We start from the raw sequence: 57,671 nt of genomic DNA, 5'->3' as shown, positions 1-57,671 counted from the left end.
TCACTGTGTTGCCTTCAATAAATTCAAAGATGAATAGAAGCACCATGCCGGCAAGCCATGGAGTATGAATGAAGCTCCAGCCGTCATGGAAAACAGCGATCAACCAGCTGCCCGAAATGAGCAACATAACTGCGCCCGGTACGACTACTGCATCGTAAAATATGCGATGTTGCGTACGGATTCCGAAAAACGGACCAATTCGCTGGATTGGCGCGATCGCATATCGTGTATCCATACGCCGATTAAACCGCCGCCAATCAGAATGGCGCCGATGATATGTGCCAGTTTAAGTAATTCATAAATCATTTTTTAATAGTGTATATGAATAAATGATTTAGCTCTTGCGCTTTAATCATGCTTGACGACGTTCATGCATCAGTTTAAGCCTATTGATCACTGTTTATAACACTTTTAGCAAAAAACAATACAGAGTGATCTAGGTACTTTAGGCTACAATTGAAGTTTGAATATTGAACTATATCTTAATCCAGATGGAGTTCAACCAATGAATGATCGACAGGAGTTTGCATATAATGACTGAGTATATCCTATGGTTTGATCAGCTGAAGATGAACGATGTGGGGCGCGTGGGTGGTAAAAATGCTTCACTCGGAGAAATGATTTATCATCTTTCTCGGGCCGGGGTCAATGTACCTCCCGGTTTCGCGACGACGACTGCGGCTTATCAAGAATTTCTGGAGGCCAATCAGCTTGTCGATCGCATCAACAATGTACTGGATTCGCTGGATGTCGACGATATCTCTGCGTTGACCGTAGCGGGCAGGACAATACGTGAGTGGGTCTATCAATCGACTATGCCGGACAGCATTAGACAGGCAGTCACACACGCCTACGAGAAACTGACTGCTGACTTTGCGGACAGTGAAGAAATATCATTTGCTGTACGTTCTTCTGCAACTGCTGAAGACCTGGAGGACGCCTCGTTTGCCGGACAGCAGGAGACCTTATTGAATATTAGCGGGCTGGATGCGTTGTTTGAAGCAATCAAAATTGTGTTTGCCTCGCTCTATAACGACCGAGCCATTGCGTACCGGGTACATCAGAATTTTCCACACGACAAGGTGTATTTGTCGGCTGGAATCCAGAAAATGGTGCGCAGTGACCTGGGTGCCAGCGGCGTCATGTTTACACTGGACACTGAATCCGGTTTCCGCGACGCTGTTTTCATCACAGCGGCATACGGACTTGGAGAGACCATTGTTCAGGGTACAGTCAATCCGGACGAATATTATGTGTATAAAACCGGATTGAGAGCTGGGCGACCCGCGATACTTTCACGGCGTATGGGTTCCAAGGCTTTAGAAATGATCTACGCTGGCAGCCGCGTTCCCGGTGAAGCGGCGACACTAATTCGTGATGTTGATGATGAGCGGCGCAAGCGATTTGCCTTGTCAGACAGTCAAATTGAGGCGTTGGCGCATCAGGGGCTGATCATCGAACAGCATTATGGCCGCCCGATGGATATTGAATGGGCGCTGGACGGAGTGGATGGTCAGTTATACATTGTTCAGGCTAGACCAGAGACTGTAGAAAGCCGGGACAAGCCGGTCATGGAGCGTTTTCGACTGGTTGACAAAGGTACAGTACTGGTTGAAGGGCGCGCAATCGGACAGAAAATAGGCCAAGGGGCCGCGCGCCAGATCATGAGCATTGATCAAATGCACGAAATTCAGCCTGGCGACGTGCTAGTCACTGATATGACGGACCCGGATTGGGAACCCATTATGAAACGTGCTGCTGCTATCGTTACCAATCGTGGCGGTCGTACTTGTCATGCCGCTATTATTGCAAGAGAGATGGGTATCCCGGCGGTAGTCGGCTGTGGCGATGCAACGACCAGCATTCGAAATGGCGCTGCTGTGACGGTTTCCTGTGCCGAAGGCGACACGGGTTATGTGTATGAGGGTAAGTTAAATTACGAACATAGCAGTGTCAGTGCTGGGGAGCTACCTGAGCTTCCGGTTAAAATCATGATTAATGTCGGCAACCCGTCATACGCATTTTCATTTTCCCGTATTCCCAATCATGGCGTTGGTCTTGCACGACTGGAATTCATTATCAGTAATACCATTGGTGTGCATCCGAAAGCACTGCTTGAATTCGACCAGCTTCCAGATGACTTGAAGAGGGAAGTCGGCAAACGCGCCGCCGGTTACAAAAATCCCGTCGATTTTTATGTTGGAAAACTAACTGAAGGAATCGCTACTTTGGCAGCCGCATTTTATCCGCATCCGGTTATCGTGCGAACGTCTGATTTCAAATCTAACGAATATGCAAATTTGATCGCGGGTGACCGGTATGAACCTCATGAAGAAAATCCCATGATTGGTTTTCGCGGCGCTTCCCGTTATTTTTCCCCCGATTTCAAGGATTGCTTTGAACTGGAATGCAGGGCGCTGCGCAAGGTGCGTAATGAAATGGGGCTGACCAATCTAGAGGTCATGATCCCGTTCTGCCGCACATTGCAAGAGGCCGAACAGATTTCAGCGCTGCTGGCATCGCAGGGACTCGAACGTGGTGCTAATGGTCTGCGATTGATCATGATGTGCGAGATTCCATCCAATGCATTGCTTGCAGACGAATTTCTGCAATTTTTTGATGGTTTTTCCATTGGATCAAACGATATGACGCAGCTGACGCTTGGTATTGACCGTGATTCGGCCCTGATTTCACATGTGTTCGATGAGCGCAATCCTGCGGTAAAAAAATTGCTGAAAATGGCGATAGATGCCTGCCGCAAACAGAACAAATATGTTGGTATCTGTGGGCAGGCCCCTTCGGATTATCCGGATTTTGCGCATTGGCTTTACGATCAGGGTATCAGCAGCCTCTCGCTCAATCCGGATTCGGTTATGCAAACATGGCTTGATTTGGCAAAAAACCGGCATGAATAAGCAGCAGCGGACCGTTTTCTATCTGTCTGACCGTACTGGAATAACCGCGGAAACACTTGGACACAGCCTGTTGACGCAATTTGATGGTATCGCATGGGAAGTCGTCAGCGTACCCTTTCTGGATGATATCGAAAAAGCCCGGACCGTATCGATAAGAATCAATGAAGCTGCCGAGCAAGATGACTGCCGGCCACTGGTATTCAGTACGCTGCTAAATCCTGAAGTACTTGAGGTTATCAAACAGTCCAATTGCCGTATTTTTGATTTCTTTGAAACGTTTATCCGCTCCATCGAGGAGGAGCTGCACCTGCCGTTTGCCCGCATGGCCGGTCGCTCTCACGGGTTGCAGCATCATTTATCGTATTTCAAGCGGATTGCGGCCATTAATTACGTACTTGCTCATGACGACGGTATCAGTCCCAAGCACTATGCCGAGGCTGACATTATTTTAATTGGTATATCCCGTACGGGAAAAACGCCCACATGTCTGTACCTGGGGTTGCAATATGGAATCGCTGCCGCCAATTATCCGTTGACACCGGATGATATGCATAGGCATGCTTTGCCACAAGTATTGGAAAACGTTAAAAGCAAACTATTCGGACTGACTCTGAGTGCAGCACAACTGCACTCAATCCGTAGCGAGCGTCGTCCGAACAGTCAATACGCATCGCTTGAACAGTGTGAGAAAGAAATTCAGTGGCAGGAATCGCTGTTCCGTAAATGCAGCGTTCCATATCTTGATACGACGCGGATCTCGATAGAGGAAATCAGCGCGATTATACTGACGCGCTGCGGTCTGAGGCGCCAGCTGTACGGATAAAACAAAACAGGGTAATCCATATCTCATCATACTAATGCGCATGGTCGTCGGGTGGCGGCATGATTTCACTCTCTTGGTTGAGCAGTGCCAGTTGTTGTGTCAACGCATTGATATTTTGCCAACCGAAGCCTTCAAATTGCGCGTTCCAGCGCGCACGTAAATAACCAAAACGGTCAATCATGAATTCCATATGTACAGGTAGCAAACCAGCGCCGTTTAAGTCCGGCACAGCTCTGACCCGCCGATAAAGCAGGTATGTGTCGGTGATTTCTGCAGAACCTTCCGTGACAACCGGGAAAGGTGCAAGATCGCTGATTTCCTGTAACTCCTGTTGATCGAGCTTTTGCATCGGAATCGCAAGAATCTCAGCATTATGATCCTGTGTTACACGCTCATACGCATGTTTGAGCTGAATCAGTCGTTGCTGCGACTGCGGCCAGGAGAAAAAAACCAGTATAGTATTCTTGTTGTAACGAAAATCCTTAAGATCGCCACTGCCGCCGCCACTGGCTGAGTAATAAAAGACTGGTGCAGCAATAGCCGGTACTTCAGGAATAATCATGGTGCCGAGCAAACGAGCATCAAATCCGCGTGACAGGGCATGCAGGAAATTGACCACATCCCAGATTTCTTCATCGGTCAGAATATTGGCGAAACCTGGCATACTGGTGCCAGGTACACCACGTGCTATCCAATGATAAAAATTGCCAACGGTGTGCCGGACCGTGTGCGGTTCAGTAAGCAGATCGGTCGGGCTGGTTGATAATGTCTGGGCGAGTCTGCCGTTGCCTTTACCCTGTGGACCATGACAATCCGCACAGTGTTCGGCAAACAGATGCGAGCCATGCGATATTGACAGTGTATCAAAGGGAATTTGCGGTTTCATATAGGTTTCAGGATAGGCTTCGATTGTGATCGGTGGCAGCGCAACGGCCATGGCAGCAACAGCCAGCGCGCTCGGCAGAAAAAATTTATTTTTCCAGTTCCAGCGTAAATGCATGCCCATCCAGACAAGACATAGCGCAATCGAAAATAATAGGAAACCGGACCAGAACAATACTTCATCAAGCGATTCTTCCGAGGTGCTGTCAAATGCGAATCGGAAAGGAAACGGCCAGTGCTCGATGATTGTGTGCTTGGCAGGCAGTGTGTTGGCCAGAATTGTGGCTACAAACATCAGCACCAGGGCCAGTAGTAATTCCAGCCGTATCCATTTTCTCAGATGAGCGATACCCCGCCTGATCTGATCATTGATATCAACCTGTGAAAACAGAGGCAGCCATGTGGTACGCACCTTGTATGCAATGGCCAGAATGAACATCAGCATCATCAGTTTCAGATTTAACAACCAGCCATAGGGGCTTGATACCAGGGTATGATAATCATCTTCTATCATACGATCGGTCACGATTAATCCAGTGACTATCAGTAACACCATAACCGGAAGCGCCATGTCGGAGAATTTCTTCAGAAATGTGGCATTGAGTACACGAGTGACTTTGTCAAATTCTCTGTTACTGTTCAGAATAATCAACATAAACACAGGCAATCCGCCAAACCATATTCCGGCCAGCAGTATATGCAGCGCAAAAGGCGCGATAGAAACAAGCGACATTTCATCAGCGCTTGAATGGCTGACAAATGTCCCTGCAATCAAGGGTAATGACGCGAACAAAGCGCAAACGCCATAATGCCAGCGTGCCCGGTTTTTGCGTAACAATCCGATAATTACAATGAACAGCATTGCAGCCAGTATGACACGGATCAACGCGATAAATCCGACCTTGGTCTGCCAGATAAACTGCTGCCATGCTGCAGGATCCAGAGCATTGGATACATCACCGGTTGCTTCTCCAGTTGTTGACGCCAGAACAACGATCAGGCCAACTACAACCAGCGCCGCCAGCCAGGTAAAACCCTTTTCGAGCCGGGAAAGCCATGAAGATGGAATCTCAAGCACTGTTTTTTTCTGCCAGGTGATGGCAAGAAAAAAACAACTGCCAAACAAAATCAGATTAGCTGTTAATTGCGCCCACCGACCCAGATTAGATACAAATTCGAACATAATAAATATCGTGGTTTTGCTTTATCGTGCAGATGCGGATAAATGTATCCACGATCAGGCTGAAGATAAAAGCCATACAAGCCACTGTTGAAGACAAAATGTGTGATATTTTACCTTGAGCGGATGGATATTCAAGCAGGTTTAGCGTTTAACCGAATGTTGTTTTATATACAGGCAACAGATTATTATTGTGCTAGCCTGTTGCGTTTATTGCTTTGCCAAACTTTAAACTTTAGTAAAATAGCAAGCCAGATTAATTAATACGAAAGAAAAAATATGTCAGAAATAGCAGACGTGGCAGTTATTGGTGGCGGTCCCGGCGGATATGTTGCGGCGATTCGCTGTGCGCAGCTTGGCTTGAATACAGTGTGTATCGACGCGTGGAAAAATGCGCGCGGTCGCGCAAGTCTCGGAGGAACTTGTCTTAATGTCGGTTGCATTCCTTCAAAGGCCTTACTCGAATCTTCGGAGCAATATTTTCAAATCCAACATAAAATTTCGGCGCATGGTATTCAGGTAGAAAACGCTACAGTGGATGTGCCGGCGATGATTGCCAGAAAAGACAAAATTGTTACAACGTTTACCACTGGTATTGCTTCCTTATTTAAAAAAAACAAGGTTAAGTCGATGCTGGGTACGGGAAGACTCCTCAAGCGCACTGATAAAGATGATACCTGGCGTGTAGAAGTCAATGACGGTGAGAATAAGCAAACAATTCAGGCCCGATATGTCATAGTAGCTACAGGCTCGGTACCACGGCAATTACCGATGATTGACATTGACAATGAAAAGATACTTGATAACGTCGGCGCATTGGATTTGTCCGAGGTTCCAGCGAATCTGGGGGTGATAGGTGCAGGTGTTATAGGCCTGGAAATGGGTAGCGTCTGGCGTCGTTTGGGTTCGGAAGTGACAGTGCTCGAAGCCATGCCCGATTTTCTTGCCGCTGCCGATGACCAAATCGCAAAAGAAGCAAAGAAAATCTTTTCCAAGGAACCAGGCCTGGCTATCCATACGGGTATTGAAATAGAATCTATTAAAACCAGTAAAAAATCCGTTACAGTTCAATATCGGGATGCAGACGGAAATGAGCAGAAACTTGAAGTTGACAAATTAATTGTAGCCATTGGCAGGGTGCCGAATACTAGGGACCTGGAAGCCGATGAAAGCGGTCTTGATCTGGATGAGCGCGGTTTTATTGCTGTAGATGAGTACTGCCAGACAAATTTGACAAATGTTTATGCGGTAGGTGATGTGGTACGTGGACCCATGCTGGCGCACAAGGCCTCGGAGGAGGGTGTAGCCGTCGCCGAGGCCATAGCGGCCAGAGAAAAAGGGCATCAGCTCAAATCAACCGAGCCAGTCAACTTTGATACAATTCCGTGGGTCATTTACACCGCTCCTGAAATTGCCTGGGTAGGCAAGACTGAGCAGGAACTCAAAAAAGCAGGCGTTGCATATAAAGTCGGTCAATTTCCTTTTATTGCCAACGGCCGTGCACGTGCTATGAATACCACATCCGGTTTCATAAAAGTAATAGCAGATGCCGATACAGATCGCATACTTGGTATTCACATGCTCGGCCCACATGTCTCGGAGCTTATTTCCGAAGCGGTGATGGCTATGGAATTTGCTGCCAGCAGTGAGGATATTGCCAGCATTGTACATGCGCATCCTTCATTATCAGAAGTATTGCATGAGGCCTCACTGGATACTAACAAGCGGGCGCTGCACATATAGTATAGGTATATTGATTTACGATTGTTGCACTTTCAGGTACGGTAATGTCGCTTGTAATATCGGCTGTTTTGTCAGCTGAAAAATGCTGGAGAATGTAAAACGGCTATAGATAAAATTTATTATGTATAGCCGTTTTAAAAATCATTGTTGTCCTTTAAGGAAGGCAATTCTGGCTGTTTGGATCAACGCCGCAAGACCAGCGCAATTCCCTGATACCTGCCGTTTTATTGAACAGGTAATCCGCTTTTAATTGCTTGTTCTGCTCGGCTGTCAGGGAGGCGCGTTCTGGTATGAAGCGCGCATCGCTCCAGAACCGCACTCTGCAGAATTCGTCCTCGCCCTGGCATAAACGGGAAATAGCGTTGCTGTAAACAGTTTTGTCGGTATGCCGTTTTTGTTCAACAAGTACCATGTTTACTTTTTTTCCTGATTTGCCCAGTTCGGCGATGAGCACGGTTTTCCATCCGTTTCCGCTTTCCAGTTCATTTGTTTCCTCTGGTTGCGCTTCTGTCTCGGCTTCAACAGTATCAGAATTTTCTTCTTTTGTACTGGCAGAAACCGTAAGGGGAATGCTCAGCGCCAGAAATAAAAGAACGTAAGCTATATTTTTTTTCATAAAAACTCCGTAACTAAATTTTACTTTCACCTAAATTGCTAGTGAGAGATAGTTTTAAAATCAATAAGCTGAAGTACGATGTGCAAAACATTGATTTTACACTGTACATCATTAGCAGCCGAAGTATACCCCCAAAATATAATGTTGCACAGTTCATTGTTTTTCGATGCAAAATAAAATAAAAATACCATTCTCGATCAAGTTAAAATAATCGGCGCCAGAAAACGCTTGATATTTGCCCCATCTGTCTCAATCCGTTGAGATGAAGTGCTTTTGTGAACATATTCGCGTTAGAATGGACAAATTAATAACACGGATAGTATTTAAATACTCTTGATATTATAATGACGGGTTTTTCATTCTTTGTTCTTTGCGATTTTCGCCAATTGCTTATACATTAAATTTTCATGCAGCTATTTGCCTTTGGTATAAACCATAATACAGCACCACTGGATGTGCGCGAACAGGTGACGTTTCCTGAAAATGCCATGGAAGATGCCTTGCATGATCTGGCCGGTCGTAATCAAATTAAAGAAGCGGCTATCGTTTCAACCTGTAATCGTACAGAGGTCTATTGCAGTACGGATAAACCTGAAGAAGCCATGAGCTGGCTTGCAGATTTTCATCATTTGTCGGCGAATGATCTGGAACCTTATTTGTATAAACTGATGCGTGAACATGCTGTTAAGCATGCGTTTCGCGTTGCCAGCGGTCTCGATTCCATGGTTCTGGGCGAACCACAAATTCTTGGGCAGCTTAAAAGTGCTGTAAAGTCGGCAGAAAACGCGGGCACATTAGGAATGCTGCTACATAAATTATTCCAGCATACGTTTTATGTAGCGAAGGAAGTCCGTACATCGACCGAAATCGGCACGAATTCTGTATCCATGGCTGCTGCTGCTGCGCGGCTTGCTGAGCGTATTTTCGGTGAAATAAGCGAACAACGCGTGCTGTTTATAGGTGCCGGTGAAATGATCGATTTATGTGCCAGTCATTTTGCATCGCGCAATCCCCAGAATATCACTGTCGCAAACCGCACCATAGAGCGCGCTCAGGCACTGTCCAAGCGCTTTAACGCCCGAGCGATTACACTGGCCGATTTGCCTGAGCAACTGGCTTTGCACGACATCGTCATAACCTGTACAGCCAGTCCGTTGCCGATTCTTGGAAAAGGCATGGTTGAAAGGGCTATAAAAACGCGTAAACACCGACCTATTTTCATTGTGGATCTGGCGGTGCCACGGGATGTTGAAACAGAAGTTTCCGAATTGGACGATGTTTTTCTGTATTATGTAGATGATCTTTCAGATATTGTCAAAGAAGGCATGGACGCGCGGCAAAGCGCAGTTGCACAGGCCGAAACGATTATTGACAATAATGTTATCGATTTCATGCGTTGGCTGGAAACGCGTGAACTGGTTCCGACTATTCGTGCTTTACGTGACCAGGGTGAACGTTATCGACGGCATGAACTGGAGCGTGCCAGCAAGCTTCTGGCCAAGGGCGAAGATCCGATGAAAGTCATGGAATCCCTAAGTCAAGGCCTGATGAATAAGTTTCTGCATGTTCCATCGAGTTCATTAAATCATGCCAACGCTGCAGAACGCGAGCAACTGGTTGAACTGGTTAACAGGCTTTATCAATTGCATCGGCCGCAATGAAATCCAGCCTGACCAACAGACTCGAACGGCTCAGTGTGCGTCTGGAAGAACTCAATCAGCTGTTGAGCAGCGAGACTGCAACTGATGATCTCGATAATTTCCGCAAATTGACACGCGAACATGCTGAAATAATACCTATAGTAGATTTGTATCATGCATATCAGCAAACCGAGCAAGATATTAAAACTGCCAGGGAAATGTCAGATGATCCAGAGATGCGCGAATTTGCTGAAGCAGAAGTGCAGTCAGGCAAGGATAAACTTGCAATAATCGAGACTGAACTGCAGAAACAATTACTTCCCAAAGATCCCAACGACGACCGTAATATATTTCTGGAAATTCGAGCGGGAACTGGTGGCGACGAGTCTGCGCTTTTCGCCGGTAATCTGTTTCGAATGTATACGCGCTATGCCGAAAGACAAAACTGGCAGGTTGAAATTATTTCTCAAAGCCCGTCGGACGTGGGCGGCTTCAAGGAAATTATCGCCAAAATAACGGGGCAGGGTGCTTATTCACGTTTGAAATTTGAATCCGGTGGTCATCGTGTTCAACGCGTACCCGTCACCGAGACGCAGGGTCGCGTTCATACCTCGACATGCACAGTTGCGGTAATACCGGAAGCGGATGAAATCAGTGAAGTGGAACTGAATCCGGCTGAATTGCGAATTGATACATTCCGTGCATCGGGGGCCGGTGGTCAACATATCAATAAAACCGATTCTGCAGTCAGAGTTACCCATTTGCCGACCGGTATTGTGGTGGAATGTCAGGATGGCCGTTCGCAGCATAAAAATAAAGCGCAGGCGATGAGTGTGCTGGCGGCACGAATTCATGCAAAGCAAATGCAGGTACAGCAGGCCGAACAGGCAGCAACCCGGAAATCGCTGGTTGGAACAGGAGAGCGCTCGGAGCGCATACGCACATATAATTTTCCACAAGGGCGTGTAACAGATCATCGCATTAATTTGACATTGTACAAGATGGATCAGATTATGGATGGTGATCTCGACGAAATATGTTCCGCATTGATGGCCGAACACCAGGCAGATCAACTGGCTGCCTCGATGGAAGAATAATCGTACGTTTCTGTTATTTGTTTATTCCAGAAAACTGTGTTGAATCCAATTTTACGTGAGCAGTGCATGCTAACCGGTTTTTCCCTGACCATTCAGCAAGCACTAAACTGGTCATGTCGAAAAATTGATTGGGTTGACGCGCGTGTGTTGTTGCAGCATGTGTTGAGAGTGAATCACGCATTCTTGATTGCACATGCAGAAAACAAAATGGCTATGGGAGATATCGAGCAATTCCTGAAACTGGTTTTGCACCGCGAACAGGGTATGCCCGTTGCTTATCTCACCGGTGAGCGCGAATTTTTTGATCTAACATTCAAAGTTTCTCCTGCAGTGCTGATTCCGCGCCCCGAAACCGAGTTGCTTGTAGAAATCGCGATCGCACACATACCAAAGTCACAGCCATGCCATGTGCTTGATCTTGGCACCGGAAGCGGTGCAGTTGGCATAACCATAGCCAAACAACGGCCAGTGGCGCATGTGACCGCCGTGGATGTCTCAATGGATGCCGTTGAGATTGCCCAATGGAACGCCAGGAAACTCTCTGTGGATAATATACATATCATTCAAGGAAACTGGTTTGACCCACTTGCAGCAAACATAAAATTTGATCTGATAGTATCCAATCCACCCTATGTCGCCGAGAATGATCCACACCTGTCACGAGGAGACTTGCGTTTCGAGCCCGGCTTGGCGTTATCAACTCAGGATAACGGCTTGGCCTGTATTCGCCATATAATCTCAACTGCACCCGTATTTCTGGTTGACGGGGGCGAATTGTTATTGGAACATGGATATAATCAAGCTGTAGCCTGTCAGCAGTTATTTAAAGGAAACGGATTTCGAAAGATACATTCGCATTTGGATCTGGCGGGGATAGAACGCGTTAGCGGTGGCAGTTACAGCCATAGTGGTTAAACCGGTTTGCGGTTTGTGCTGACCTGATATAGTGATGACCGGGCTCTATAGCAGCTGTCATTATCAATCAATTACTGTAACAGATAATTTTATTAGTAAAGTTTTTAAATAATAAGGAGCATATTAAAGATGAACGTAGAAGACACTATTGAGCACCAAATCAAAAACAATCCCGTAGTGTTGTATATGAAAGGGTCGCCCGAACAGCCGCAGTGCGGTTTTTCAGCAAATGCTATAAATATTCTCAATGCCTGCGGAGTGGAGAATCTTTTTACCGTCGATGTACTGCAGGATCAGGAAATACGTCAGGGCATCAAGGATTATTCAGACTGGCCAACTATTCCTCAGCTTTATGTGAAAGGCGAGTTTATTGGTGGGTCAGATATTCTTACAGAAATGTACCAGAATGGCGAACTGCAGAAATTGTTTGAGGATAGCTGATAAAAAAACTGTATTTGCTAAATGAAAGATGCGGCCACAGTATTGGCCGCAGCAGCGACTATCCAGTAACGGACAAATTTTCCAGCAGCCATGAATAACAGGGCCGGCAGCCAGTTTATTCTCAACCAACCGGCAGCAACGCATAATGCATCACCGATCACCGGGGTCCACGATAGTAAAAGGATGGGCGCGCCATGGCCATGTACCCAGTCCAGACTGCGTGAGCTGCCACCGGTTTTTTTCAGCAAGGCTTCTTTGTCAGGCAGTAAACGACCAATTAAATAAGAACTCATACCACCCAGCGTGTTACCAATGGTTGCCAGAATCATCGCACTCCAAAGCAGATCGGGGTATGCCACCAGAACACCGACGAGAACGGCCTCTGAACCACCTGGCAACAACGTTGCGGCCAGAAAGCTGCTGGTAAATAGTGCGAGCAAGCTTGATTGTTCATCCATAAGGTTTTTTCAGTAAAAAAGAGTGTGAGTTTACTATACAAATCCCGGTTGTAATCCGGTTTTGAAGTAATGACGTATTAATCCTTAAGTGCATTACTGGCCGATTGCCGGCCGACCTGCAAAAATTTCATGATATAGGGTATAGAGTTGTCGCATGTTCTCATGGCCAGGAACAGCTGTTGAGAGAGACCGCGCTTTCCGATTGGTTTTTTTATCAGTTTCAATTGTTTCATTTTTATGTCAGCCAGCCAATCCGGTAAAACACAGACGCCACGGTTTAAAGCGGTCATCTGAAGCATGATTTCGAGTGACTCAATTCGTTTTATTTTTGCAGGTTCAAGATGAGCAGGTGTCAAGTAGCGCGTTAAAATATCCAGTCGATCCATTGAAACCGGAAAAGTTAAGAGGGTTTCTCGGCTCAAGGCCTTCGGTGTCAGCAGTTTTTCTCCTGCTAGCGGATTATCGGGGGAAACCAGCAGCATGAGTTCATATTCAGCTAACGTTTCGTAATGAATCATTTCTTTTTTTATCAAATCGGGGGTGATTAATAGATCAATGTGGTGATTTAACAATCCCTCCAGCCCCGAAAATTGAAATTTTTGTACAATGTCAATGTCAATCTCTGGCATTTGCCGCATAAATTGCCCGATTACAGCGTTCAGCCATTCAAAGCAGGGATAGCATTCAACACCGATGCGTAGAATACCGCAACGCCCCTCGCTATAGGCTGTGAGCGTTTGCTCAGCCTGCGACAGTACCGGTAACACCTGATTTGCCACATTCAGTAACAATATTCCAGCCTGTGTCAGGCGCAGATTACGGCCTTCTTTCTGCCATAAGGCAATACCCAGTTTTTTTTCCAGATAATTGATTTGATGAGAAAGCGCTGGCTGGCTCAGGCACAACCTGTTGGCAGCTTCAGTTAACGTACCGTTTGTATGCAAGGCCTGGATAATTTTCAGATGACTGTGTTCAATCATTTATAAATAAACCTAATCAGAATAATAAAAATCATCATTATTATGCATCATTGTTTGTTTGTACAATTGACTCATTCTTTTGAAAAATAATATGGTGATGAAACAATGGTAACAACACACAACCTTGGATTCCCGCGTATTGGCAAAAAACGGGAATTAAAATTTGCTTTAGAAGATTACTGGAAGAAAAGCATTTCGGAAAAAGATTTATTTAAATCAGCGGTAGGATTGCGTAGACAGCACTGGACTAATCAATCAAAACTGGACTGGGTGCCCGTAGGGGATTTTTCGTTGTATGACCATGTGCTCGATACCAGTTTCCTGCTTGGTAATATACCCGATCGTGTTTGTTCACGACCTGGAGACAGGCTGGATTATTATTTTCGGGCGGCCAGAGGTCGAGCGGCTACGGATAATGCAAGTGAATACAGTGTTAATGCATGTGAAATGACCAAATGGTTCGATACAAATTATCATTATATCGTTCCGGAATTTGACAAAAGCACAGCTTTTTCCTTGCAAGCCGGGCAATTAATCGAACAAATTAACGAAGCGCGCGCACAAGGCTTCAAGGTAAAACCTGTTATTCTGGGGCCGGTGACTTATCTATGGCTGGGCAAATCGAAAGACGGTACCAATAAACTGGGTTTGCTTGATAACCTGGTCAGCGTTTATGCTGAATTACTAACAATGCTTGAGCACATCGGCTGTGAATGGGTACAGATTGATGAGCCAGTACTTGTTCTGGAACTTGATCAGGACTGGCAGCATGCTTTGAGAAAAGCCTATTACCAGTTACAGTCCATACCGGTTAAATTAATGCTGGCGACATATTTCGGGGAGTTGCAGAACAATTTGCAACTGGCGTGTGAATTGCCTGTAAACGGATTACATATTGATGCGGTCACTGCCGCAGATGAAGTGGCAAAAATCATCGACTGGCTGCCGAACCACAAGGCCTTATCTTTGGGGATTATCAATGGTCGGAATATTTGGAAAGCCGATTTGAATCGATTGCTGGATTGGCTGGAACCAATACATTCGGCATTGCAGGATCGCTTATGGCTTGCGCCGTCGTGTTCGCTGCTGCACGTACCGGTTGACCTGGAGAGCGAGCAAAAACTGGAAATTGGAGTTCGCTCCTGGCTTGCGTTTGCAATACAAAAACTGGACGAAATCGACATACTGGCAAAAGCTTTGAATCATGGCAGAAACAGTGTTTCGTCCCATTTAGAAGAAAATTCGATTGCTTTAAAAAGCCGCAGGCAGTCAGACCGTGTGCACTTGTCAACAGTGCAGGCGCGTATCAGTGAAATCGATGATACAACGGCGGGCAGAAAATCACCTTATCAAGAACGTGCCATACAACAACGCAGGAAAATTAAACTACCCTTTTTTCCAACAACGACAATTGGTTCATTTCCGCAAACACAAAAAATTCGTCAGGCCAGACTCGATTTACGGCAATCCAGGCTGTCAGAAAAAGAATATCGGGCGTTGATGCAACAGGAAATAGAGACGTGTGTGCGCGAGCAGGAAGCGCTGGGGCTGGATGTCTTTGTACATGGAGAACCTGAACGCAATGATATGGTAGAGTATTTTGGTGAGCAATTGGCCGGTTATGCTTTTACTCAATTCGGATGGGTGCAGTCTTACGGGTCTCGATGTGTCAAACCGCCGGTTATCTACGGTGATGTTGCTCATACACATCCAATCAGTACCGAATGGATACAGTATGCGCAGTCACTAACCAGCAAACCAGTAAAAGGTATGCTGACTGGACCGGTTACTATGCTCAACTGGTCATTTGTGCGTGATGATCAGTCCAGAGAACAAACCTGTCTGCAGCTGGCTTTAGCTGTTCGAGATGAAGTGCTCGCGCTTGAGAAAGCAGGGATTGGTATTATCCAGATAGATGAGGCTGCTCTCAGAGAAGGTCTTCCGCTGCGTAAATCACAATGGAAATCCTATCTGGATTGGGCTGTACGTGCGTTTCGCATTGCCGCCGGTGGTGTTCAGGATACAACCCAGATTCATACACATATGTGTTACTCCGAATTCAACGATATCATTGTAGCTATCGCCGAAATGGACGCGGATGTGATCACTATTGAAAATTCCCGATCGGATATGGAACTCTTAACTGCTTTTGATCAGTTTCTATATCCCAATGAAATCGGGCCCGGTGTCTATGACATTCATTCTCCGAACATACCTTCAGTGGAATCAATTATTGACTTGATGAAAAAGGCCGCACAACGGATACCCATTGATCGATTGTGGGTTAACCCGGATTGTGGTTTAAAAACACGCAGCTGGGATGAAGTCAGGCCGGCGCTGCGGAACATGGTTACCGCGAGCCGGCATCTGGCGAGCCATTTCAAAACTTTCAGAGTCAGCTAAATTTGACTTGGTGGTATTAATTAGCGATGATATGCAAACTAGAATATAGCTTATTGTGACAATAACTGGTAACACAGTTTCTTTAATGAAAAAGGAAAATCTAAAAGGAAAACCTATATGACAACCAATAATCTATTTAAGCAAAAAGTCAGTGATGCAATCAGTGCCAGACACCTACTGAAACATCCCTTTTACGTGGCCTGGACAGAAGGTAAACTGACAAAAGAACAATTACGCCATTATGCTGAGCAGTATTTTTATAATGTGCTGGCGGAACCTACCTATTTAAGCGCCGTTCACTTTAACACGCCGCATTTCAGTACAGAGTCGAACTCTGGTGATATCAGTGTGCGTCAGGAAGTTTTACAAAATCTGATTGATGAAGAGCACGGTGAAACCAATCATCCGGCGCTGTGGAAGAAATTCGCATGTGCATTGGGTGCTGACGACAAAAGCCTGACGGATGCAAAAGCACTGCCAAATACAGAGAAACTGGTTTCTACATTCAGAGATATTTGTCTGAATCGGCCGTTTTATGCGGGACTGGCAGCATTGCATGCATTTGAGTCTCAAGTGCCGGACATCGCGGCAGTCAAGATTGACGGTTTGGCCAAGTTTTATGGAATGACCGACCCCAAGGATTATGCATTCTTTTCAGTACATCAACAGGCGGATGTTTATCATTCTCAGGCAGAGTGGGAAATCATTGAGCGCTTTGCGGACACGCCTGAAAAACAGGAAGAAGTGCTGGCTGCTACACGTGAAGCATGTGATGCTTTATGGGGTTTTCTTGACGGTATCCATGACACTTACTGTGCAAACCTGAAGTGCGAACCTGAAAAAGAATCAGCAACGATTCATTAATCATCAGCACGGAAATCAGCAATTAAAATGGCCTTATCGATCTCGCCGGACGACATCATCAGCGGGAGAATAAGGCCATTTCAATCCAATTTTTCAGAATACAGACTTGATGAATTCTCGTCTGGTTATACCGTTTTATCTTTGTTGCTGGCATTTTCCTGATCGTTGTCCGAAACTTCAGGCGTATCGGTCTCTACAGGCCTTTCAGAATCAACGCTTTTCGCAACAGTATCATCAATTTCCTCAGTTTCTAACTCGTCTGTGTCGGCTTGTTCTTCTTCTGACCGGCGGGAATTCCACATAAAATATACTGCGCCTAGCGAGACAATTACCACCGGCATGATTACGTAGGTAAACAGCGCAGATTCCACAGTGATATCCTGTGATGCTGGCGGTGGTTTGGTCACAATCATATACGCGTGTGCGATGGCCACTGCAACAACAGGAACAAGAGCAGCCATAAATCGGTTAGTGACCAAAGGGCGGACAGAAAACATATTAAAAATTGCCGATCCGTAATAGCCAATGAAATAAATAAAAATATAGAAAAAGATTGCACCCATGGGGTTTTCCTTATACTGGTTTGAAGCCGTTATTATTAATTAGAAGCTATCAGTGAGCCTCACGGTTTTTGCAAGCGGCTTGCACTTCCTAAAAAACATCGATATATCAATCTATACAGTGCAGCTTTTAATAATACACAACAACCTGTGAAAAATCACGATTTGTTTGCGAAGGAACAAATTACAGTGACGGGTCGGTTGATTGTATTCAAATAAACCGTCTAGACTGGAAGTATAGGGTTAAAGCTGAATCATATGGCTGCATCTGCACTGTGTCCATACCAATAGCGCCCCATTATGTATACTGCATCCACCACTCGATCATCAGCAAGCATCATCAAAACAAATAATCGTTCAGACAGCGACTGTGTATGCAGCATGCGAAATTTTAGCAGTGGCGTAGCTTCAAGGTTCAGAATGATGAAATCACCTTCCTTGCCAGGCTGGAAAGAACCCAGCATATTGTCCAGATATAAGGCGCGCGCCGCGCCTAATGTGGCTAGATAAAATGCTTTAAAAGGGGTCAAGTGTGTCTCGCTGTCGGTTTGCGTCTGGTGATGAGATGACCGCTGCAGCTGAACAACCTTGTACGCTTCATTCATGGTCTGGAACATGGAAAAACTGGTTCCCGCACCAATATCTGTTCCAATGCCAAGCAGTATATTTTTCTTGCATGCCTTGCTGAAGTTGAACAATCCGCTTCCAAGAAACAGATTAGAAGTCGGGCAAAAGGATAGAGCGGCCTGTTTTTCTGCCAGTAAGCCGAAATCATCGTCCGTTAAATGAATACCGTGTGCAAACAGAGATCTTGAACCAACGAGACCAAAATCATCATACACGTGCAGATAGCTTTTTGCAGAGGGGTAAAGCTGTTGAGTCAAAGCTATTTCATTTAAATTTTCAGCAACATGTGTATGTAGATACAGATCGTCACGTGCATGATACAACTTTGCCGCAACAATCAGTTGTGCCGGGCTGGAAGTAATCGCAAAACGAGGTGTGATAGCATATTGAATACGGCCTTTGTTATGCCATGTTGCGATTAGCGCCTCATTGTCTGCGTTGGTAGTTTCTGCTGTATCGAGTAGATGCTCCGGAGCGTTTCTGTCCATCATCACTTTCCCGCCGATAATGCGAAGATTCAGCTTTTCAGCCTCTCTGAATAAAGCGTCTATCGAACTTCTATGGACGGAGCCGAATATCAAAGCAGTTGTGGTGCCGTTACGAAGCAATTCATGAAGAAAAAAACGGCTGACTGCCTGCGCATATGATCTGTCCGCAAAACGTGATTCGGTCGGATATGCGTATTTTTCCAGCCAATGCACCAGTTGTTCGCCGTAAGCCGCTATGATTTCAGCCTGAGGATAATGAATATGGGTATCGATGAAACCGGGTATTACCAGCCTGCCGCTGAAGTCAGCAATCTCATTTGCAAGCAATCTATGTTTAACTGTTATCTGGGCGCTCGGTCCGACATCCAGTATATGACCATCGTCTCGCAGTACGAGGATGCCGTCTTCATAGTATTCGTAACAGCCAAATGGATCTGATTGGGAGCCAGGATCATCCGTGAGATAGAAAATGGAACCGCGTACTGCCTTGGGCTTGCTGATTGATGGTTCAGACTTTGATGTCGATAACATTATCAGCGCCGTCCCGTTTCCTGTTACCTGTATATGAAATTCATCAGGCAGGAATTGCAAAATGATTTGTCAGAATACCCCATGATTTGTTTGTGTTACTTTTCCTCGAAATTATGGTACCAGGTCGTATAAATCTCATCAGGCCATAAGGACTTGATCCATACGATGACATCATCCACTTGCTGCTCGGTCAGAATGCCTTCCCAAGCAGGCATCGTACTGAATTCCGGCGGTCCACCTTGCAGGATTGTTTTTTTCAATACGGCCGTGGAGTGATGCCATGCATGTGCGGTACCATCTAACGGGGGAGGTGGAAATTTGCCATCTGCAGTTGGTGTGCGCCAGTCTGCCGTGCCTGTTGCATTTTTGCCATGACAGTTCTCGCAGTTTGCCTGGAAAACACGCTCTCCACGTTTAATCTGCTCGGGATCAAAGCTCCTGACTACGCGCTCTGAACTCAGGTTTAGAATTTCCTTGAGTGAACGTGTTTCCTGCTGCCCGGAATCATCACAGGCTGTGAGCAGGAAACCCCCAACAAACATGAGCAAAATGCGGACTGGCATGATGAGTTCGTTTAATTCTTCAGACGCATAATGGAAGAGAAACCCTCAGCATCGTTTTTTGACGCAGGCGTGGCCGGAGCAGTCGATGCGGCTTTGTTGGCTGCTTTGTTGGCATAAGGGTCATATCGCTGATAAATCTCGGCGTCTCTGCGTGTATCTCCGGGTGCGTTGACTTTCAACACATTATAAGGATCAACACGACGTCCTTCCATACCTGGCGATCCGTGCGGCATGTCCGGTACCGCCAGTCCCAGTGCATCCGGTTTCTCCTTTAGAAAACGGATAATATCAGGCGCCGGGATATGGCCTTCCATCACATAACCGTTGACCAGGGCAGTGTGGCAGGAACCGAGTGTTTCAGACATGCCGACTTTTTTGCGTATTTCCTTATTACCAACATCCTTGGTAATTACGGTAAAGCCATGATCACGCATATGGTCTACCCACTTCGAACAGCAGCCGCAGGTTGGGCTTTTATAGACTTCTATAGTTGTCGTTGCGAGTGCCGGCACGGATAAACTCAGCATGCCTGATGTTATAAAAAATCCGGTAATTAAATTACATAAATGTTTTTTCATTTTGTCTCCACAAAAATCGTTCCACGCATACCCTTGAAATGACCCGGCAAAGGACAGGCAAAATCGATAGCGCCAGCTTCGTCAAAAAACCAGACCAACTCTTTTTTTTCACCGGGCATTAATTGTGCCAGTCCAGCTTCCCATTCATTTAAGTTGTCTATATGTTTGCGTCGCGCTTTGGCGGCTTTTCTCAGATCATCATCAAAACCGATGAGCATTTCATGGTTTTTATCTCCGCCGTTTTTGATCACGAAACGAACCGTTTCGCCTTTTTCTACCCAGATTTCATTTGGTAGAAACATGTACTCCACAAGCGTCACTTTGATGGTTCGTGTTACATCACTGGCGATACCGGGCCTGCCGATACTGTCCGCCGCAGGAATATAATCCATCTGTCCATTCGTGCCAGCTGAATACAGGAACAACACAGCCAGTGATATAATCAGCAGATGTTTATTCTTCATGAGGTGCTGGTAAAATTGCAGTTGGATTCTTGTTATCCAATTGTAGTTAGAAACCGCCAATGCTAAATTGTTCCAATTATTTTGTCCAATAAACTGCACAGTTGATCAACAACTTTGTGACTGATGTTAACCCAGAAAAAACGTTATCAAACTAATAAACTGCATAAACGCCTGAGACGATTGGTCGGTACTGCGATCGCAGATTTCAATATGATCGAAGCCGGAGACCGCGTCATGGTCTGTTTATCCGGTGGTAAAGACAGCTATGCACTGCTTGACATATTACTGAATCTTCAGGCGCATGCACCAATGGGATTTGAATTGATTGCTGTCAATCTTGATCAGAAGCAGCCTGGTTTTCCTGAAAAAGTCTTGCCGGAATATCTTGGCGAGCTTGGCATTCCATTTCGCATAGTCGAACAGGATACGTATAGCATCGTCAAGCGTGTTGTGCCGGAGGGAAAAACGACCTGTAGCTTGTGTTCACGTTTACGTCGGGGTGTTTTGTACCGCGTTGCCAGCGAGCTTGGCGCAACAAAAATAGCTTTGGGCCACCATCGTGACGACATTCTGGAAACACTTTTTCTAAACATGTTTTATGGCGGGAAACTTAAAGCAATGCCACCCAAACTGGTCAGTGATGACGGCCGGCATATTGTGATACGCCCGCTAGCTTATTGCAGGGAAAAAGATATTGCAACCTATGCTGAAAGTGCTGCTTTCCCGATTATTCCATGTAATTTATGCGGATCCCAACCAAATCTTCAGCGACAGGTTATCAAAGAGATGTTGCAGCAATGGGACAGGCGTTTTCCCGGCAGACTTGAAACCATGTTCAGATCGTTGCAAAACGTACAGCTTTCGCACCTTGCTGATACGGCAAAATTTGATTTCAAGGGATTGAAAACACAGGGTTCCCCTTATGCAAATGGCGATATGGCATTTGACGAGGAAACATTCGACCAGCCAATTGAAGAAATGATGCTCTCGCTGGTTGAAAAAACAGGTAATTCCAGCTGATTGGCTGATTGGCCAGTGCTTCTAGTTATGTTTTGGTGGCACCAGCTTAAATGTCAACGCCACGACACAGGCAAATACAACGTAGATGATGGTGAATACATATTCCGGAAAACGGTAAAATAGAATTTTATGCACCCAGAACTGGATAAAACTGTCTTCTGTTTCGACCTGTCGCAACAGGTTTTCTAATACAGTAAGGGGGCAGACTACTCCAAGCAGGGATTCAGCGACGACAAACAAAATTGCAGCCAGGTGCAGATAGCGGAACCAGGGATTCCTGACAAATGTTTTCTTTAAATATGCACCTATCCAGATGACAGGAAGGCTGCCGACCACAAACAGCACATATAGCAGATGGAACAACAGGACAATATCAGCTAGCAGCATGCACGCTGAAATTACAGACTCGGTTGCTTGGATAGTTCGGGCTCTGCCCGATCAGAATGCAGTAGCGGCATAATGGATTTTTCCAGTGTTTTTTGATGAACGCGGCCCACAAACGTATCCGCTATCTTTCCCTGTCTGTCAAAAACGACTGTATATGGCAAAACAGACATTTCGTTACCCGCTGCCTCAGCAAAAGACATTGCATTCAGACCGCCTACCAGGACTGGGTAATTGATACCCAGTTCCTTGCTGTAGGGCAAGACTTTTTCTAACTGATCAACCGCGATACCGATGAATGTCAGGCCTTGATCACCATATTGCTGCTGCATTTCGATAAACTCAGGGATTTCTTCGCGACATGGTGTACACCAGGTAGCCCAAAAATTGACGACGATCACATCGCCTTTCCATTGTGCGATCGGTTGCGACACACCGTCTAGATCCGGCAGATTTGCCGATAATATGGCTCCGGCCCCCTGTTTGTTCATTTCTTCAGACAACGGCGGCTGAGGGCCGTCCATAAAATATGCCCGTAACCAGACGCCAGCAGACATGGCCACAATAGCGGCTGCGCAGAACAGGAGAATTTGACTCAGTTTGGACATTTATATATTCCTTTTGATAGCGGTGTTCTACCGCACTGTAGCGTCGATCGACCGTGGCGGTAAGTGGAGCGGAGATTAAATCAGCACGGCGTTTAAAACCGTCAGGAAATCGGTTTTGTTGAGAAATCCGATAACTCGTATGTCAGGTATTTCATTGCCATTCTGATCGATAAAAAGAATTCCGGGTGGACCGAACAGGTTGAATCGCTGCAGAAGAGCGGTGTCGTCGGGAGTGCCATGGGTAACGTCAATCTGAAGGAGTTTGACATTTTTGAGTCTGTCCTTCACTTTTTCATCAGATAGCGTAAATCGTTCCATTTCCTTGCAGGAAATGCACCAGTCCGCATAAAAATCAACCATAACGTATTGATTGTTTTCGCTGGCCTGGCGTATCTGTTCATCCAGTTCCGCGATTGTTTTTACACGCTGGAATGGGATATGGCTGTCTGAATATTCATCACCTGCCGTGCTGTTTACTGCCGAAGTGGCAATGTTGAATTTGGATAATGGTTGCAACACATCACGGCTGCCCGATAAAACGCCAATGAGTAACGCAATGCCGACCAGTAACGCAATGACACCGATACCTTTTAGGAATTTTCTTAAACCGGACGATCGCGGGGGCAAGGGGTCAATCGCATGAAGATAAATGGCCGAGATAATCAGCAGCGCAGCCCATAGCAGCATGTGCGCAACTTCATTAATGACCGGAGAAATCAGCCAGATTGCGACAGCGAGCAGAAGCACGCCAAAAAACTGTTTGATCGATTCCATCCATGGGCCTGCCTTTGGCAGCAAAGCACCGGTTGAAGCGCCCAGCAGCAGCAATGGCACACCCATCCCCAGCGCCATTACAAAAAGAGCTGAGCCACCCAGTACAACATCACGAGTTTGACTGATATAGAGCAGCGCGCCGGCGAGTGGTGCGGCTACGCATGGGCCGACTATCAAGGCAGACAATGCACCCATACCGAAAACACTGGTTAAGTGACCGCCTCTTAAATGCCCAGCCTCCTCGGTTAATTTGCTTTGCAGGCTGCCCGGCAATTGCAATTCATAGAAGCCGAACATCGAAAATGAAAGCAAGACAAAAATCAATGCAAAGGTTCCCAACACCCAGGCACTCTGCAAGGCCGCGGAAAGCATCGAACCGGAAAGTCCGGCAATCACACCGACTATTGCATAGGTAATTGCCATACCCAGCACGTACGACAGCGCCAGCGTCAGCCCCTTGCGCCTGGTCATATGCTTGCCTTTCTGTGCAATAATGCCCGATAAAATTGGAAACATGGGAAAAACACACGGGGTAAATGCCAGTAGCAGCCCGATACCGAAAAAACCGCTGAGTATCAGCCAGAAATTACCTGTTTCAAACATGCGGTCGATTTTATAGGCCTCGGTTTCGATGACGGGCGATCGAGAAGAGGATTGTGATGGCATTTGAAACAGTTCTGCTGCAGGATCAAATGGAGCCGCGGCAGCAGGTCCGCTGACCGCATTTGCTACAGCATTGACCGCCTGCATGGCAGGTAAAGTCAGGTCGAATTCCTTTTTGATCGGCGCATAGCAGACACCCACAGGATCATTACATCCCTGGTACGTTGCGGCGAGCGACAATGGCTGCTCAGACACCGCTTCGCGCTTCAGAGTAATGATAGCCTGGATCGGTTCGTAATAAACTTCGACATGACCAAAAGTCAGATCCTCCTTCATTTTGCCCTGAGGCAATGCAACCTTTTCTATTTGGGTATTCGTCGACTGGGGTTCAAACGCGATCTTGTCGCGATAGACATAATAATTCTTGGCAGGCGCCAGGTTGGCAATCAGGGTCTTTGCATCTTTCACCTCCAGCGTCATCTGGAATGCTTCATCCGGAGGAAGTAATTCCTGCTGGTTATTTTGTCCCAGATTAATGCCAAGTTCTTGTAATTTTGAAAACAGGCTGCCAAAAGAAGAACTGTTCTCTTGTGCAGCAGCGTTCGGACTGACCAGACAAATCAGTACCGTTAGAATTATTAGTAAGCGCATATACATTACAGTTATGTCAGGTTGTTTCTTCGATAATCCAACGCAAGTAAGCGGGTAACCCTTCGGAAATAGGGACAGTTATCACTTCGGGTAGTTCATAAGGATGCATCGATAAAATGAGTTCTTCCACTGACTGATATCTCGCTGATCGCGTTTTTATGAAAACTGGGGTCTCCTCCGCGGTTTCGATATTGTCCTGCCAGCGGTAAACGGATGTACATGCTGGCATCACATTTACGCAGGCCGCCAGTTTTCTGTCAATCAAGGCTTGCGCAAATACCTGCGCACTCTCTTTATTTGGAAAGCTGGTTATAACAAGGATGGCTTCGGTCATAATGACAGTTATTATAAAATGTTTGTATGGCTTTGTCCTTTTAATCCTTTACTCTGCATGACTGATGGTTCGAATTATGATCACTTCAGGGCACGACGATTAATTTTATGCACGAAAGTCTTGATGGTTGCAGCCTTATTGATCAGAATAGACGAGTATTACCTAATTTTTGCGTTAACAGGATTAAAAAGAGATGAAACGTTTTTTTTTACTGATACAGCTACTCGCATTGCTGGCACCGGTGACTGTATTTTTCGGGTATATCCTGATGGATGAAGGCGATCAGTTTACTGCCGAGCATTATATGATTACCGGTTTAAGTGCGCTGCCATTTGCTATAGCCATGCTGGTCAAATTTTTAATGTCAGATGTAGATAAAAAATCCAATTGACTGCTGTTACTTACGATAAATAAACAACAATCCCATCTCAGGCACAAATAACCAGCCATGAGTTCAGTTAAAAACCTGGCGTTGCTGGCCATTGATCAGGGAACCACCAGCACGCGCGCCATATTGTTCTCAGTTCAGGGTAAAATTCTCGCGGTCAGCCAGAAAGAACTGAAATTACTGCATCCATACAAAGGATGGATCGAACAACACCCCGGCGATCTTTGGGAAGATACGCTGTGGGTCTGCCGGAATGTGATTGCTGACGCACAAAGAAACGATATCAAAATTGCCGGTATCGGTATTACGAACCAACGTGAAACCACTGTGATTTGGGATCGGGAGACCGGAGAACCGATTTATAATGCAATTGTCTGGCAGGACCGCAGAACTGCTGATTTATGCGACGCGATAAAAAAATCCGGACATGAACAACAGATTGCGAAAAAAACCGGATTGCTGGTCGACCCGTATTTTTCAGCGACCAAAATTTCCTGGATTCTTGATCACATTGAAGGTGCGCGTCTACGGGCAGAAAAGGGCGAGCTCGCATTTGGTACGGTGGATACATTTCTGCTGTGGAAGCTGACACAGGGAAAAGCGCACACGACGGATATTACCAATGCATCACGCACACTGTTATTTAATATTGTGACCCGGCAATGGGATAGTGACCTGCTGCGGTTATTCAATATCCCTGCCGGCATTTTGCCGAATGTCAGTGATAACGTTGCTTTTTTTGGCGAAACAAGACCGGAATTGCTGGGAGCCGCCTATGTTATAGGCGGGATGGCTGGAGACCAGCATGCAGCGCTGGTTGGGCAGGGGTGTTTTGAGCCCGGTATGATTAAAGCAACTTATGGCACCGGTTGCTTTGCATTGATGAATACCGGACACAACTGTACAATTTCCAGAAACAAGCTGTTGACGACAATTGGTTATCGAATCGGCGGGGATACCTGTTATGCACTTGAAGGATCCATTTTTACGGCCGGTGCGGCGGTTCAATGGCTGCGTGATAATCTTGGGCTGCTGTCTGATGCGGCGCAAAGCGAAGCGGTCGCACAGTCGGTTACTGATAGTAATGAAGTTTATTTTGTTCCCGCGTTTACCGGGCTTGGCGCACCGTATTGGAAGCCGAATGCGCGTGCTGCTATCACAGGCATCAGTCGGGAGAGTAACAGCGCACATGTCATTCGGGCAGCTTTGGAAGCTCAAGGGTATCAAAGCCGTGATTTGATTGAAGCCATGGAGTCCGAATTAGTCAATACGGATACAGCAGACGCGCTGCGCATAGACGGCGGTATGACAGGTAATACCTTTGTTTGCCAGTTTCTCGCCGATATGTTGGGGCGTACGGTCGAAATACCTGAAGTGATGGAGAGCACAGCCTGGGGAGCGGCTGCTTTGGCTGGTTTGTATAGCGGGCTTTTTACCGGGCTCGACAATATTTCCAGAACCTGGGTTTGTTCACGACGCTACACACCGCAGATGGCAGAGGACGAACGAAATAAACTGTATGCTGGCTGGAAACATGCTGTGCAGGCTGTATTGAATTGATTGCTTTCGGTTGCCGCGTTGACATATTCAACCAGATCGTATTTTCGCTGCAGCATGATCGATATTTGAGCGTCTTTTTAGAAACGTCATTTCATTTAATTGCTGCACGTTAATTTTATTTAAATTAATCATTCGACCTTTATAGCAGCGCTTATTAAACGGTTTAATTACCCCGGTCAGCCTGATGGAAAAATCCAATAATAATAACAGTCACGCAATTTCAATCCAGAAGAACGATAAAATTGTGTTGATTGGCGGTTTGCTTTTGATGGGCCTCACCCTGGTTACGGGTGTTGCTGTATACAGCGTGATGCGTCAGCAAATTGAATCATCGCTTGGCAGAGGACTCGATGTGGCATTGCAGGGCAAAGCGCATTTGCTCGAGAGCCAGATAGAAAAGGGCCTGGCTGACACGCGTGCATTGGCTACGCGTCCTTTCTTGATTCAATCGATACGGCAACTGCGTGACCAGAACGAAAATCAAGCAGCACGCAGTGATCTGGAAAACAATATCCATTCATTGATTCAATCCGGTTTTACAGCGGCAGTTGTTTACGATGCGCAAGGCAATCAGCTGGTAAGAGCCGGGCATTTTTCAGAAAAACACGCACAGGCATTACCTCTTGGCGAGAAGAATGAAACCACATTAATATGGGACGGCGAGTTTGTTCTGCACACGCGTGAAGCAGTGTTCGGTCCAGACGGTCAGCATATCGGCAGTATCATGACGGAAACAACCTTGCCGCAGTTGACACGCAGTTTCAGTGAAATCAGGTCGATCGACGAAACCGGCACATTCATGTTATGCGCCCCTACCTCTGTAAGTGATCAGAAAATGCCTTGTCTGATTAGCCAGATTGATGGCGTACGCTTTAAGACTCTGACACGGGTGGTTGAAGGAGGCGTGTTACCGATGGATTACGCGCTCGATGGTCGAAGTGGCGTTATTGCAGTTATCGATTATCGGAATGTGCCGGTTATTGAGGCTTACGCACCTTTAGAAGCTATTGGTCTGGGTATGATTCTTAAACTGGATGAAGCGGAACTGTTCAAGCCTGTAACTGAAGAACTCAAAATTATTATGGTTTATCTCGGCATTCTGATCATCGCCGAGGTGCTGTTGCTGAACTGGTTTATTCGAAAATTGATCAATTCGGAACAAAGCGCAAAACTGGCGAAAGATAAAGCCGAGCAGTTTTCATTTGAATTGAGTTTGAAAGAACTTGAGCTTCGTGAACGTTTGAAAGAAATTACTTGCCTGTATGAGATTCGGCGCAGCATCGGAACGGAATTATCGGTTGAAGAGGTATGCCAGCAGATTTTCAAACATCTGATTCCTGCCATGCAATATCCGGAGTCAGCCTCGGCTTCGATTGAGATCGACGGAAACCGTTTCGTTTCAGCTGCCAGCAATCAAGCACACAGTAATGCTCTGGTTTCCAATATCAAAGTCAATGGAAAAGTATGTGGTCAACTCAGTGTTTTTTATTCCGAGGACAGGCCTTTCCTTGAAATTGAAGAACAAAAACTCATAGATACCATTACAGTCGATCTGGCAAACTGGCTTGAACGAAAGCAGGTCGATGAGCTGTTGCGTGAGCGATTGAAAGAAATCACTTGCCTCTACGAAATACGGCGAGGTATCAGTACAGAACTATCAGTGGATAAAATCTGCCGGAATATTTTCGATTATTTGATACCTGCAATGCAGTTTCCAGAAATTGCCACAGCTGTCATTGAAATTGACGGCAGGCATTTTGAATCCGGAAAATACGATGTGCGTGATGGGAAACTGATGTTTTCCAGAGCCAATAGCGAACGTGTATGTAATGACTGTTACCATTCCCGTGACTCCATAGGTCATGTTTTACAATCGGATATCAACCTCGGTGGCAAGAAGTACGGCTATATCAAAGTAACATATCCGGAAGACAAGCCATTTCTCATCCAGGAGGAACAAAAACTCTTGGATGCGATAGCCAGTGATCTGGAGAGCTGGCTTGACCGCAAACGTCTGGAACAAACGCTGGTATTTGTTGCAGAGGAACAGGCGCATACCATCGGGCAGGAACTGCACGACAACCTTGGCCAGCAAATTGCGGCTATCGGATATCAAGCCAGGGCGCTGGAGAAAAAAATCACCTCCCTGGGTAATGAATCGATGGCAGCCATCGCCGCTTCAATAGCAACGCAGGTGCAAACTGCTGTCGTGCAGATAAAGCAATTGGCCCAGGGGTTACTGCCATTTGAACTGGAAGCAAACGGCGTAGTCGCAGCGCTTGAGAAACTCGCGACAAGAATTGCCAAAACCTATTCAATCAAATGTGACTTTGTTTGTGAGCATACAATACGAATCAACGATAAAAACCTGGCGCTGAATTTTTACAGAATCGCCCAGGAAGCGGCAAATAACGCTATTCGTCACGGCGAAGCCCAGCATTTGACAATATCTCTTGTTGCGAAAAATGATAAACTGATCTTATCTATTCTTGATGACGGCTGTGGTTTTTCTCTGAATACAAATGACCCGGGGACATCTGGAATGGGTATTAAAATCATGCAGTATCGTGCCAAACAATTGGGCGCCAAACTCAAGTTTCTGTCAGGTGTGGAGGGTGGCACCGAAGTACGTCTCGAAATGGGGATGGTTTAAAAATGCCGGATTCAATTGCACAAATTCTACTCGTTGATGATCACCCAATGATGCGTCACGGGATGGCCATGCTCATCAATATGGAACCTGATCTTGAGGTGTTTGCACAAGCCGGGGATGGCGAAGAGGCATTGGCGATTCTCAGAAAAAATAAACAAATTGATATAGTATTGCTGGATGTAACGCTCAAAACCATCTCGGGATTAGAGGTCATAAAAAATATCCATAGCCATTATCCCGATCTGCCTGTGCTTTTTGTTTCCATGCACGATGAAACAATTTATGCCGAACGCGCCCTGCGTGCAGGTGCACGCGGCTATGTTATGAAACAGGAACCTGGAGAGGTATTGATCAATGCCATACGGGAAGTTCTGCAGGGCAAAATTTATTTGAGCGGAAAATTGCACGAAAAACTGCTCAACCGGATTGTAGCGGGCCAGGCCGAGCCGGAATCTCCGATCAATAAACTCACTCCCAGCGAGTTTGAAGTACTGCATCTGATTGGTGCCGGGCACAGCAGCCAGGAAATCGCCAACTTGCTGAAGCGCAGTATTAAAACGATTGAAACCCATCGCTTTAACATACGTACCAAATTGAAACTGAAAGATAGCGCTGATCTGATTCGGTTAGCCACTCGCTGGATCTCGGAAGAGAAGCAATGAACGATATCAATTGCTATTGATCGCAATCCGATAGCAAATCACTCCTAATGGTTTCGCTTACCAAAAAACAATAGTTTTCCCAATATTAAAACTGCGCTGACTTGGCTAATATGGTACCTGTCTTGAATGCGTTGGGGAATTATTAATGAAAACCATAACAGTTAAATACCTGGCAGTTTTTACAATTTGTATTCTGGCTGCCGCTTGTGCGCCGATGACTCCGCAAACGTCAGTAAATAAAGGTATGGAAAACGTTAATCATGCCGCACTGACGAAATATCATGAGAATCTGGCCAGAACAATGCAATCCAAGGCTGAAGAACAGAAACAAATAGTAAAAAAGAGATCCCGGGTTCGTAAATTCGGCAGGAATGCGCAGCTTTCAAAAAATCGCGTTATTTGGCGGATTAATAAATATGAAAAAGAAGCTGAGCTAAACTTTGCCAAGGCCGCTTATCATAAGAAAATCGCTCAGGAGCAGGCAAATCGTGATAGATACAGCAAGCCGGGCGCTACCGAACAGATTGATAAAGCGAGATTCAGACAGGAGAAAGGCGCGCCGCCAACGGCAGATGATTTTCATGACGCCTTGTAGTATTCAGTAACCCGTCTTCATCAAGCAACACTAAAAACCCGACCAGGCTGTATTGCCAGACTGGTCGGGTTTTTAATGCATTACAATCCGCTTTACACTGAAATCCGGTATGCCTGCAGACCCGAAACACCAGTCGTTCAGAAAAATCTAATCTAATGGTTTCCCTGATATGAAAACAATAGTTTCCCCAATAGGTTTGTTAAAAAAAAAGAATTAGTATGTTTAACGTAATCCATGAATGACGATTTTGTTTTTTATTACATTACTTCTCTTTTTCTATATGTAAGCCGTTTCCAGCCATTTTCGACGGCTTACTTTTTTTGTAGCCTGCAAGAAAGTTGATATTGGAGCATATTGTCATGAAAACTGAAATTAAAAACATTGTTGTCGCCTTGTGTATTGCTGCAGTGGCTGGAAAATATCTGACAGCCCTTACATTACTTTCAGTATAAGGCATAGGCTTTCACTGCCATGCCCGCAGTGATTTTTCAGGGGTAACTACAGCAGCAGCTTTGTCAAAGCAATCTGATAAATTTTTGCCAGGCGTTCCAGATCTGCCACATCTACGTATTCATTCAGTTTGTGGATGGTTTCGTTGCGAGGGCCAAATTCCACAACCTGTTTACAAATATCTGCTATAAAGCGTCCGTCCGAGGTGCCGCCAGATGTGGATAATTGCGGCTCTAGTTCTGTTATCTGGATAACGGCCTCGTGTAGTGCGTTGGCAAGCTCTGCCTTCGGTGTTAAGAAAGGGTTGCCGGAAAGCTCCCATACCAGCTCGTAATCCAGTTCGTATTTATCCAGCACTGCATGTACTCTTGTTTTCAATGAATCTACAGTGCTGGCAGTCGAAAATCGGAAATTAAACAACATATTCACAGTGCCCGGTATGATATTCGTAGCACCAGTTCCGCCGTTAATATTGGAGATGTGCCATGTAGTTGGCGGAAAATATTCATTGCCTTCATCCCAGCGGATTTGCGAAAGCTCGGTGATCGCTGGTGCGGCCAAATGAATCGGGTTTTTTGCCAGATGTGGGTAGGCGATATGGCCTTGTACGCCTTTGACGGTCAGGTTTCCTGATAGAGAGCCCCGTCGGCCGTTTTTGATCGTATCGCCAAACCGAAGCGAGCAGGTCGGTTCCCCTACAATGCAATAATCCAGTAACTCGCCGCGCGCTCTGAGTGTTTCTACGACTTTTACAGTACCGTCAACGGCCGGTCCTTCTTCATCTGAGGTAATCAGCAAGGCAATGGACCCTTTATGTTCTGGATGCAAAGTGACGAACGCTTCGATTGCCGTGACAAACGCGGCCAAGGATGATTTCATGTCTGCCGCACCGCGCCCGTACAATCTGCCGTCGCGGATAACCGGTTCAAATGGATCGCTGTTCCATTCTGCCAGAGGGCCGGTAGGGACTACATCGGTGTGCCCGGCAAAACACAGCACAGGTGAATTGCTGCCACGCCTGGCCCAAAGATTGTCAACTTCCCCAAAACGCATATTTTCAATGAGAAAACCTGCTTTTTGCAACCGTTGTGCGAGTATTTTCTGGCAGTCGCTGTCATGCGGCGTTATCGAGCGTTGTTGAATTAATTGGCGAGCTAAATCCAATGTTTCGTTGGTCATAAACTTTCCTGTAAAAACTGGAGATCAAATCACTACGCGCACTTGCAGTGTATGTATTTAACAACACTTTCAGTTCAAAACTTTTATTCGGGTGTATGGATTTGGATGATTATCATGTAAATTTAGGGCTTGCTACTAAAAGCGAATTCTACACGCCTGATACAAAATTCGCACTGAGTGATGTGCAATAAAGCACTCAATTATTGAATTCGATCATAAGGGGAAAAGATGCTCGAGTCGCTATTACTTGTTTTCATATCATTGCTGGTGATCGTCGCCTTGGTTTTATTCGTTCCGTGGTTAAGGCGCCTGATTATTTCCAATCAATTGTTGAAAATTTTTCGCAAGATGCTGCCACCCATTTCCCAGACCGAGCAGGAAGCGCTTGATGCCGGCACTGTATGGTGGGATGGCGATCTATTCAGCGGTAAACCTGACTGGAGTAAGCTGCTGGCTTATCCGACACCGCAATTAAGCGACGAGGAACAGGCCTTTCTCAATGGCCCTGTCGAACAGCTTTGCGACATGCTCGACGAATGGAAGATCACGCATGACCTGAAGGATCTGCCGCCAGAGGTCTGGCAATTCATAAAAGACAATGGTTTTTTTGGATTAATAATCCCAAAGCAATATGGAGGACGTGGTTTTTCGGCGCTGGCACATTCCGAGATTGTGATGAAAATCGGTTCGCGCAGCGGAACGGCGGCAGTAACAGTCATGGTGCCCAATTCGCTAGGACCTGCTGAATTATTGATGCATTATGGTACAGACGAACAAAAAAATTATTATTTACCGCGTCTGGCCCAGGGATTAGAGGTTCCCTGTTTTGGACTGACGTCACCGGATGCAGGATCGGACGCTGGCTCCATACCCGATTACGCCGTGGTATGTAGGGAAGAATTTGACGGCAAACAGGATGTTCTGGGCATGCGTGTCACCTGGGAAAAGCGTTATATTACACTGGGTCCTGTAGCAACCATTCTTGGCCTGGCATTTAAATTGTATGATCCCGATCATCTGCTTGGTAATCAGGAAGATCTGGGCATAACACTCGCACTGATTCCGACCGATACACCGGGTCTGCATATCGGGCGACGTCATCTGCCGCTTGACGCGGCATTTCAAAACGGACCGAACTGGGGCAAAGATGTATTTATACCCATGGACTGGATCATTGGCGGCCAAAATGGTGTCGGTCAGGGATGGCGCATGCTGATGAACTGTCTGGCGGCCGGACGTTCGATTTCATTGCCGGCCACCAGTACCGGCAGCGCAAAACTTGCAGCAAGAACAAGTGGTGCGTATAGCCGGGTGCGTGTGCAGTTCAATCTGCCTATCGGGTATTTTGAAGGAATTGAAGAAGCGCTGGCGCGCATCGGCGGCAATACCTATATGATGGATGCGGCGCGCATTATGACTGCCGGTGCTGTCGATCTGGGTGAAAAGCCGTCTGTGATATCCGCAATAGTCAAGTATCATCTGACAGAACGGGCACGCCAGACCATTAATGATGCGATGGATATACACGGCGGCAAAGGCATCTGTATTGGACCGCGCAACTACCTCGGACGAACTTATCAGCATATGCCTGTCAGTATTACGGTCGAGGGCGCCAACATTCTGACGCGTAACATGATAATTTTCGGACAGGGCGCAATCCGCTGTCATCCGTATATACTTCAGGAAATCACCGCAGCGCACGATACAGATAAAAAACGTGCTTCCAAAGCGTTCGATTCGGCTCTGGTCGGCCATGTTCTATTCAGTATGCGTAATGCAATCAAGTGTCCGGTGTATGGTTTGTTTGGTAAGTACATTAAAAGCAATATTCCTGAAAACTGCAGCCCGGAGACAGCACCATATTTTCTACAACTTAGCCGGTTCGCCGTGAATTTCGCATTTCTTGCCGATGTTGCCATGATAAAGCTGGGCGGGTCCTTAAAGCGAAAGGAACGTTTATCCGCGCGCCTTGGAGATATTCTCAGTCTGCTGTATCTTGCATCGGCAACGCTCAAACGTTTTGAAGACAATGGTCGGCCACAAGCCGACTTACCGTTGCTGCACTGGTCTGTTCAGGATGCCATATACCGCGTTCAGCAGGCCTTTGACGAATTGCTGAGTAATTTTCCCGGTAATAAGGTATTTGTATGGCTGTTGAGAAAATGTATTTTCCCGCTGGGAAAACCGTATTTGCCGCCAACCGATAAGCTTGGACATGAAATATCCCAGATGTTGCTCGAGCCGAATAAAGCGCGTGACAGGCTGACAGCGGGTGTTTATCTGCCAACCAGATCGGGTGAACCATTGTCTGACCTGGAGCAGGCGCTGGAGTGCGCGATTGAAAGTGCACCGCTCGAGGCAAAAGTGCGTAATGCTGTCAAATCAGGCAAAATTACCACGCAGCAGAGTGAAAAACAGGTTACGCAGGCATACCATCTAAACGTGATAACTGTAACTGAGGCTGACTTGCTGCACAAGATGCGGGATTTGCGCAGCAGGGTTATCAAAGTTGACGATTTTTCGCAGGATTTTTCCTATGAAGCGCCTGGTTCAGTCGACCTTACTGTATCGTCGCCGCCAGCTACATCTTCGGTTACGACTACAGAATCGACAATTGCGGCAACAACTGCAACCTCGTTTGCATCAAGCGAACCGGAACATTCCGATGTTACCGTGGCTGGAGATCAGAATGAGCAGTTGGCCACTGATATCGAACGTTCCAATGTCCTGGAATCCGGGCAATTAAGTGAAATTGCGGCCTCTGATCTTTTTACGGACGAAGCGCCGGTGTCTGAACAGGTAACAGGAAATAACGAGACTAATACACGGGATGCTGCATCAGAGCAGGAAAAGCACTCTATAACGGCTGATCAGGAAGGGTGGCGGCAAACTGATGATTCACCAACTGAGAAAACTGGATCCGAACGGATGAAACAAGGTGAAAGTATTCAAACAGAAGAAACGAAAAACCATTAGGCAAAATAGTTATGAGCCAAACAATTTCTGTCGAGCAAGCGAAAACTCTGGATGGATTATTTAAGGAGCGTGTCCACGCAACACCGCAAGGCGAGGCCTATCGTTATTACGATGAAAAGCAGAAATCATGGTGCGTTCATACGTGGCAGGCCATGTATACGCATATCGCTCAATGGCAGGCGGCGCTGATCAGAGAGTCATTGACACCCGGTGACCGCGTTGCCGTAATGATGCGTAATCGACCGGAATGGGTCATGTTTGACCAGGCTGCACTTGGCCTGGGTCTTGTCGTCGTGCCATTTTATACCGAAGACAGGGCGGATAATGTCGCCTATATGCTCGCGGATGCCGAAGTCAAACTGTTGCTGCTGGAAAAATCCTCACAATGGCTTGAAGTGTTTGAGGCGGGCAGCAAGGTTAACAGCCTGCAGCGTGTTGTGCTGATTGATCCGGTCAACGCTGCCGATTCCGATTTGGGTCCTGAAGCGGCAGCTGCAGATAGTCGGCACTTGACTGTGTTATCAGACTGGTTGCCTGAAAACTCTGAAGCTGTTCAGCATATCAATGATGATCCTAACACTCTGGCCACTATTATTTACACGTCCGGGACAACCGGACGCCCCAAAGGCGTTATGCTGAATCATCACAATATCCTGTCGAATGCCCATGGCAGTCTTCAGGCCGTACAGGTTAATCACGATGATCTGCTGCTGTCTTTCTTGCCGTTGTCGCACACTTTTGAACGAACCGTTGGCTACTATCTGCCTATAATGTGCGGTGCGACTGTCGCTTATGCACGTTCGATCCCGTTACTGCAGGAAGACCTGCAGAACGTACGTCCGACCATATTGATTTCTGTACCGCGAATTTACGAGCGTATTTACGCTGGTGTCCAGACCAAGCTTGATGAAGGTTCAGCTTTTGCCCGCTGGTTGTTTAATTTCACTGTTGAGGTTGGGTACAGCCGCTTTGAATACCGGCAGAACCGTGCGAGCTGGCGTCCGGCATTTTTGTTATGGCCGTTGCTGAACAAGCTGGTAGCTGCCAAACTGATTAACAAGCTGGGCGGACGACTGCGCCATGCCATGAGTGGCGGGGCGGCATTATCGGCTGAAATCTCTCGCGTGTTCATCGGGCTTGGGCTGCCGATATTGCAGGGTTATGGCATGACTGAAAGCAGTCCGGTTGTCAGTGTCAACCGGCATGGTGATAATGTGCCTTCCAGCGTAGGTGTGCCAATCGCAGGCGTGGGTGTCAAAATTGGAGATGATGGCGCATTGCTGATTCGTGGGCCGAATGTGATGATGGGATACTGGAATAACGCACAGGCAACAGAGGCCGTGCTGTCAGCTGACGGCTGGTTAAATTCTGGTGATATCGCCACGATTGATTCGGAGGACCATATTACGATTACCGGTCGATTGAAAGATATCATCGTGCTGTCAACCGGTGAAAAAATACCGCCTGGCGATATGGAAGCAGCTATTATGCGCGACCTCATATTCGACCAGGCGCTGGTCATTGGTGAAGCGCGTCCCTATCTGTGCGCACTCGTCGTATTAAACCCTGAAAACTGGAAAAAATTTGCCAGCGAACATAACATTGACGCAGACACAACTGACAACGAACAACAAGAGCGAATTGAAGAAATTCTTCTTGAGAAAATCACGCAGCAAACGCATGAGTTTCCGGGTTATGCGCGTATCCGGAAAGTTGCCGTCATTTCCGAATCCTGGTCCATAGAAAACGAGATGATGACCCCGACTCTAAAATTGCGTCGAGCAAACATTTTGGAGCGGCACAAAGCCGAAATTGAAAAACTGTATGCGGGCCATTGATTCTTAAGTGAACTGTTCAGATTTGAAAAACAGAAATGCTTATTCGGCGCACATATAGCCTAAAGTGGTTTTTAAAGATTGAAGGGTGATATATCCTGTATTTTATTGTTTACGGGAGTGTTATTGCATTCTAAATCAGTTTCCTTTTTCATGGAATCTGTGAACGCATTAAAAACACACCGCTTCTTCGGCAATACAGCTTTTTTACGCAACATTTCGTGTGGTTGTTTGTATTTTTTATGCCGTTAGGACTGGTGCAGCATCTTGATTGGATGATGCTGCCAGTTTATGTTGCCATCGCTACTGTCTTTTCAACTACGGAAAGAATAGGAGGGCGGACAGAAGATCCATTTGATAACAAAATGGAAGATATTCCGCTTCAAGCTATCTGCCGCACCATAGAGATCGATATTAGCAGCAGCTGGGTGAGCATTCTGTTCCCCCTCCTCTGAAGCCACAGGATGGAATCCTGATGTAGGAGCGTTTTTTTTGTTTGTTAGATTAAGAAGAACGTAAAAATATGTAATGCATCATTTAAAACATGTTTCTGCCGTTCTAATGTTGAATCACAATCCATACCTCATTTCTGAATTTTTGCTATGGGTAACAGTTTTATTTACCTGAAATTTTTTTGGTAAATCCATCGTCAATATTTATTTTGGTTGCGTTCGCCAAATGGTTATAAAAAACTCCCATACCTGACATAGCAATAATTTCCATAATCTCCTCGTCTTCAAACCCCAATCTTCTCAATGACTCAAAATCCTGTTCACTTGATGAATGAGAATCTTTCGCGAGCCTGACCGCAAAATCTATTGCGGCTTTTTCTTTTGGATCAGCAGTGTCTGCTGTATAGCTTTTAATCAGGCTGTCAATTTGTTCTGGCGTAACACCTATACTCAGACAAAAGGCGTGATGGGCGGCCTCACAATAATGACAGTCTTTTAATGAAGATATTGCTACGAAAATCATTTCTTTGAGTCGGCGGCTTACACGGCCACTCGTCAGTATATGATTCATTACCGGCCATATGCCTTTGAGTGATTCAGGCGATACCGCCCATACTCGAAAAAAGTTCGGCGTGAAAGGCGCTTTAAGCGCTTTTCGTATTTTGACAAATGTCTCATCAATTTCTGGTGATATATGACCGTCATCTACAATTCCACTAATTGTTCGCATTTTGAATTCCTAATAAGTTTTGGTTGAAAAAAGAGCCATTACAATGGCCGTATCCTTATTGAATTTAATTAATTACTGATTATTTTTGCTTATACTGAATCTAATTTGACTAGATAAGTTTACCAGCCATGTAAATCAGGCAGCCCAAGGAGCTTAACCATACCAATGTACGCACATAAATGATGTTAAGCATGTAACAAGGAATGTAACGAACCCTCAAACTCAACCATATGTTGGCTGCCACTACTTGATCAACTTGTTGAATGCTGGTCAGCGGCTGCTCAGCATGTAAGCCAGATTTTTGATATTCAAGGCAGCTTGGCAATAACCATAATTGAAAGAGAGCTAGTGCCAGGGTGCCAATTGTTAATATTGTCATTGCTGGTTCTCCTTAATTAATTTTGCTGAAAACATGTGTTATCGAGATATTCGATTACACATGTTTGTTTTCTCCAAAATATAAAAAAAACACTATAATGTAGTAAACGATACAATATAATCTGTTGAAATCAATGTCAAGTATTTTTATAGTAAACACTATAAAATAGTAAATTATGAATACAGTTTTGAATAAATAAAATTATGGCCCGAACAAAAAGTTTTGATGAAGACAAAGCACTGGAACAGGCAATGCTTCTTTTCTGGAAAAAAGGCTATTCCGCCACCTCCATGAAAGAGCTAGAACATGTAATGGGGCTTACAATAACCAGCATCTATAATGCATATGGAAATAAACGCGCCCTGTTTGAAAAAGCGCTTAACTATTATCTACAGCATATCCTTGTCAGATTTATAGAGTCGCTGGATAGCGCAGACTCTCCAGAAAATGCACTAAAGTCGGTGCTAATGGAAGTGATACATTTACATTTTAATCCATCACACCCGGGTGGTTGCCTGGTTATCCTCTCTATATTAGAAAGTGAGCAACATGATGAACAATCAAAAAATATATTGAGTTCTGCATTAAATCTACTGCGTGACCGAATTATTCAACGGCTTGAGAAAGACAAGGAAAATGGCGAAATTACGCTTGAGACTGACAGCCAGTCAATTGCAAATCATGTGACAGCATTAATTACTGGGATGACGACAATGGCCAGAGCGGGATTTTCCCAGAAGGATCTGGAAAATCTTATTGAAGATTCTGTCGTTAAACTACTAAATAAGTAAACCAGAACTACGTTTTATATTGCGGAATAATATTATTTGGATTTTATCTGTGTCCAATTACAATATACGTGCCATGGTTAATTCAGTTAAAAACGTCATTATTGGTAGCGTTATTCAAATTCTCCAATAATCAGTAACTGATTAAAATTTAGTTTTAGTATTTGGATGATTAGAACAATGCCTTTAAGAAAACTTGTCAGAGAATTCAATATGTACCTAAAAAATAATGAATCCTTACTGGAGCGCGACTTCAAGCATGTAGCGGATAAAATTGAATTGCACTGGGGTTACCCGGAATTTTATCCTTTCATAAATAAATTGCTCGTCAATGATCATGACCGGAAAAGAAATGGTTTTCCTCAGGAAGTAATGGAAGAGATACATACTCTCTATGAAATCCACTGTGAGAAATATCCTGAATTACGATCAGCAGTAAAGACAGACAGTCAACGCTACCAATAAAAGCCGGACTTCGTTCATCATGAGCCGCGCCTCCAAACAGCCCGGCTCATAAGATGACTGTAAGTGAATGTTTAAAAAAGAATTTACAAATTAATAATACTGATATTCAATAAGGGGTTTATTTTTCATAAAACAGGACGTTAATAAAGCTTTAGGTCAGAGGAGACTGTCAAATGGAAACGATGGACGTGGTATTAACTCGACTGGATCATGATTTTACGATGATCTTTATTACAACATTCCTGTTGCTGTTTTTTTTCTCAACTCTAGTCAAATCAATTAAGGCAAACCAGAGAAATATTACATATCGTTCGGTATCCAATCTATTTACGCCCACTGAATTATCCTTTTATCATGTATTGAAACAGGCAGTTTCAGAAAAATTCGAAATATTCGGAAAAGTACGAATCGCCGATGTGATACAACCCGGAAAGCATTTAAATCAGAAATCATGGCGAATCGCTTTTAACCGAATCCAGTCGAAGCATTTTGATTACGTTATTTGCGATCCGGAAACATTGACCATCATGGCTATCATAGAACTGGATGACTCAAGCCATAACGCCGAAAACAATTCGAACCGAGATCGCCTTGTAAATGAAGTCTGCCAGAGCGCCAACATCCGGCTTATACGATTCGATACAAAATCAGCGTACCAGGTCGGGTTTGTTCGTGAAGCGATTTATGATGTTTTAAGCAGCCGGTCTTAAGACGATTAGAAGCAATTGTTATTAGCCTTGATTCCATACACAATAACAAATGCCTGATTTGTTGTATAAACGGAGAAAATGAAATGATCGACTTTAATGAATGGCATCGTCCGGTGGGAAATAGCTACAAAGGCACAAGATTAAAGCCCCGAGAGGGGCTTTAATACAGCAAATTGATTAATGGAAGGTTATTGTCCAAGCTTCCCAGTCACCAGCTGACGTTCGATTTGCATTTGCTCGACCATCTTCTTCGGCAACAAGAAATCTTGCTTCACCGTGGGCTGTATTTCTTAATACAACAGTATCACCAGAAACTAAGCTGCCGCCATTGATGTCAATCAATTCCCAGGTTTCCCATTCGCGTGCCCGAGGTCTATTTGCATTTGCTCGACCATCTTGCTCCGCTACAAGATAAAATCCATGAAAACCGAGCAAATGCACAGGGTCGCCTGACACGAGATCGCCACCGTTGTCGTCACATAAGAACCATTTTTCCCCATGTACGATTGTTCTCACGATTAGCATTTGCATTGCCATCTTGTTCCGCTACAAGAAACCTATTATGAAAACTTCTTAAACTAGCAAGGCGGCAGTTTCCAGGCTCGGAACCAAGCATATTACAATGCTGAGTACTGATTGTATTGACATCAATTCTTGTTTGTGAGTTTGCACCTGCAAATCCACCAGCATCAGCCCAAGCACGAAGAATAACTTTTGCCTCCACTGTACCGCCATCCGGATTTCTGGCCGTACAATTCAAATTTTCAGTTCTGGGTGAAATTGATGCTGAAGAATAGACGCCCGGACTACTAAATCGTTGTATTTCTACTTCATCTTCACATAATATGCTTCCAGCATTATTTGTTGCAACTAATCTGATCCAAGAACCCCCAGCAGAGCCACCCAGTAAAGGTGCACCACCAGCTGAAATAGAGCCACCTTCTATTGAAACATTAGCTGAAATATTAGTAAAAAATTGTCTTGCGATATCAGGGCCTTGGAAATATGTGGCAAATACGGTTTCTGAGCTTTCATTTGTCGATCTGGAGAAAGTAGGGGGCGCACTGGCATCATTGGCCAGAAAATTAACGCCTCTGGGTATGGCGGCTGGGACTGTTGCATATATTTGCGCTGAAACCAGCATTTGTGATGTTGATGGTGTCAGGACAACAAGCGGCAATCCAAGTTTACCTGGCTACCCTTATATTATTGTTGAAGCCGCCTATTACTGTACCGGCTTTGGATGCACGGTTAATGGCAACGATTTAAAATCGTCTACCGCCGCTTCAATCGCATGTGAATTATTTGCAGCACAAAGTCCGTATTTTGATTTCTCTTCCGCCAGTGCAACACAGTGTAATTTAATGCGAACATCAAACCCAAAAGCCAGAACCAACCAGTTAAACGCAGTCAAAACACAATACAAAATACCGGAACAAAGTTTTGAACTGTATTACTCGGCATCCAAGCATACAAAAGTCGAGCGAAAAAAACCGGCTTTACTTTATATTTCCATAGCCGTTTCCTAGCGGTGCCGATATTTCTTCATTATGCAGCTACGTCGAAAGTTCTGGATAAGCTCAAAAATTCTGAAGATGAACAAATAACCGAAGTAAAACCTGAATCTGAAGAAAAAACGCCCGTTATAAAGATACAACCCACAAAGCCGGAGGAAAAACCCATACAGGCCGGTTTACTTCTTCATGCATTGGTTTCTCGTGATTATGACTGGAATCGAATAGCTGCTTGCGTTTTCTCTGAAGTGAACTAGCCACTGAGCACAGGTGGACGCAAACAAAAAAAGTTGGTAAATCAATAACAAGGGAGTAATGCAAAATGGAAACATGCAATTATGAAACACTAAAGACAGCTGATTTTGTGAAAATCTACCAACAAACAGCGGATCATGTAGATGAAATTATCTTTAAGGTCGAAGTCATTAAAAACGGCTTTGGTTATGTGTTAGCCGATGATTCAGGATTTGAGGAAGAATTCAGCAGTTACATTAAAGCCTGTGAAGCAATTGCGTCTTATATATCTGGGCGTGAATATGATTATCAAACTGTTCTTACATTTGATAATAATAGTTTATTTCAAGAATTTTGTTGCAGTAACGAAGGCAATAGTAAAAAAAATCCATCTGAATTTAATATCTATAGTGTCCAGTAAAAGATATTACAGAGGCTAAAAATTAAAGCCCCGCGAGGGGCTTTAATAGTTTTAGGGTTTGAGGGCAGAATAATTCATTTTCCGATTGTTGGTGTACAAACGTATACATCACCTCTTTTAACTCTGAATTTGCTGAGAAACATAGAAATTGCTATTTTTTTTGAATTTTCTGTAAATACCTGGCTAGTAAAATTTGCCTACTTTAATTTTTGGATAAAAAAAATGCCTTTGAGAAGACAAATAAGAGAATTCAAAATTTATTTGAAAAATAAGCCATCGGTTTTAGAGCGCGATTTCATCCATGTTGCAGATAAAATCGTATGGCACTGGGGATACCCAGAATTTTATCCATTCATTAATCAGCTGCTGGTTAATACTAACGAACGTGCAGGCAGAAATGGATTTCCCCGTGAAGCAATGGATGAAATACACGCACTTTATGAAATCCATTGTGAGAAATTTCCACATTTGCGATCTGCAGAAAAATTAGATAATCAACTTTAAACAGAAAACAGAACAAGGGCCGCGCCGCCGACCGGCTCGGGGGTATGGCCGCATGGCGGACATGTGCCCGAACCCTAACGGTGTCAGAATTTAAATCTGACAATGCTTTCTTAAAAACAAAAAACGTTTGAAAGAGGAAGTAATAGAGTAATAATACAGAAATAACGCTGGGCTAATTAAATTGAATTCTATACATTGGAGGTTTTCCATTGATTTCAATATTAATTCCGATAGCACTTCTGGCCTCGAATACGCATCTTTGAACAGAATATTATTTAATAAGACAGGAATAAGAAATGAGCACTCAAAATATTTCGGCTTTTGATAAAAATTTATTAGGTGATGATATTCAGAAACTGTCGGAGCGTTTGGAAAAATTCATAGCCGTTGAGCATCAATTTGTTGATGGCAGTCTTGTTATAAGTCTAAATGCAAAGTATGGAGCTGGCAAAACCGCTTTTTTAGATATGTGGAAATCTTCTTTTGATAATGAAGATGAGTTGAAGTCAAAAATCCATGAGTTTAGTGAAAAGCCTTTAATTGTTTTATTAAATGCTTGGGAAAGTGATTACATGGGTGATCCTCTTTTCGCTGTTGTTTCAGCTCTTGTCGATAGCTTAGGGAAAAATGATAACGAAAATAAAACCAAGCTGATTGAGGCGGCCAAAGATTTGGGTTGGTTCATGACTTCACTTGGTACTCAATTTATGGAATCTGCATTAGGTGCAAGTCCAAAAATCGCGGCCAATGATGCAATGAACAAAAACGATGAAAGAAATAATGAAAACATTTTAAATCATGATTCATTTTCTTTATATCAACATAGAAAAGTAGCAATGGCCCATCTAAAAGATGTAATTACTTCTTTAGTTAATGATACTTCGAAGCCAAGTATTATATTTATGGTTGATGAGTTAGATCGGTGTAGACCCGATTACGCTATTGCATATTTAGAAACGATTAAGCATATATTCGATATAAAAGGTATTGTTTTTCTTCTTGCTGTTGATCGCAGCCAGCTAGAAAATTCCGCAAGAACCACATTTGGTAAAGACCTTGAATTCAGTGAGTATTATCGTAAGTTTGTCCATCGTGAAATTAATCTGCCGGTCATAACAAGCTTAAGCTGTAAAAAATTAGTAGATGAGTATGTCAATAAATATATTAAGGGTAATGGTACAAGATATTCAGTGATGGGCTTTGATGACACCACAAAGAATCGTATTGCAGGCCTTATTGAAGTTTTTAATTTAACTCCCAGACAAGTGCAGGAAATCTTTAGGATATTAGGACACATAGGTGAAACTACTTCAAATGATAATAGACATTTAGAATGGTGTGTGGTTACTGGAACCATTCTGCTTCTAGTATTAAGAGTTCGCAATCAAAGGTTTTATCAGACATTAGGTACCGGGCAGCTTGAGCCTAATGATGTTTATGAACTCTTTGAGGGTTTATCAATGAATAATTCTGATTATTGGTGGTTTAAGCTTTGCCTTACGGGCAAAGGCCTTAAAATAATAAATAAGGATAGACCATATAAAGCAATAATAAAATTATTAAATTTGCCTTTAGATGAAATGGCTTTTGAAAGTTCGTTAATCAAATTTGTACAAGGATGGGGTTCTGGCCCTAATAGCAATTTTCATGGGATTTATAAACACATTGAAAATTTAGATCAATGGACAAGCGGATCTATTTACAACCAGTGAATTCCTTGTGAGCATGTTTTCAAAAATCACAAATTTATATTGGCATATTCGATACAACCGAAATTCCAGTATAAAGCGCCGTTATTATCGATATGTTGCAGCCGAAAAAAAACGCCTGCTAGAAGCAGGCGTTGATCCGGAAGAACTGCGACTTTTATGTCGTGCTCTTAATCAGCTTTTCTGCAGTATTTTCTGCGACTTTCCCATTGCTTATAATTTATATTATGTAAAATTAACCGTAGACGTTACAATAGAAGGCTTACGGACAAAATACAAAATTTCTTTTTCAATCTTGACGGCGGACAATTAGATTAATACATTGAGACAAATGAATTGAAATAAATCTCAATTTCCTATCACAGTCTCAAATATATAACGCGGGATATTAATGAATGAATGACTGAATTCGAATATCTATCTTAAAGCATCTAAGCCTTTCTATTTGATCATTGATATGGATGTGTCATTTAAAAAACCAGTACCCGATTTTGGTACTGGTTTTTTGCTCATTTACTTCTTGTTGCCTATTAGGTAGGCCTAGCCGATTTACCTATTTATATACCTCGGGTAAATTGGTTGGCGTGGTATTTATTAATTAAATTTATTCACTTTTTGAGCACGAGTTAACTTCTATATTAAGCCACGAGGATATTTAAATATTTCAAAGAAAGATTCTCCATTTAAAACTAATCTTTAATTTTAAACTTTTATGAAATAAGTAATTAACTGATTAATATATCTATTACTTAACTATTTAATATTGTTAGCAATCAACTAAGGCAAACATACTTGAATGTCACTAACAATACCAACATTACAATAACAACAAATATTGATTTAAAAAATTATATAATTGATTCTCTGTTATAAAGAGGCATTAGGCGATGAGTTTTGACGATTTACTTACAGATAGTGTGAAATTATTAAAGAAAAATGGTCAAATATATGAAGGAATTAAAGCCAGCATACAAAAAAATAAAATATATATTCAACGCTCAGACCTTTTGATTGAAATGGGTGATCTTATACAAAGAAATATGTCTAATGGAGCAGAGGAAACATATAAAGTAGTTGACCCAGGATATCATGAAAAATTTCACGATATACCCGCTGGGTATCAGATGTATGTAAGTAAATTAGGCATACCTGAAGCAAAACAAGCGGTACAGAACATTACCTACAATATCAGTGGTATGAATACACGCATTAACCAAAACTCAGTGGATAATTCTGTAAATATTGTCCAGCCTAATACAGAGATACAAGGATATATTCAATCCCTTCGGGATGAAATAAAACATTTACATCTTGATTCTAACGACGAAAAAAAAGCTGAAGAAATAATTGATGCAGTAGAAGTTCAAATGAATAATAAAAATCCAAGTAAAGCCGTAGTTGAAACACTTCTCGCTGCTCTTCCTCAAGTTGGAAGCATAGCATCGATTATTTCTATTATCCTTTCTTTATTGAGGTAATGAATGAAATTAGACGATTTCGTTGCTGAAACATTGAAGCAAATAATTACAGGTGTAGTAAAAGCACAAGAGTTTGGTAACACTCAAAAAGCAAATATTAACCCAGTTACTGGGAGACTACATGGTTCAAATGAAAACCGTTTGGTTTGTTCAGAAACTGGTATACCGTTACAAGTTGTCGCATTTGATGTTGCTGTAACAGTATCCGAGGAGAAATCGGCTTCTGACGGGAATAACGCTTCAATAGGATCAATATCAGTATCTCCGGCAAGTTCTAGCATCACTCAAAATAGCTCTATGAATAGAATAAAATTCAAAGTTCCTATTTTGTTGCCAACAACAGGTACACTAAAAGATTTAGGATATTAGAACCGGGGGTGACCATGTTTCCCTCATGGCTATGAACGGTTCATGTTCATACTTTAATTATGATCGACGCTAAAGAACGAACTCTCTAAATTCAAACGGATGGTTTGCTCGTTATATCTGAAGCTTGTGTCTTAGATTCTGTCCATATTTGCTCTACCATTTCATCTTTGAATGAAATCAGAATATCAGGATCTCCGCAAAAATCCGCATTCAGAATTTTTTCACGGATAAATTCTTCTAACTTCCAACGATAGCCAATTTGCCAGCAGGCAGTATAGGCTTTCATAATAAGACGCAGCACATCCGTGTTGGTTTTTATTTCCTGAATCAACCGTTCCTGTTGTGCTTTCCAGATATCTTGCTCTGCTAGTAAAACGTCGTTATGCAATGCAGGTAATTTTTCCTTTAACTCACGAATTGCCCTCTGAGTGTTGCTTAGTAACGTTTTTGCATCGTTTTCCTTTCTTAGAGCTGCTTCAACCTCGGCACGTGCTTTTTCTAGACTTTCGTTTGTCAGTGCTCTGGCTATCATTTGCTCAGCATTCAATACATTGCTTGCAAGTATGTTTATTTTTCCTTTCAGTTCATTTTCACTCAGTTGCAACTTATCGAGCTCTGCGATAGCTTGTGCGTATTTCTGCTTGTCAGCTTGATGTACTTTAAGTAATTCTTTCATTGGTGGCTCCTGGTGATTTAATTGACAGATTGTTAGGTACCAAATAAGGCGTTAATTTTGCAATAGTACGACGGAAAAGAAACCGGGGGCACCCATGTTTCCCTACATGGCTGTGGACGGCTCGTGTTCATTCTTTAATTATGAATCGAAGCTAAAAAATGAACTCCAAAGCAAACCATAACAGGCAATCAATCCGGCACCGAACAGCGTGGAAAACAATCCAGTGCCACCCATGATTAAACTAATCTGCATCTATGGTTTGCCTGTCTTAATGCAGAATCCAGCTTAATAATGAGCAACAAATCAAATAACTTGGTTAGAAACGATATTTCTTATGTGGCGGTCGGTCACATCATATTTCATGGCTAAATCTCTATGGCTCATGCCTTTTTTGTGATCATCAATGATTGCTTGTTTGCGCCTTTCAATTTCAAGCACAGACAATTTAGGCAAATTCAAACATGCGCTCTTGTAATGAAACATGATTTTTTCTGCTAACTCTTCCCCGACAATAACAGTAAGTCTTTGCCTCGATCGCTTCGTATCGGAGATATACAAGCGCGTGCCTCCAAAAACCATGCATAGCCGGGTAAAGGCACCTTCTCCGATCAAACTTAAAAGGGCTTCGCTATCGCTATTTTTTCGAAATGTCATGCCAACTTGTTAACGTTTTTTGTGAGGAAAGATTTCCTCTTTATAGTGCCAAGTGATATGTGGTAAGTGAAGGCGGAACGCGTTCCGCCTGAAAGGAAATTAATGTGTTGGCTCGTTTTCCTGCCCGAGTTTCTTAGCTTCTGCTGCCATATCTAATGAAGAAAGGCATTTATCTAAAAGGCTATCACTTACGATAAGCAACAGGTAGCCAATGCCTTCTAGAGTATGTTCACTCAAACGCTCGTTTTCTGCTTTGATCATCAAATCACCCAATGCAGCAAGCGCAGTACTTGAATATTCAAAATCATCAGCAATTTTTCGATAGCTTTCACGTGTGCCGGGAATCTTTTCGTAATTTGGGACGATTTCAACTTCTTCGTTGGTATGGTTATTCATGGCCGCCTCCTGTTTTATGGTTCGCAGAATATAAGGCTACGACCTTTTCAGATAGCTCTTCCTCAACTTCGGTAGCGATAAAATTCATTATGTCGAGTAGGTACAGCCCTACTGATTCACGCTGCACTTCACTTGGCAATTCACCCCCTGAAAGGATTATGCTGGATGCTACGGATAATGACTTTAACCAGGCCACTTTTAGATGAGTATCAATTAAGATGGGGTTTAAATTGTTACACATGATGTTTCTCTCCTTGTCTTGCGGTTATATCTCCCGCTTTCCTGACGCCAATCAGGGGAGCGGAACTGTACGGGTTGGCGTACCGGGACAAGGTACCGGCGAGCACAAGGCTCCCCGTACAGCCCGCCAAAACTTAGCGTGCATGTGTGTATCAACGGACAAAAAATAACCGCTTTATGGCGGCCGTCCGCCTTGTCTTCGGTACGCCAATACCGGCGCGGCTTTTGCCGCGTCTTAAAAGCCACATTAACGCTATAATTAAATGGCGTCAAGTGGTGTTTTTTTGCATGAGTGCGTTAAATTCAACGAAAACGCCCCTTAGAACAATTTTATTTATTTTTGGCATCAATAGCATTCATAAAATTTTTCATGAGAAATTAACGTGTGTTTAACGGTGTTTTTTTGGCATGTTCTGACTCGCCAAAATTATTTTTCTGCTTTTTCTCATATTCAAGCCATTTTTCTAACCCTACAATTACTTTACTAATTGATTGCCGAGTTAGAAACCGCGGATCGTCCAATTTCGTGACACGCTTAACGAACGTTACAAAACCAGCATCATTTTTATGATTAAAACCAAGTTGACGCGTGAGTATTTCCATTTTACGCCATTGCCCAAGCGTAGGGCGGTTAGGTGCGCTTCCGGTCTTTTTTTGTTCCAGGCACCCTTCCCGCCTTAAACGATCCACAAGACCGGTAAGCTGTTCGTTCGTTAAATCCTTGCAGCTGGTTTCACCGCTTAGCTTTTCAAGCCATGTACGATATTCTGCGCTGTTATACTCTATATCAAGATGCTGCGCGGCGATATGCACCAAAGCAATGAGTTTATTACGTGGTGATTTTTTACCGGTTTGTTTCATTCCATTTGTCCGTATAATTTAACCACGTAATGCTGCATTTATTGTGTCGTATGAAATAGGATTATCAGGATATTTATACCCTGCAAGTCGATAAGCATCGGTAAGAGTTCGCAAACATCCATCACCAGTACCCAATTCAATGGATATCTCACGCTCCCGCTTGCCTGCGACATTCCACGATGACATGATTAAATCAATATCGTTTTCACTCGGCTTGTTTATTTTTACACGTAAAATACGACTGGAGAGCTGAGTGCTGTTTTTTGTTTTTTTGGCACGGTCATAAACTTCACCATTACTGAGTAAGGCGATACCAAATAAACCAAGATCACAGTAATTACGCAAAGTATTTATAATATTTAAGCTGTTCGGCCGCACATTGCCATGAAATTGTCCTATATGTTGCGCTTCATCTATGATCAACAAACCACCGGGATTATTTGCACATAATCCGGTAATTCTTTCATTCATTTCATATTCTGATATTTTTTCGGGGCTTCCGAAATCATCGACAAAATTGTTATTTCCATAGATTGTTTTATAAATTTCCCAAGTGATTAACCTACTAACAATGTTGCATTCGTTTAACGTTATCATCCATATTGGGCATGTAAAACCTTCATGTTTTTGAATTTTCGAAAGGAAGTGCTTTGCAGCGGTTGTTTTTCCACTTCCTGGTACAGTTGAAATTTCGACCATCCGGCATAAATCACGTGCCATCAAAAAGCCTTGTGCAATTTTTCGGAAAACACTGGTCTCCACAAATTCTCCATATAGCTTATTATTTGCCCGGCTTTCATCCAGCTCTTTAAAGTACTGTTCCAAAGCGCTCTCAATAACTTCAGCTATTACCATCATATTTACATATCGAGCCGGTTGACGTAATTTTTCACTGTTTTTCGTCCATTCGACTAGCCGGTCATACCACAAATTATTTGAATATTTGCTATCTGGAAAATCTTCAGGCTTTGTGATATTTGCAATTTTTAGCAGTGTATTGTTATCACGCTCCAACTCGTCAGCAAGTCGATGCTTTAGCCGCTCATAACGAGCCATATCATAGGGTTTTGCAGGTTGTACTTGAGGCTCTATTTTTCTCAAATCGTTAAGCTCTTCATCTGAAATAACACCAGTATTTGCCTCGTGCTTGCAATTACTAATTTCTTGGTTTAACATAATGTTTCCTAAAGTTAGTTCATAAATATCGGGTTATTCAGGTTGCCGCCTGAATAATTTCGAAAGCCTTTCATTTTCAGCCTTTTCTCTCATTTCTTTAAGTTTTCGTTCGCGTTCCTCCGCTTTATTTTTCTCTGAGTTTTCAGGGAATACTGTTCGTTCCTGATACTTGATAACATTTCCAGTCTGGGTATTTGTAACGCTTCCATCTTCAGAAACTTGTATGCTGTCTTCCGGTTCAAGTGCTTTACTTTCTGGAAGTCTTAAAACATCCAGCATGGGTGCTTGAGGTAACTCTGGTAAAACCGTTAATGTCGCATTATTTGGTACAAGATCATTCCTTTTAGCTAATTCCTCTACAGCTTTATTACCAGCCACTGCTTCTTTAGTCAGGCTGCCACGTAACTGATTAATTTTTGTACCAGCTTCATTATCCAATACAGGTGTAAATTCTTTGAAACTAGCCGTGCCAATATAGCGCATCCCTTCATAGACTAAAGCAGGCTCTCTAGGATCTTGTGCGTCAGGCCATAGGTCATATTTATAGCCTCGCTTAACTTCTGGGTTATCATGTATTTCATACTGGACTTGACCATAGCCTGGTATTGTCAATGTGAAAGTTAGATGTCTGTCGAGTGTTCTCCTAAATACCATTGGACGCATGATATTCAAATGAACAGAGGGTGCCGGCCTACTTTTATGATTGTTCATTAATTCTTCATATAACTCTGTAGGTGATTTACCATTCATTCCTTGGCCGCGATTCTTGCCAAACTCACCTTTCTCATAAGCCTCAATTACATACAATAGCCGCGCTAAATATTCTTCAATGGGAATGGCATGCCTCGGATCGCAATATTCAGGGCGTTCCACCGGATTTCTTCCGGTATATGCTTTAGCAAAATATTTATCAACATATCTGGCAATAACATCCCAAAATCTTTCCATTGACTTGGCTTGACCATGTTCAGGTGTTGCATACACTACATCAATTCCCATTAGTGTGAGCATTCCAAGTGGTTGATCAGTAACCGGTATGGAGGCACGGTAAGGGCTTTTCTGTCCTCCAGTAAATGCATTATTTGAATACTCCGTACCACTATCAATTTTTGTCTTTTCGGGCGTTGTGCCTGAACGGATCATGGCTGCTCTAAATGCATCAGTTACTAATGCAACATTAATCGTTGTATATAATCGAACCGAAAGCGTCTTGCGACATTTAACTTCACGTACTAACACGATCCACGGCCTGCAAATTTTTCCGTCAGGAAATTTGCAAAATATATCTGCTATTCGTCCGTCCGATTCCCATACTTCATGAATTACCAAAGAGTTATAATCAAGCTTCAAGTAAGGCAAATGTTCTTTTAATGCTTTTCTCCCTTTTCTAGCCAATATCTTTTCATTTTCTGGAACATCGCTTTTCCAGCGACGAATGAATGTTTTGAGACTCGGTAAATCGCCCCATCCTTTGGCCTTGGCTTGTCTCTTTGTTTCATGATAGATGACAGTTGCATCTGGTTCTGATTGTTGACCGTAGTTATGACGATAGAAATGCCAAGCTTCAGGCGGTATCTCTTTTCTTTCGCGGCCTTTATACTCCGGAGCAAGCGCTATTTCCCAATACTGACGTGGGTAATTTTTTACAATTTTTAACCATCGCCATAAAGTTGCTTTTGAAATATTTTCGTGACGTGATTTAATGATTTCTAATGCACTGCCTTTCTTAATCCCGCCAGTTACTAATTTTAAATATTCATCAAGAATAAGAACTCTTCTTTGAGCTTCTTCTTTGAAACCTGAGGATTTGTGGCTGTAGTTGTCTGCTATTACCTCTAACGTCTCATGATCAATGAAAGAAATATTTTGGTCTTGAATTGCTACAGGGAAGTTGATTTCAGCAGGTCGATGATGGTCAAGCCAGTAATTATATTGTGCCGCATCTGGTAAGCTGGTTAGAAGAATTTCATAACGTTTACCTTGTTTTCTAAAAATGTAACTGCCACCGCGATATTTTCCACTTCGTTCAGCACAAGCTTCCCTTATAGAATCTTCATGTTTTCCGGTAAGTTTAGAAACAGCAGAAACTGGTAACCAAAAATCGGCGTCAGAACCCGTGTTTTCTAAATTTTCCCCTTTTACCGATTTTTTTATATTACTCATTGATTAATATAAAATATTAAGGGTTTCAAGGGTTTTAATCAAACCCGTGCAAAACCCGTGATTAACAAAAAGTTTTTTCACGGGTTTTTACTCAACTATTTCGCCTTCTTTAATTCTTAAAGTAACGGCTATCTTGTGGCCGACACCTCTACTGCATGAATTTGTTCCATTTAATACTTGGAAAACTGTTACCGGTGAAAAACCATTTTTTTTAGACCAACTAGCCAGACTGATTCCTTTACGTTTAAAATCACTAAGTACTTGTTCACGTGTACGTAATTTTTCAGTTTTCACAGATACTCCTTTTAAAATAGTTCCAAACGGAACCGAATAGATTGGAATATAGGCTCCGTAAGGGGCTATGTCAAGATAAATTTATGGATATAGGTAAAAGACTTGTTCAAGAAAGAAAAAGACTTGGTCTGAGTCAGACCACTTTTGCTAAAAATGTTGGTGTTTCTATTAGTAGTCAGAAACGTTATGAATCAGGCGATAGAGAGCCAGATACCAGCTATTTAAAACGGGCAATAAGCTTGGGGGTGGATGTTACTTATATCTTAACCAACAAACGGCATTCATCGTTCCAGAATGAACAAACAGGTGTTGACGAATTTTATTTGATAAATCTTGGGATTGTCTTGATGAAACTCTTCAAACTAAGCAAAGATGATCTACTTTCTGCAATACATTCGATTGATTCTACGATGGAAAATGATGAGTATAAAAACTTGTCGCCCAATGAAAGCACAGCAGCATTTGAAGAAATCTTTTTAATTACTATATCTGAAATATTGACTGCTAAAGCCTTAGACAGTGATTTTGGCAAACATTTACAAGTTATTGATCATGAATTACTCGGAGAGATACTTGAAAAATTAGAATTAGTTAAAAAGAACAACAGTTTTATACCGTCTCCTAAAAAACAAGCTCTAATAGTCACATCGCTATACCGCACATTCAAAGTGAGTGGAAAAGTTGATTTGGAGTTGATTGAAGATTTACTAACGTTATCAACGGAATCATCCCTGTGAGTTTGATTTGAGAACCAAATAAATTCAGTTTGGTATTGAATTAATTTCTTAACGTTTTATGTTTGCTTGTATTAGCTCACCCATGCCTGCATACATGCATAATGCAGCAAACATAAAACTAGGCTTTCGTAACAAGTACCGTATTAGTCGATGTGAATTATTAACATGGCTTATTTTTTTCAATTTCGTGCATGTCATCTTCCTATAGAAATCTAACGTTGAAGCTGTGCTACGCAAACGGAACATAGAGTAGTAGTTTGTGTCCGAACTGTACTTGCTATACGTCAAATAACACATCGTACGGTGTAGCGTAGTAGAAATGGTCATTATCACTTACGCTGTAATTATTTCTGTCGGTTAAATAACCCCAGAAAGTTCCAAAAGTAGGATCTTTGCTTAAATCGCCAGGGGAAAAAGTGTTAGATTGATACAGTATTGCAGCGCTGGGTTGAAGAAAACCAACTGCAATGAAGCAGTCACAAACAAACTCCGAGCAAAAATATTGATGTTTATCAGTTGGTTCCGGTATTAAATCGTCGTCAAAGTAGCTAACTAATTTTTCATAAATATGAAATTCGTGCAATTCCTTGCTATTTTTAAATTTTAATATGCCTTCAAAATTATACTTGACTTGATTCTCGACAACTTTATCAATAAATAATTTTAACGCTGAAACTCTGTTATCACTTACCCATGCATCAGGTTGACGAACTACAGCAATATGTCCGTACCTCGAAACTAAATCAGACGCCTTGACCTTCTCTATTTTTCCTTTCTTGATTCCGTTTTTAGCTCTTGACTCTGCCGCCAATGAATCGCCATAGTAAATTGCAGCATGGCAATACTCGCTACCAGTAACATCATTTATCTTCTTGGCAACAAAATCTTTTGATGGGTCACAGTGACATAAAAGTACATCTCCCGTTCTTAATTCTGCAACATTTCGAAAATTGTTGTTAGGTTGCATATCATTTTCCATCCTCTTTATAAGCGTTAGTTAGAGAATTAGACTTCGGAATAACCCCAGATTTTCCATTAGCGAATTCCCAATAACGAAAAACCAATCAAATACTTATAGAAACAACCTTATATTCAACAAGTTTTTCTAATGGCTTCCATTAGAAATTTTCCGAACGGGAAATCTGGGATAACGAAATATTATATTTAGTCAAAAATATAATCTAAAGCGAAAATTTAGCTTTTACTATAATGAAGCCAAATTATAAGTGATTTTTTGAAAAAAATGACTTCCCGGTTTTGGCTGAAAGCGATCCATAGTGGCCGGTCTGATATGGCAAATTCCTTTATACAGTATAACGCTTAACTAGTGTACTTTAAGGGACGAGGCGTTTTTCGCCTCGTCCCTGTTGAGTTTTTTGTTAGGTGCTGAATTTTGAGCTTGCTGATGATTATTGTATTGCCAGATCAAATGTGCATTTAAAACTGCTATTACGATACCAATGATCAAAACTATTATCGAAACAATTTTAGCAATTCTGTAGTTTTGTTCACCGGACTTTACTCGAACCCATTCAAATTTTAAAAGAGGCTTTGTAGCCTCTCTTAACTCATCACAAGAATTTCTTGCCTTGGAAAATTCAGATTTATTGTAGTGTTGCCTTGTAACTGAAAGTGCTTTTAAAAATCTGTCGTTAATTTTTCTCCCTTTAGGATTTTTTTCGTTTTCATTGATTCTGAAAACTATATCGTTGTATGAGGTATTTACTTTCGAGTACACATCCTCAACTCCCCTCGCCATTTCGAACTTATCCTTCTTCGGGTTCGTACTTTCGGTGTAATGCTTATATAGTGTAGATAAATACGTTAGTGACGAAATGTAATTCGAAACAGAATCACGTAAACAATTTATCCAATCTTGTCTAAATTCAGATACCTTCTGTTCCTTGGAAGATATCAAATTCATGAAAGCAAAAAAGCCTGCCACAATCGCAGCAAACATGGCCCCAAATAGAGCAATCGCATTTCCACCGAAAACTTCTTCCAATTCCAATTACTCCTTATTTGAGCCTAACGCCAAGATAAGCGGCATTTAGCATGAAGCGCTGTTTGCGCAACAATGGCGAAGCTATGCGCAAACGCTGCAGAGTGCTGAATGTTCGAGTGAGCCGCTGGCGAACGGTTTGACCGTCTGTTTGATTAGTCTTCGAGCAAGTTATCGAGGATGCCATTTATGCCAGATGCTTGTTCACGAGCTGCCTCAAACAGATTCAGCAACGCGGGAGAGCTCTCTTTGTATTCCCACAATACGCGCCCCTGTTCGCCGGTAATGCACATGCCAATTTCTTCAGCCCAGGAATACTCAAGTTCATCGTAGAAATGCTTATACCTTTTTTGGAACAAACCGATGTCTACGTTTTTGTAATGAGTTTCTAGGTAAAGCGGAAAGACATCATTTGATCCCTCCGTAAGTCCTGTAGGAGGTTTTTTTACCTCCCACGAAACACTGGCGGAATATGTTTCTCGTGTGAGCTTTACAATTAGCTTCTCAGATTTATCTTCAATATCCATCATCAATCCCACTTGGAGTCTTTTTGAAGTTGCTTTAGGCTAGTGATTAACCCGGATAAACCGGTGTATAGTTCCCATGCTTCATCCTCGGTTGCGGTAATTATCGGCTTTTTCAGCACCCAGAACTTACGTGTTTCAAGGGAACGTAGATACACTGCAACTTTTTTCTTTTCTGGCTCAGGGAGTTTTTGTTGCACATTATCTAGAAGGCTTTTGGCAATTGAAAATTGCTCAAGTCCTTCTCTGTACTCTGCCTCCCAATTTTTGAGATGTTTTGAAATCTTTCTGTTAGCCTGAACGAGCTCTTCCAGGACTTCGGGAAGTCTAGCTCTACGCAAGAAAGAATTTTTAATCGCTCGCGCTTCAAAAAAAAGAAACACAGTTACACCTAGTCCGATTATTGAACTAGCTATTGCCAAATCAGACATCCAGTTTGGAAAAATACTACTCAATGGATACGTGCCCTTTTAAATCTAACTAGAGATTAGACATCCGAAATGACACACAACAATATATTACGTCAAAAATGAAATCTAACACTTCAAGTTGCATGCTATCACTATAATTTACATGTTAATACTTTGATTTAGTTTCATTATAACTAAACCAGATTATAAGGGATTTATATATCGACAGAATTTGACTGACTGGATTTGGCCCAGACTGTGTGAAAACCCAATTGGTTATATAATTTTACTTTCCAGTTAATTGGAGTATTCCATGAGTAGGTTCATTGAGGGCGAAGCACGGAC

59 protein-coding genes and 1 pseudogene (1 of these 60 running past the window's edge) are annotated in these 57,671 nt (G+C 43.4%); 29 read left to right on the top strand and 31 right to left on the bottom strand.

Features of this window, described 5'->3' with window-relative positions:
* Positions 1-306 (bottom strand): annotated as a pseudogene (locus BMX44_RS10990) (DUF2269 family protein); it reaches 287 nt to the left of the window's first position.
* A 227-nt stretch (positions 307-533) separates the two neighbouring features.
* Between BMX44_RS10990 and ppsA the strand changes: the two are divergent.
* Positions 534-2,915: a phosphoenolpyruvate synthase gene (gene ppsA / locus BMX44_RS10985; RefSeq protein ID WP_090632929.1), complete on the top strand. Its 2,382-nt coding sequence runs from the start codon at positions 534-536 to the stop codon at positions 2,913-2,915.
* On the top strand, positions 2,908-3,738 hold the full coding sequence (gene ppsR, locus BMX44_RS10980; RefSeq protein ID WP_090632927.1) for a posphoenolpyruvate synthetase regulatory kinase/phosphorylase PpsR: 831 nt from the start codon (positions 2,908-2,910) through the stop codon (positions 3,736-3,738). The genes ppsA and ppsR overlap by 8 nt, the downstream gene beginning before the upstream one ends.
* 31 nt (positions 3,739-3,769) lie before the next feature.
* Here the strand turns inward: ppsR and BMX44_RS10975 are convergent, their stop codons facing one another.
* Entirely contained in the window at positions 3,770-5,803 is a 2,034-nt protein-coding gene (locus BMX44_RS10975) for a CopD family protein (protein WP_090632924.1), read from the bottom strand.
* 276 nt (positions 5,804-6,079) lie between these two features.
* Between BMX44_RS10975 and lpdA the strand changes: the two genes are divergently transcribed.
* Entirely contained in the window at positions 6,080-7,543 is a 1,464-nt protein-coding gene (gene lpdA / locus BMX44_RS10970) for a dihydrolipoyl dehydrogenase (protein ID WP_090632922.1), read from the top strand.
* Positions 7,544-7,697: 154 nt separating this feature from the next.
* On the opposite strand, the gene BMX44_RS10965 is transcribed toward lpdA, so the two are convergent.
* Positions 7,698-8,159: a hypothetical protein gene (locus BMX44_RS10965; protein WP_090632919.1), complete on the bottom strand. Its 462-nt coding sequence runs from the start codon at positions 8,157-8,159 to the stop codon at positions 7,698-7,700.
* A 407-nt stretch (positions 8,160-8,566) separates the two neighbouring features.
* Here BMX44_RS10965 and hemA point away from each other — a divergent pair, with 407 nt between their 5' ends.
* From hemA to grxD, 4 genes are all read left to right on the top strand, one after another.
* Positions 8,567-9,820, top strand: a complete 1,254-nt coding sequence (gene hemA / locus BMX44_RS10960) for a glutamyl-tRNA reductase (protein ID WP_090632917.1) — start codon at positions 8,567-8,569, stop codon at positions 9,818-9,820.
* Positions 9,817-10,896, top strand: a complete 1,080-nt coding sequence (gene prfA, locus BMX44_RS10955) for a peptide chain release factor 1 (RefSeq protein WP_090632915.1) — start codon at positions 9,817-9,819, stop codon at positions 10,894-10,896. The genes hemA and prfA overlap by 4 nt, the downstream gene beginning before the upstream one ends.
* A 66-nt stretch (positions 10,897-10,962) precedes the next feature.
* Positions 10,963-11,811 carry a peptide chain release factor N(5)-glutamine methyltransferase gene (prmC, locus tag BMX44_RS10950; RefSeq protein WP_090632912.1) on the top strand — a complete coding sequence of 283 codons (849 nt, stop codon included), beginning with the start codon at positions 10,963-10,965 and terminating at the stop codon, positions 11,809-11,811.
* A 129-nt stretch (positions 11,812-11,940) separates the two neighbouring features.
* On the top strand, positions 11,941-12,252 hold the full coding sequence (gene grxD, locus BMX44_RS10945; RefSeq protein ID WP_090632909.1) for a Grx4 family monothiol glutaredoxin: 312 nt from the start codon (positions 11,941-11,943) through the stop codon (positions 12,250-12,252).
* 17 nt (positions 12,253-12,269) lie between these two features.
* On the opposite strand, the gene BMX44_RS10940 is transcribed toward grxD, so the two are convergent.
* Both BMX44_RS10940 and BMX44_RS10935 read right to left on the bottom strand, forming a co-directional pair.
* Positions 12,270-12,710 (bottom strand): YqaA family protein, encoded by a 441-nt coding sequence (locus BMX44_RS10940; protein WP_090632906.1) that lies wholly within the window; start codon positions 12,708-12,710, stop codon positions 12,270-12,272.
* A gap of 77 nt (positions 12,711-12,787) precedes the next feature.
* The gene (locus BMX44_RS10935) at positions 12,788-13,690 is read right to left on the bottom strand and encodes a LysR family transcriptional regulator (RefSeq protein WP_090632904.1); all 903 of its coding nucleotides are present in this window, start codon (positions 13,688-13,690) and stop codon (positions 12,788-12,790) included.
* Positions 13,691-13,795: 105 nt separating this feature from the next.
* On the opposite strand from BMX44_RS10935, the gene metE reads away from it, so the two are divergent.
* Positions 13,796-16,093, top strand: a complete 2,298-nt coding sequence (gene metE, locus BMX44_RS10930; protein ID WP_090632901.1) for a 5-methyltetrahydropteroyltriglutamate--homocysteine S-methyltransferase — start codon at positions 13,796-13,798, stop codon at positions 16,091-16,093.
* Positions 16,094-16,210: 117 nt separating this feature from the next.
* A complete protein-coding gene (locus tag BMX44_RS10925) occupies positions 16,211-16,957 on the top strand; it encodes a 4-aminobenzoate synthase (RefSeq protein WP_090632899.1) in 747 nt (248 codons plus the stop codon).
* 125 nt (positions 16,958-17,082) lie between these two features.
* On the opposite strand, the gene BMX44_RS10920 is transcribed toward BMX44_RS10925, so the two are convergent.
* The 5 genes from BMX44_RS10920 to BMX44_RS10900 all read right to left on the bottom strand — a co-directional run bounded on the left by BMX44_RS10920 (position 17,083) and on the right by BMX44_RS10900 (position 20,768).
* Complete coding sequence (locus BMX44_RS10920) at positions 17,083-17,520, bottom strand: hypothetical protein (RefSeq protein WP_090632896.1); 438 nt, start codon at positions 17,518-17,520, stop codon at positions 17,083-17,085.
* A gap of 251 nt (positions 17,521-17,771) precedes the next feature.
* Entirely contained in the window at positions 17,772-19,163 is a 1,392-nt protein-coding gene (gene guaD, locus BMX44_RS10915; protein WP_090632894.1) for a guanine deaminase, read from the bottom strand.
* Between the two features lie 95 nt (positions 19,164-19,258).
* Positions 19,259-19,726 (bottom strand): cytochrome c, encoded by a 468-nt coding sequence (locus BMX44_RS10910; RefSeq protein ID WP_090632892.1) that lies wholly within the window; start codon positions 19,724-19,726, stop codon positions 19,259-19,261.
* An 11-nt stretch (positions 19,727-19,737) separates the two neighbouring features.
* A complete protein-coding gene (locus BMX44_RS10905) occupies positions 19,738-20,304 on the bottom strand; it encodes a DUF411 domain-containing protein (RefSeq protein ID WP_090632890.1) in 567 nt (188 codons plus the stop codon).
* Positions 20,301-20,768, bottom strand: a complete 468-nt coding sequence (locus BMX44_RS10900; protein WP_143056927.1) for a cupredoxin domain-containing protein — start codon at positions 20,766-20,768, stop codon at positions 20,301-20,303. The genes BMX44_RS10905 and BMX44_RS10900 overlap by 4 nt, the downstream gene beginning before the upstream one ends.
* A gap of 123 nt (positions 20,769-20,891) precedes the next feature.
* On the opposite strand from BMX44_RS10900, the gene ttcA reads away from it, so the two are divergent.
* On the top strand, positions 20,892-21,788 hold the full coding sequence (ttcA, locus tag BMX44_RS10895; RefSeq protein WP_090632887.1) for a tRNA 2-thiocytidine(32) synthetase TtcA: 897 nt from the start codon (positions 20,892-20,894) through the stop codon (positions 21,786-21,788).
* Between the two features lie 21 nt (positions 21,789-21,809).
* Here ttcA and BMX44_RS10890 read toward each other — a convergent pair whose 3' ends face one another.
* The 4 genes from BMX44_RS10890 to cutA form a co-directional block, all read right to left on the bottom strand.
* Positions 21,810-22,175: a DUF2784 domain-containing protein gene (locus BMX44_RS10890; RefSeq protein WP_090632885.1), complete on the bottom strand. Its 366-nt coding sequence runs from the start codon at positions 22,173-22,175 to the stop codon at positions 21,810-21,812.
* A gap of 11 nt (positions 22,176-22,186) precedes the next feature.
* Positions 22,187-22,780: a TlpA family protein disulfide reductase gene (locus BMX44_RS10885; RefSeq protein WP_090632882.1), complete on the bottom strand. Its 594-nt coding sequence runs from the start codon at positions 22,778-22,780 to the stop codon at positions 22,187-22,189.
* A 75-nt stretch (positions 22,781-22,855) separates the two neighbouring features.
* Positions 22,856-24,808 (bottom strand): protein-disulfide reductase DsbD, encoded by a 1,953-nt coding sequence (gene dsbD / locus BMX44_RS10880; protein WP_090632975.1) that lies wholly within the window; start codon positions 24,806-24,808, stop codon positions 22,856-22,858.
* Positions 24,809-24,824: 16 nt separating this feature from the next.
* Positions 24,825-25,142 carry a divalent-cation tolerance protein CutA gene (gene cutA / locus BMX44_RS10875; protein WP_090632879.1) on the bottom strand — a complete coding sequence of 106 codons (318 nt, stop codon included), beginning with the start codon at positions 25,140-25,142 and terminating at the stop codon, positions 24,825-24,827.
* Between the two features lie 193 nt (positions 25,143-25,335).
* Here cutA and BMX44_RS10870 point away from each other — a divergent pair, with 193 nt between their 5' ends.
* The 5 genes from BMX44_RS10870 to BMX44_RS10850 all read left to right on the top strand — a co-directional run bounded on the left by BMX44_RS10870 (position 25,336) and on the right by BMX44_RS10850 (position 31,000).
* Positions 25,336-25,533, top strand: a complete 198-nt coding sequence (locus tag BMX44_RS10870) for a hypothetical protein (protein ID WP_090632877.1) — start codon at positions 25,336-25,338, stop codon at positions 25,531-25,533.
* A gap of 57 nt (positions 25,534-25,590) precedes the next feature.
* Positions 25,591-27,090 carry a glycerol kinase GlpK gene (gene glpK / locus BMX44_RS10865; protein WP_090632875.1) on the top strand — a complete coding sequence of 500 codons (1,500 nt, stop codon included), beginning with the start codon at positions 25,591-25,593 and terminating at the stop codon, positions 27,088-27,090.
* A 184-nt stretch (positions 27,091-27,274) separates the two neighbouring features.
* Positions 27,275-29,743: a sensor histidine kinase gene (locus BMX44_RS10860; RefSeq protein WP_245738908.1), complete on the top strand. Its 2,469-nt coding sequence runs from the start codon at positions 27,275-27,277 to the stop codon at positions 29,741-29,743.
* A gap of 2 nt (positions 29,744-29,745) precedes the next feature.
* A complete protein-coding gene (locus BMX44_RS10855) occupies positions 29,746-30,405 on the top strand; it encodes a response regulator transcription factor (protein WP_090632872.1) in 660 nt (219 codons plus the stop codon).
* Positions 30,406-30,550: 145 nt separating this feature from the next.
* Positions 30,551-31,000 (top strand): hypothetical protein, encoded by a 450-nt coding sequence (locus BMX44_RS10850; protein ID WP_090632870.1) that lies wholly within the window; start codon positions 30,551-30,553, stop codon positions 30,998-31,000.
* A 498-nt stretch (positions 31,001-31,498) separates the two neighbouring features.
* Here BMX44_RS10850 and dapE read toward each other — a convergent pair whose 3' ends face one another.
* Positions 31,499-32,629 carry a succinyl-diaminopimelate desuccinylase gene (gene dapE / locus BMX44_RS10840; protein ID WP_090632865.1) on the bottom strand — a complete coding sequence of 377 codons (1,131 nt, stop codon included), beginning with the start codon at positions 32,627-32,629 and terminating at the stop codon, positions 31,499-31,501.
* Positions 32,630-32,857: 228 nt separating this feature from the next.
* Between dapE and BMX44_RS10835 the strand changes: the two genes are divergently transcribed.
* The 3 genes from BMX44_RS10835 to BMX44_RS10825 all read left to right on the top strand — a co-directional run bounded on the left by BMX44_RS10835 (position 32,858) and on the right by BMX44_RS10825 (position 37,895).
* On the top strand, positions 32,858-35,605 hold the full coding sequence (locus tag BMX44_RS10835; RefSeq protein ID WP_090632863.1) for an acyl-CoA dehydrogenase: 2,748 nt from the start codon (positions 32,858-32,860) through the stop codon (positions 35,603-35,605).
* Positions 35,606-35,616: 11 nt separating this feature from the next.
* Complete coding sequence (locus BMX44_RS10830) at positions 35,617-37,443, top strand: AMP-dependent synthetase/ligase (protein WP_090632861.1); 1,827 nt, start codon at positions 35,617-35,619, stop codon at positions 37,441-37,443.
* 134 nt (positions 37,444-37,577) lie between these two features.
* Complete coding sequence (locus BMX44_RS10825; RefSeq protein ID WP_143056926.1) at positions 37,578-37,895, top strand: bestrophin family protein; 318 nt, start codon at positions 37,578-37,580, stop codon at positions 37,893-37,895.
* A 160-nt stretch (positions 37,896-38,055) separates the two neighbouring features.
* On the opposite strand, the gene BMX44_RS10820 is transcribed toward BMX44_RS10825, so the two are convergent.
* The gene (locus tag BMX44_RS10820) at positions 38,056-38,622 is read right to left on the bottom strand and encodes a carboxymuconolactone decarboxylase family protein (RefSeq protein ID WP_090632856.1); all 567 of its coding nucleotides are present in this window, start codon (positions 38,620-38,622) and stop codon (positions 38,056-38,058) included.
* A gap of 109 nt (positions 38,623-38,731) precedes the next feature.
* Positions 38,732-39,001: an MAPEG family protein gene (locus tag BMX44_RS10815; protein WP_090632854.1), complete on the bottom strand. Its 270-nt coding sequence runs from the start codon at positions 38,999-39,001 to the stop codon at positions 38,732-38,734.
* A 203-nt stretch (positions 39,002-39,204) separates the two neighbouring features.
* Between BMX44_RS10815 and BMX44_RS10810 the strand changes: the two genes are divergently transcribed.
* From BMX44_RS10810 to BMX44_RS10800, 3 genes are all read left to right on the top strand, one after another.
* Entirely contained in the window at positions 39,205-39,792 is a 588-nt protein-coding gene (locus BMX44_RS10810) for a TetR/AcrR family transcriptional regulator (RefSeq protein ID WP_090632852.1), read from the top strand.
* A gap of 177 nt (positions 39,793-39,969) precedes the next feature.
* Entirely contained in the window at positions 39,970-40,254 is a 285-nt protein-coding gene (locus BMX44_RS10805) for a hypothetical protein (RefSeq protein WP_090632849.1), read from the top strand.
* A gap of 173 nt (positions 40,255-40,427) precedes the next feature.
* Positions 40,428-40,964 carry a DUF2726 domain-containing protein gene (locus tag BMX44_RS10800; RefSeq protein ID WP_090632847.1) on the top strand — a complete coding sequence of 179 codons (537 nt, stop codon included), beginning with the start codon at positions 40,428-40,430 and terminating at the stop codon, positions 40,962-40,964.
* A gap of 177 nt (positions 40,965-41,141) precedes the next feature.
* Here the strand turns inward: BMX44_RS10800 and BMX44_RS10795 are convergent, their stop codons facing one another.
* Together BMX44_RS10795 and BMX44_RS16560 are read right to left on the bottom strand one after the other, a co-directional pair.
* Entirely contained in the window at positions 41,142-41,480 is a 339-nt protein-coding gene (locus BMX44_RS10795) for a fascin domain-containing protein (RefSeq protein WP_143056925.1), read from the bottom strand.
* Positions 41,440-42,144: a hypothetical protein gene (locus BMX44_RS16560; RefSeq protein WP_143056924.1), complete on the bottom strand. Its 705-nt coding sequence runs from the start codon at positions 42,142-42,144 to the stop codon at positions 41,440-41,442. Before BMX44_RS16560 ends, BMX44_RS10795 begins: the two co-directional genes overlap by 41 nt.
* Positions 42,145-42,328: 184 nt before the next feature.
* Here BMX44_RS16560 and BMX44_RS16830 point away from each other — a divergent pair, with 184 nt between their 5' ends.
* The 7 genes from BMX44_RS16830 to BMX44_RS10755 all read left to right on the top strand — a co-directional run bounded on the left by BMX44_RS16830 (position 42,329) and on the right by BMX44_RS10755 (position 47,193).
* On the top strand, positions 42,329-42,493 hold the full coding sequence (locus BMX44_RS16830) for a hypothetical protein (RefSeq protein WP_177167732.1): 165 nt from the start codon (positions 42,329-42,331) through the stop codon (positions 42,491-42,493).
* Between the two features lie 2 nt (positions 42,494-42,495).
* Positions 42,496-42,735 (top strand): hypothetical protein, encoded by a 240-nt coding sequence (locus BMX44_RS10785; protein ID WP_090632841.1) that lies wholly within the window; start codon positions 42,496-42,498, stop codon positions 42,733-42,735.
* Between the two features lie 65 nt (positions 42,736-42,800).
* Entirely contained in the window at positions 42,801-43,133 is a 333-nt protein-coding gene (locus BMX44_RS10780; RefSeq protein WP_090632840.1) for a hypothetical protein, read from the top strand.
* Positions 43,134-43,355: 222 nt separating this feature from the next.
* Positions 43,356-43,637: a hypothetical protein gene (locus tag BMX44_RS10775; protein ID WP_143056923.1), complete on the top strand. Its 282-nt coding sequence runs from the start codon at positions 43,356-43,358 to the stop codon at positions 43,635-43,637.
* A gap of 296 nt (positions 43,638-43,933) precedes the next feature.
* Positions 43,934-45,349 carry a KAP family P-loop NTPase fold protein gene (locus BMX44_RS10770; protein ID WP_090632835.1) on the top strand — a complete coding sequence of 472 codons (1,416 nt, stop codon included), beginning with the start codon at positions 43,934-43,936 and terminating at the stop codon, positions 45,347-45,349.
* An 884-nt stretch (positions 45,350-46,233) separates the two neighbouring features.
* Positions 46,234-46,824, top strand: a complete 591-nt coding sequence (locus BMX44_RS10760; protein ID WP_090632830.1) for a hypothetical protein — start codon at positions 46,234-46,236, stop codon at positions 46,822-46,824.
* Positions 46,825-46,827: 3 nt separating this feature from the next.
* Positions 46,828-47,193: a hypothetical protein gene (locus tag BMX44_RS10755; RefSeq protein WP_090632828.1), complete on the top strand. Its 366-nt coding sequence runs from the start codon at positions 46,828-46,830 to the stop codon at positions 47,191-47,193.
* Between the two features lie 91 nt (positions 47,194-47,284).
* Here BMX44_RS10755 and BMX44_RS10750 read toward each other — a convergent pair whose 3' ends face one another.
* The 8 genes from BMX44_RS10750 to BMX44_RS10715 form a co-directional block, all read right to left on the bottom strand.
* Positions 47,285-47,869, bottom strand: a complete 585-nt coding sequence (locus BMX44_RS10750) for a hypothetical protein (RefSeq protein WP_090632826.1) — start codon at positions 47,867-47,869, stop codon at positions 47,285-47,287.
* A 303-nt stretch (positions 47,870-48,172) separates the two neighbouring features.
* Positions 48,173-48,523, bottom strand: a complete 351-nt coding sequence (locus BMX44_RS10745; protein WP_090632824.1) for a Mor transcription activator family protein — start codon at positions 48,521-48,523, stop codon at positions 48,173-48,175.
* Positions 48,524-48,622: 99 nt separating this feature from the next.
* Complete coding sequence (locus BMX44_RS10740; protein WP_090632821.1) at positions 48,623-48,919, bottom strand: hypothetical protein; 297 nt, start codon at positions 48,917-48,919, stop codon at positions 48,623-48,625.
* A complete protein-coding gene (locus BMX44_RS10735) occupies positions 48,912-49,160 on the bottom strand; it encodes a hypothetical protein (protein WP_090632818.1) in 249 nt (82 codons plus the stop codon). The genes BMX44_RS10740 and BMX44_RS10735 overlap by 8 nt, the downstream gene beginning before the upstream one ends.
* Positions 49,161-49,537: 377 nt before the next feature.
* Entirely contained in the window at positions 49,538-50,020 is a 483-nt protein-coding gene (locus BMX44_RS10730) for a regulatory protein GemA (RefSeq protein WP_090632816.1), read from the bottom strand.
* A gap of 18 nt (positions 50,021-50,038) precedes the next feature.
* Positions 50,039-51,196: an AAA family ATPase gene (locus tag BMX44_RS10725; protein ID WP_090632814.1), complete on the bottom strand. Its 1,158-nt coding sequence runs from the start codon at positions 51,194-51,196 to the stop codon at positions 50,039-50,041.
* Between the two features lie 33 nt (positions 51,197-51,229).
* On the bottom strand, positions 51,230-53,359 hold the full coding sequence (locus BMX44_RS10720) for a DNA-binding domain-containing protein (RefSeq protein ID WP_090632811.1): 2,130 nt from the start codon (positions 53,357-53,359) through the stop codon (positions 51,230-51,232).
* Positions 53,360-53,446: 87 nt separating this feature from the next.
* Positions 53,447-53,653 (bottom strand): DNA-binding protein, encoded by a 207-nt coding sequence (locus BMX44_RS10715; protein WP_090632808.1) that lies wholly within the window; start codon positions 53,651-53,653, stop codon positions 53,447-53,449.
* Between the two features lie 83 nt (positions 53,654-53,736).
* Between BMX44_RS10715 and BMX44_RS10710 the strand changes: the two genes are divergently transcribed.
* The gene (locus BMX44_RS10710; RefSeq protein WP_143056922.1) at positions 53,737-54,390 is read left to right on the top strand and encodes a helix-turn-helix domain-containing protein; all 654 of its coding nucleotides are present in this window, start codon (positions 53,737-53,739) and stop codon (positions 54,388-54,390) included.
* Between the two features lie 277 nt (positions 54,391-54,667).
* On the opposite strand, the gene BMX44_RS10705 is transcribed toward BMX44_RS10710, so the two are convergent.
* The 4 genes from BMX44_RS10705 to BMX44_RS10690 form a co-directional block, all read right to left on the bottom strand.
* On the bottom strand, positions 54,668-55,357 hold the full coding sequence (locus tag BMX44_RS10705; RefSeq protein WP_090632803.1) for a C40 family peptidase: 690 nt from the start codon (positions 55,355-55,357) through the stop codon (positions 54,668-54,670).
* Between the two features lie 357 nt (positions 55,358-55,714).
* Positions 55,715-56,395 (bottom strand): hypothetical protein, encoded by a 681-nt coding sequence (locus tag BMX44_RS10700; protein WP_090632800.1) that lies wholly within the window; start codon positions 56,393-56,395, stop codon positions 55,715-55,717.
* Between the two features lie 152 nt (positions 56,396-56,547).
* Positions 56,548-56,919, bottom strand: coding sequence for a hypothetical protein (locus tag BMX44_RS10695; RefSeq protein ID WP_143056921.1), 372 nt, complete (start codon positions 56,917-56,919; stop codon positions 56,548-56,550).
* A gap of 2 nt (positions 56,920-56,921) precedes the next feature.
* Positions 56,922-57,347, bottom strand: a complete 426-nt coding sequence (locus BMX44_RS10690) for a hypothetical protein (RefSeq protein ID WP_090632796.1) — start codon at positions 57,345-57,347, stop codon at positions 56,922-56,924.
* Between the last annotated feature and the right edge of the window lie 324 nt (positions 57,348-57,671).

This window comes from Nitrosomonas marina (assembly GCF_900110145.1).
Taxonomy (GTDB): Bacteria; Pseudomonadota; Gammaproteobacteria; order Burkholderiales; family Nitrosomonadaceae; genus Nitrosomonas; species Nitrosomonas marina.
This window is presented reverse-complemented; position numbering and strand designations above follow the sequence as displayed.

Coding starts and splice junctions, on each gene's coding strand:
- ppsA (WP_090632929.1), top strand. CDS start 534: ATGACTGAGTATATCCTATGGTTTGATCAGCTGAAGATGAACGATGTG.
- ppsR (WP_090632927.1), top strand. CDS start 2,908: ATGAATAAGCAGCAGCGGACCGTTTTCTATCTGTCTGACCGTACTGGA.
- BMX44_RS10975 (WP_090632924.1), bottom strand. CDS start 5,803: ATGTTCGAATTTGTATCTAATCTGGGTCGGTGGGCGCAATTAACAGCT.
- lpdA (WP_090632922.1), top strand. CDS start 6,080: ATGTCAGAAATAGCAGACGTGGCAGTTATTGGTGGCGGTCCCGGCGGA.
- BMX44_RS10965 (WP_090632919.1), bottom strand. CDS start 8,159: ATGAAAAAAAATATAGCTTACGTTCTTTTATTTCTGGCGCTGAGCATT.
- hemA (WP_090632917.1), top strand. CDS start 8,567: ATGCAGCTATTTGCCTTTGGTATAAACCATAATACAGCACCACTGGAT.
- prfA (WP_090632915.1), top strand. CDS start 9,817: ATGAAATCCAGCCTGACCAACAGACTCGAACGGCTCAGTGTGCGTCTG.
- prmC (WP_090632912.1), top strand. CDS start 10,963: ATGCTAACCGGTTTTTCCCTGACCATTCAGCAAGCACTAAACTGGTCA.
- grxD (WP_090632909.1), top strand. CDS start 11,941: ATGAACGTAGAAGACACTATTGAGCACCAAATCAAAAACAATCCCGTA.
- BMX44_RS10940 (WP_090632906.1), bottom strand. CDS start 12,710: ATGGATGAACAATCAAGCTTGCTCGCACTATTTACCAGCAGCTTTCTG.
- BMX44_RS10935 (WP_090632904.1), bottom strand. CDS start 13,690: ATGATTGAACACAGTCATCTGAAAATTATCCAGGCCTTGCATACAAAC.
- metE (WP_090632901.1), top strand. CDS start 13,796: ATGGTAACAACACACAACCTTGGATTCCCGCGTATTGGCAAAAAACGG.
- BMX44_RS10925 (WP_090632899.1), top strand. CDS start 16,211: ATGACAACCAATAATCTATTTAAGCAAAAAGTCAGTGATGCAATCAGT.
- BMX44_RS10920 (WP_090632896.1), bottom strand. CDS start 17,520: ATGGGTGCAATCTTTTTCTATATTTTTATTTATTTCATTGGCTATTAC.
- guaD (WP_090632894.1), bottom strand. CDS start 19,163: ATGTTATCGACATCAAAGTCTGAACCATCAATCAGCAAGCCCAAGGCA.
- BMX44_RS10910 (WP_090632892.1), bottom strand. CDS start 19,726: ATGCCAGTCCGCATTTTGCTCATGTTTGTTGGGGGTTTCCTGCTCACA.
- BMX44_RS10905 (WP_090632890.1), bottom strand. CDS start 20,304: ATGAAAAAACATTTATGTAATTTAATTACCGGATTTTTTATAACATCA.
- BMX44_RS10900 (WP_143056927.1), bottom strand. CDS start 20,768: ATGAAGAATAAACATCTGCTGATTATATCACTGGCTGTGTTGTTCCTG.
- ttcA (WP_090632887.1), top strand. CDS start 20,892: ATGTTAACCCAGAAAAAACGTTATCAAACTAATAAACTGCATAAACGC.
- BMX44_RS10890 (WP_090632885.1), bottom strand. CDS start 22,175: ATGCTGCTAGCTGATATTGTCCTGTTGTTCCATCTGCTATATGTGCTG.
- BMX44_RS10885 (WP_090632882.1), bottom strand. CDS start 22,780: ATGTCCAAACTGAGTCAAATTCTCCTGTTCTGCGCAGCCGCTATTGTG.
- dsbD (WP_090632975.1), bottom strand. CDS start 24,808: ATGCGCTTACTAATAATTCTAACGGTACTGATTTGTCTGGTCAGTCCG.
- cutA (WP_090632879.1), bottom strand. CDS start 25,142: ATGACCGAAGCCATCCTTGTTATAACCAGCTTTCCAAATAAAGAGAGT.
- BMX44_RS10870 (WP_090632877.1), top strand. CDS start 25,336: ATGAAACGTTTTTTTTTACTGATACAGCTACTCGCATTGCTGGCACCG.
- glpK (WP_090632875.1), top strand. CDS start 25,591: ATGAGTTCAGTTAAAAACCTGGCGTTGCTGGCCATTGATCAGGGAACC.
- BMX44_RS10860 (WP_245738908.1), top strand. CDS start 27,275: ATGGAAAAATCCAATAATAATAACAGTCACGCAATTTCAATCCAGAAG.
- BMX44_RS10855 (WP_090632872.1), top strand. CDS start 29,746: ATGCCGGATTCAATTGCACAAATTCTACTCGTTGATGATCACCCAATG.
- BMX44_RS10850 (WP_090632870.1), top strand. CDS start 30,551: ATGAAAACCATAACAGTTAAATACCTGGCAGTTTTTACAATTTGTATT.
- dapE (WP_090632865.1), bottom strand. CDS start 32,629: ATGACCAACGAAACATTGGATTTAGCTCGCCAATTAATTCAACAACGC.
- BMX44_RS10835 (WP_090632863.1), top strand. CDS start 32,858: ATGCTCGAGTCGCTATTACTTGTTTTCATATCATTGCTGGTGATCGTC.
- BMX44_RS10830 (WP_090632861.1), top strand. CDS start 35,617: ATGAGCCAAACAATTTCTGTCGAGCAAGCGAAAACTCTGGATGGATTA.
- BMX44_RS10820 (WP_090632856.1), bottom strand. CDS start 38,622: ATGCGAACAATTAGTGGAATTGTAGATGACGGTCATATATCACCAGAA.
- BMX44_RS10815 (WP_090632854.1), bottom strand. CDS start 39,001: ATGACAATATTAACAATTGGCACCCTGGCACTAGCTCTCTTTCAATTA.
- BMX44_RS10810 (WP_090632852.1), top strand. CDS start 39,205: ATGGCCCGAACAAAAAGTTTTGATGAAGACAAAGCACTGGAACAGGCA.
- BMX44_RS10805 (WP_090632849.1), top strand. CDS start 39,970: ATGCCTTTAAGAAAACTTGTCAGAGAATTCAATATGTACCTAAAAAAT.
- BMX44_RS10800 (WP_090632847.1), top strand. CDS start 40,428: ATGGAAACGATGGACGTGGTATTAACTCGACTGGATCATGATTTTACG.
- BMX44_RS16830 (WP_177167732.1), top strand. CDS start 42,329: ATGCGAACATCAAACCCAAAAGCCAGAACCAACCAGTTAAACGCAGTC.
- BMX44_RS10780 (WP_090632840.1), top strand. CDS start 42,801: ATGGAAACATGCAATTATGAAACACTAAAGACAGCTGATTTTGTGAAA.
- BMX44_RS10775 (WP_143056923.1), top strand. CDS start 43,356: ATGCCTTTGAGAAGACAAATAAGAGAATTCAAAATTTATTTGAAAAAT.
- BMX44_RS10770 (WP_090632835.1), top strand. CDS start 43,934: ATGAGCACTCAAAATATTTCGGCTTTTGATAAAAATTTATTAGGTGAT.
- BMX44_RS10760 (WP_090632830.1), top strand. CDS start 46,234: ATGAGTTTTGACGATTTACTTACAGATAGTGTGAAATTATTAAAGAAA.
- BMX44_RS10755 (WP_090632828.1), top strand. CDS start 46,828: ATGAAATTAGACGATTTCGTTGCTGAAACATTGAAGCAAATAATTACA.
- BMX44_RS10750 (WP_090632826.1), bottom strand. CDS start 47,869: ATGAAAGAATTACTTAAAGTACATCAAGCTGACAAGCAGAAATACGCA.
- BMX44_RS10745 (WP_090632824.1), bottom strand. CDS start 48,523: ATGACATTTCGAAAAAATAGCGATAGCGAAGCCCTTTTAAGTTTGATC.
- BMX44_RS10740 (WP_090632821.1), bottom strand. CDS start 48,919: ATGAATAACCATACCAACGAAGAAGTTGAAATCGTCCCAAATTACGAA.
- BMX44_RS10735 (WP_090632818.1), bottom strand. CDS start 49,160: ATGTGTAACAATTTAAACCCCATCTTAATTGATACTCATCTAAAAGTG.
- BMX44_RS10730 (WP_090632816.1), bottom strand. CDS start 50,020: ATGAAACAAACCGGTAAAAAATCACCACGTAATAAACTCATTGCTTTG.
- BMX44_RS10725 (WP_090632814.1), bottom strand. CDS start 51,196: ATGTTAAACCAAGAAATTAGTAATTGCAAGCACGAGGCAAATACTGGT.
- BMX44_RS10720 (WP_090632811.1), bottom strand. CDS start 53,359: ATGAGTAATATAAAAAAATCGGTAAAAGGGGAAAATTTAGAAAACACG.
- BMX44_RS10710 (WP_143056922.1), top strand. CDS start 53,737: ATGGATATAGGTAAAAGACTTGTTCAAGAAAGAAAAAGACTTGGTCTG.
- BMX44_RS10705 (WP_090632803.1), bottom strand. CDS start 55,357: ATGCAACCTAACAACAATTTTCGAAATGTTGCAGAATTAAGAACGGGA.
- BMX44_RS10695 (WP_143056921.1), bottom strand. CDS start 56,919: ATGGATATTGAAGATAAATCTGAGAAGCTAATTGTAAAGCTCACACGA.
- BMX44_RS10690 (WP_090632796.1), bottom strand. CDS start 57,347: ATGTCTGATTTGGCAATAGCTAGTTCAATAATCGGACTAGGTGTAACT.